General features: G+C 62.6%; 48 protein-coding genes, 1 tRNA gene and 1 pseudogene (1 of these 50 only partly in view). 25 read left to right on the top strand and 25 right to left on the bottom strand.

The window, feature by feature from the left end:
* From AB4Y34_RS18330 to AB4Y34_RS18295, 8 genes are all read right to left on the bottom strand, one after another.
* A protein-coding gene (locus AB4Y34_RS18330) for an AAA family ATPase (protein WP_368716798.1) crosses the window boundary here: on the bottom strand, positions 1-700 show its 5' portion. 182 nt of this gene lie to the left of the window's left edge; the window shows 700 of its 882 coding nt (coding positions 1-700); it begins with the start codon at positions 698-700; the stop codon falls past the left edge of the window.
* Between the two features lie 168 nt (positions 701-868).
* The gene (locus AB4Y34_RS18325) at positions 869-1,666 is read right to left on the bottom strand and encodes a xanthine dehydrogenase family protein subunit M (RefSeq protein WP_176380687.1); all 798 of its coding nucleotides are present in this window, start codon (positions 1,664-1,666) and stop codon (positions 869-871) included.
* Positions 1,667-1,694: 28 nt separating this feature from the next.
* Positions 1,695-4,076 carry a xanthine dehydrogenase family protein molybdopterin-binding subunit gene (locus AB4Y34_RS18320; protein ID WP_176380688.1) on the bottom strand — a complete coding sequence of 794 codons (2,382 nt, stop codon included), beginning with the start codon at positions 4,074-4,076 and terminating at the stop codon, positions 1,695-1,697.
* Between the two features lie 10 nt (positions 4,077-4,086).
* Positions 4,087-4,608: a (2Fe-2S)-binding protein gene (locus AB4Y34_RS18315; RefSeq protein ID WP_176122322.1), complete on the bottom strand. Its 522-nt coding sequence runs from the start codon at positions 4,606-4,608 to the stop codon at positions 4,087-4,089.
* A 469-nt stretch (positions 4,609-5,077) separates the two neighbouring features.
* Positions 5,078-6,469, bottom strand: a complete 1,392-nt coding sequence (locus AB4Y34_RS18310) for an amino acid permease (protein ID WP_368716797.1) — start codon at positions 6,467-6,469, stop codon at positions 5,078-5,080.
* A 180-nt stretch (positions 6,470-6,649) separates the two neighbouring features.
* On the bottom strand, positions 6,650-7,306 hold the full coding sequence (gene rqpR, locus AB4Y34_RS18305; protein WP_176109785.1) for a response regulator transcription factor RqpR: 657 nt from the start codon (positions 7,304-7,306) through the stop codon (positions 6,650-6,652).
* 10 nt (positions 7,307-7,316) lie between these two features.
* The gene (locus AB4Y34_RS18300) at positions 7,317-8,204 is read right to left on the bottom strand and encodes a sensor histidine kinase (RefSeq protein WP_176380690.1); all 888 of its coding nucleotides are present in this window, start codon (positions 8,202-8,204) and stop codon (positions 7,317-7,319) included.
* Between the two features lie 398 nt (positions 8,205-8,602).
* Positions 8,603-9,373, bottom strand: a complete 771-nt coding sequence (locus AB4Y34_RS18295) for a ferredoxin--NADP reductase (RefSeq protein ID WP_018436901.1) — start codon at positions 9,371-9,373, stop codon at positions 8,603-8,605.
* Positions 9,374-9,979: 606 nt separating this feature from the next.
* Here AB4Y34_RS18295 and AB4Y34_RS18290 point away from each other — a divergent pair.
* Positions 9,980-11,116, top strand: a complete 1,137-nt coding sequence (locus AB4Y34_RS18290) for a hypothetical protein (protein WP_368716852.1) — start codon at positions 9,980-9,982, stop codon at positions 11,114-11,116.
* A 187-nt stretch (positions 11,117-11,303) separates the two neighbouring features.
* Here the strand turns inward: AB4Y34_RS18290 and AB4Y34_RS18285 are convergent, their stop codons facing one another.
* From AB4Y34_RS18285 to AB4Y34_RS18265, 5 genes are all read right to left on the bottom strand, one after another.
* A complete protein-coding gene (locus tag AB4Y34_RS18285) occupies positions 11,304-12,260 on the bottom strand; it encodes an ABC transporter permease (RefSeq protein WP_368716796.1) in 957 nt (318 codons plus the stop codon).
* A gap of 22 nt (positions 12,261-12,282) precedes the next feature.
* A complete protein-coding gene (locus AB4Y34_RS18280) occupies positions 12,283-13,263 on the bottom strand; it encodes an ABC transporter permease (protein WP_176110660.1) in 981 nt (326 codons plus the stop codon).
* A 49-nt stretch (positions 13,264-13,312) separates the two neighbouring features.
* A complete protein-coding gene (locus AB4Y34_RS18275) occupies positions 13,313-14,878 on the bottom strand; it encodes a sugar ABC transporter ATP-binding protein (protein WP_368716851.1) in 1,566 nt (521 codons plus the stop codon).
* Between the two features lie 327 nt (positions 14,879-15,205).
* On the bottom strand, positions 15,206-16,225 hold the full coding sequence (locus tag AB4Y34_RS18270; RefSeq protein ID WP_368716795.1) for an ABC transporter substrate-binding protein: 1,020 nt from the start codon (positions 16,223-16,225) through the stop codon (positions 15,206-15,208).
* Between the two features lie 190 nt (positions 16,226-16,415).
* The gene (locus AB4Y34_RS18265; protein WP_368716850.1) at positions 16,416-17,453 is read right to left on the bottom strand and encodes a LacI family DNA-binding transcriptional regulator; all 1,038 of its coding nucleotides are present in this window, start codon (positions 17,451-17,453) and stop codon (positions 16,416-16,418) included.
* Positions 17,454-17,731: 278 nt separating this feature from the next.
* Here AB4Y34_RS18265 and AB4Y34_RS18260 point away from each other — a divergent pair, with 278 nt between their 5' ends.
* Positions 17,732-18,790, top strand: coding sequence for an aldose 1-epimerase (locus tag AB4Y34_RS18260; protein ID WP_368716794.1), 1,059 nt, complete (start codon positions 17,732-17,734; stop codon positions 18,788-18,790).
* 7 nt (positions 18,791-18,797) lie between these two features.
* Here the strand turns inward: AB4Y34_RS18260 and AB4Y34_RS18255 are convergent, their stop codons facing one another.
* The gene (locus AB4Y34_RS18255; RefSeq protein ID WP_368716793.1) at positions 18,798-19,595 is read right to left on the bottom strand and encodes an endonuclease/exonuclease/phosphatase family protein; all 798 of its coding nucleotides are present in this window, start codon (positions 19,593-19,595) and stop codon (positions 18,798-18,800) included.
* Between the two features lie 54 nt (positions 19,596-19,649).
* Complete coding sequence (locus AB4Y34_RS18250) at positions 19,650-20,210, bottom strand: hypothetical protein (RefSeq protein WP_176380695.1); 561 nt, start codon at positions 20,208-20,210, stop codon at positions 19,650-19,652.
* A gap of 281 nt (positions 20,211-20,491) precedes the next feature.
* Between AB4Y34_RS18250 and AB4Y34_RS18245 the strand changes: the two genes are divergently transcribed.
* The 3 genes from AB4Y34_RS18245 (at position 20,492) to AB4Y34_RS18235 (ending at position 23,373) form a co-directional block, all read left to right on the top strand.
* Positions 20,492-21,469 carry an AAA family ATPase gene (locus AB4Y34_RS18245; RefSeq protein WP_368716792.1) on the top strand — a complete coding sequence of 326 codons (978 nt, stop codon included), beginning with the start codon at positions 20,492-20,494 and terminating at the stop codon, positions 21,467-21,469.
* Positions 21,470-21,822: 353 nt separating this feature from the next.
* Complete coding sequence (locus AB4Y34_RS18240) at positions 21,823-22,929, top strand: NAD(P)/FAD-dependent oxidoreductase (protein ID WP_176122315.1); 1,107 nt, start codon at positions 21,823-21,825, stop codon at positions 22,927-22,929.
* Between the two features lie 132 nt (positions 22,930-23,061).
* Positions 23,062-23,373, top strand: coding sequence for a high-potential iron-sulfur protein (locus AB4Y34_RS18235; RefSeq protein WP_176380697.1), 312 nt, complete (start codon positions 23,062-23,064; stop codon positions 23,371-23,373).
* 128 nt (positions 23,374-23,501) lie between these two features.
* On the opposite strand, the gene AB4Y34_RS18230 is transcribed toward AB4Y34_RS18235, so the two are convergent.
* On the bottom strand, positions 23,502-25,058 hold the full coding sequence (locus AB4Y34_RS18230) for an amidase (protein ID WP_217910395.1): 1,557 nt from the start codon (positions 25,056-25,058) through the stop codon (positions 23,502-23,504).
* A 242-nt stretch (positions 25,059-25,300) separates the two neighbouring features.
* Entirely contained in the window at positions 25,301-25,999 is a 699-nt protein-coding gene (locus AB4Y34_RS18225; protein ID WP_013088117.1) for a dienelactone hydrolase family protein, read from the bottom strand.
* Between the two features lie 321 nt (positions 26,000-26,320).
* Between AB4Y34_RS18225 and AB4Y34_RS18220 the strand changes: the two genes are divergently transcribed.
* Together AB4Y34_RS18220 and AB4Y34_RS18215 are read left to right on the top strand one after the other, a co-directional pair.
* The gene (locus AB4Y34_RS18220) at positions 26,321-27,424 is read left to right on the top strand and encodes an NAD(P)H-dependent flavin oxidoreductase (protein WP_368716791.1); all 1,104 of its coding nucleotides are present in this window, start codon (positions 26,321-26,323) and stop codon (positions 27,422-27,424) included.
* Positions 27,425-27,875: 451 nt separating this feature from the next.
* A complete protein-coding gene (locus AB4Y34_RS18215) occupies positions 27,876-29,021 on the top strand; it encodes a branched-chain amino acid ABC transporter substrate-binding protein (protein ID WP_018436890.1) in 1,146 nt (381 codons plus the stop codon).
* Between the two features lie 104 nt (positions 29,022-29,125).
* On the opposite strand, the gene AB4Y34_RS18210 is transcribed toward AB4Y34_RS18215, so the two are convergent.
* Entirely contained in the window at positions 29,126-30,340 is a 1,215-nt protein-coding gene (locus tag AB4Y34_RS18210) for an MFS transporter (RefSeq protein ID WP_368716790.1), read from the bottom strand.
* Between the two features lie 252 nt (positions 30,341-30,592).
* On the opposite strand from AB4Y34_RS18210, the gene AB4Y34_RS18205 reads away from it, so the two are divergent.
* The 3 genes from AB4Y34_RS18205 (at position 30,593) to AB4Y34_RS18195 (ending at position 33,522) form a co-directional block, all read left to right on the top strand.
* A complete protein-coding gene (locus tag AB4Y34_RS18205) occupies positions 30,593-31,255 on the top strand; it encodes a HugZ family protein (RefSeq protein ID WP_368716789.1) in 663 nt (220 codons plus the stop codon).
* Positions 31,256-31,650: 395 nt separating this feature from the next.
* Positions 31,651-31,953 (top strand): H-NS family nucleoid-associated regulatory protein, encoded by a 303-nt coding sequence (locus tag AB4Y34_RS18200; protein ID WP_008921239.1) that lies wholly within the window; start codon positions 31,651-31,653, stop codon positions 31,951-31,953.
* A 285-nt stretch (positions 31,954-32,238) separates the two neighbouring features.
* A complete protein-coding gene (locus AB4Y34_RS18195) occupies positions 32,239-33,522 on the top strand; it encodes a cation diffusion facilitator family transporter (protein ID WP_368716788.1) in 1,284 nt (427 codons plus the stop codon).
* A 63-nt stretch (positions 33,523-33,585) separates the two neighbouring features.
* Here the strand turns inward: AB4Y34_RS18195 and AB4Y34_RS18190 are convergent, their stop codons facing one another.
* From AB4Y34_RS18190 to AB4Y34_RS18180, 3 genes are all read right to left on the bottom strand, one after another.
* Positions 33,586-34,044, bottom strand: a complete 459-nt coding sequence (locus AB4Y34_RS18190) for an Lrp/AsnC family transcriptional regulator (RefSeq protein WP_012431468.1) — start codon at positions 34,042-34,044, stop codon at positions 33,586-33,588.
* A 90-nt stretch (positions 34,045-34,134) separates the two neighbouring features.
* A complete protein-coding gene (locus AB4Y34_RS18185) occupies positions 34,135-34,767 on the bottom strand; it encodes an exonuclease (protein ID WP_176380703.1) in 633 nt (210 codons plus the stop codon).
* Positions 34,764-35,408 (bottom strand): MBL fold metallo-hydrolase, encoded by a 645-nt coding sequence (locus AB4Y34_RS18180; RefSeq protein WP_176109768.1) that lies wholly within the window; start codon positions 35,406-35,408, stop codon positions 34,764-34,766. Before AB4Y34_RS18180 ends, AB4Y34_RS18185 begins: the two co-directional genes overlap by 4 nt.
* A 646-nt stretch (positions 35,409-36,054) precedes the next feature.
* On the opposite strand from AB4Y34_RS18180, the gene AB4Y34_RS18175 reads away from it, so the two are divergent.
* Positions 36,055-36,660, top strand: a complete 606-nt coding sequence (locus AB4Y34_RS18175; protein WP_176122309.1) for a septal ring lytic transglycosylase RlpA family protein — start codon at positions 36,055-36,057, stop codon at positions 36,658-36,660.
* Positions 36,661-36,782: 122 nt separating this feature from the next.
* On the opposite strand, the gene rsmI is transcribed toward AB4Y34_RS18175, so the two are convergent.
* Positions 36,783-37,667: a 16S rRNA (cytidine(1402)-2'-O)-methyltransferase gene (rsmI, locus tag AB4Y34_RS18170; RefSeq protein ID WP_368716787.1), complete on the bottom strand. Its 885-nt coding sequence runs from the start codon at positions 37,665-37,667 to the stop codon at positions 36,783-36,785.
* Between rsmI and AB4Y34_RS18165 the strand changes: the two genes are divergently transcribed.
* From AB4Y34_RS18165 to AB4Y34_RS18140, 6 genes are all read left to right on the top strand, one after another.
* Complete coding sequence (locus AB4Y34_RS18165; RefSeq protein WP_368716786.1) at positions 37,666-38,178, top strand: YraN family protein; 513 nt, start codon at positions 37,666-37,668, stop codon at positions 38,176-38,178. The two genes, rsmI and AB4Y34_RS18165, sit on opposite strands and share 2 nt — an antisense overlap.
* Before the next feature lie 148 nt (positions 38,179-38,326).
* Positions 38,327-38,914 (top strand): phosphoheptose isomerase, encoded by a 588-nt coding sequence (locus AB4Y34_RS18160; RefSeq protein WP_176122307.1) that lies wholly within the window; start codon positions 38,327-38,329, stop codon positions 38,912-38,914.
* Between the two features lie 26 nt (positions 38,915-38,940).
* Positions 38,941-39,732, top strand: coding sequence for a BON domain-containing protein (locus AB4Y34_RS18155; protein WP_176367406.1), 792 nt, complete (start codon positions 38,941-38,943; stop codon positions 39,730-39,732).
* Complete coding sequence (locus AB4Y34_RS18150) at positions 39,732-40,088, top strand: c-type cytochrome (RefSeq protein ID WP_368716849.1); 357 nt, start codon at positions 39,732-39,734, stop codon at positions 40,086-40,088. Before AB4Y34_RS18155 ends, AB4Y34_RS18150 begins: the two co-directional genes overlap by 1 nt.
* A 62-nt stretch (positions 40,089-40,150) precedes the next feature.
* Positions 40,151-40,226, top strand: a tRNA-Ala gene (locus AB4Y34_RS18145).
* Positions 40,227-40,417: 191 nt separating this feature from the next.
* A complete protein-coding gene (locus tag AB4Y34_RS18140) occupies positions 40,418-41,632 on the top strand; it encodes a tyrosine-type recombinase/integrase (protein WP_368716785.1) in 1,215 nt (404 codons plus the stop codon).
* A 217-nt stretch (positions 41,633-41,849) separates the two neighbouring features.
* Here AB4Y34_RS18140 and AB4Y34_RS18135 read toward each other — a convergent pair whose 3' ends face one another.
* Positions 41,850-42,308, bottom strand: coding sequence for a hypothetical protein (locus tag AB4Y34_RS18135; RefSeq protein ID WP_368716784.1), 459 nt, complete (start codon positions 42,306-42,308; stop codon positions 41,850-41,852).
* Between the two features lie 1,340 nt (positions 42,309-43,648).
* Positions 43,649-43,948 (bottom strand): hypothetical protein, encoded by a 300-nt coding sequence (locus AB4Y34_RS18130; RefSeq protein ID WP_368716783.1) that lies wholly within the window; start codon positions 43,946-43,948, stop codon positions 43,649-43,651.
* A gap of 894 nt (positions 43,949-44,842) precedes the next feature.
* Here AB4Y34_RS18130 and AB4Y34_RS18125 point away from each other — a divergent pair.
* From AB4Y34_RS18125 to AB4Y34_RS18095, 7 genes are all read left to right on the top strand, one after another.
* Positions 44,843-45,136, top strand: a complete 294-nt coding sequence (locus tag AB4Y34_RS18125) for a tyrosine-type recombinase/integrase (RefSeq protein ID WP_368716782.1) — start codon at positions 44,843-44,845, stop codon at positions 45,134-45,136.
* Between the two features lie 401 nt (positions 45,137-45,537).
* The gene (locus AB4Y34_RS18120; RefSeq protein ID WP_368716781.1) at positions 45,538-47,160 is read left to right on the top strand and encodes a DUF2130 domain-containing protein; all 1,623 of its coding nucleotides are present in this window, start codon (positions 45,538-45,540) and stop codon (positions 47,158-47,160) included.
* A 3-nt stretch (positions 47,161-47,163) separates the two neighbouring features.
* Positions 47,164-47,751 (top strand): restriction endonuclease subunit S, encoded by a 588-nt coding sequence (locus AB4Y34_RS18115; protein WP_368716780.1) that lies wholly within the window; start codon positions 47,164-47,166, stop codon positions 47,749-47,751.
* 2 nt (positions 47,752-47,753) lie between these two features.
* Complete coding sequence (locus AB4Y34_RS18110) at positions 47,754-49,238, top strand: type I restriction-modification system subunit M (protein WP_368716779.1); 1,485 nt, start codon at positions 47,754-47,756, stop codon at positions 49,236-49,238.
* A complete protein-coding gene (locus tag AB4Y34_RS18105) occupies positions 49,235-50,452 on the top strand; it encodes a restriction endonuclease subunit S (RefSeq protein ID WP_368716778.1) in 1,218 nt (405 codons plus the stop codon). The genes AB4Y34_RS18110 and AB4Y34_RS18105 overlap by 4 nt, the downstream gene beginning before the upstream one ends.
* Positions 50,453-50,493: 41 nt before the next feature.
* Positions 50,494-53,691, top strand: coding sequence for a type I restriction endonuclease subunit R (locus AB4Y34_RS18100; protein WP_368716777.1), 3,198 nt, complete (start codon positions 50,494-50,496; stop codon positions 53,689-53,691).
* Positions 53,688-54,407, top strand: coding sequence for a M48 family metallopeptidase (locus tag AB4Y34_RS18095; RefSeq protein ID WP_368716776.1), 720 nt, complete (start codon positions 53,688-53,690; stop codon positions 54,405-54,407). Before AB4Y34_RS18100 ends, AB4Y34_RS18095 begins: the two co-directional genes overlap by 4 nt.
* A 2,332-nt stretch (positions 54,408-56,739) precedes the next feature.
* On the opposite strand, the gene AB4Y34_RS18090 is transcribed toward AB4Y34_RS18095, so the two are convergent.
* Positions 56,740-57,336, bottom strand: coding sequence for a hypothetical protein (locus AB4Y34_RS18090; protein ID WP_368716857.1), 597 nt, complete (start codon positions 57,334-57,336; stop codon positions 56,740-56,742).
* Here AB4Y34_RS18090 and AB4Y34_RS18085 point away from each other — a divergent pair.
* Positions 57,308-57,435 (top strand): annotated as a pseudogene (locus AB4Y34_RS18085) (IS5/IS1182 family transposase); the annotation flags it as partial. The gene AB4Y34_RS18090 and the pseudogene AB4Y34_RS18085 sit on opposite strands and share 29 nt — an antisense overlap.

The following is a 57,435-nucleotide window of genomic DNA, read 5'->3' as shown; positions in this document are numbered from 1 at the left end:
TGCCGCGCAGCCGATGCACGAAGTCGACCGCGCGCCGCTGCAATTGCGCCGACGTTTGCGGCGCGCGCGCGGCGACGATCTCGAGTTCGCGCTCGCGATCCGGGTAGCCGATCCATTGATACAGACAGCGGCGCTTCAACGCATCGTGCACTTCGCGCGTGCGGTTCGACGTCATGATGACGAGCGGCGGCTGTGCGGCGCGCACGGTGCCGTATTCGGGAATCGATACCTGGAAATCCGAAAGCAGTTCGAGCAGGAAGGCCTCGAACGGTTCGTCGGCGCGGTCGATTTCGTCGATCAGCAGCACGCGTCGCGCGCCGGGCTGGTTTTCGTCGGGCATCAGTGCCTGTAGAAGCGGACGCTTCAGCAGGAATTCGCCGCGATACAGCGTGTCGTTGTCGGGGCGCTCGCCGCTCGCTTCGGCGAGCCGCAGCGCCATGATCTGGCGCGGGTAGTCCCACTCATAAAGCGCGCTCGCAGTGTCGAGTCCTTCATAGCATTGCAGCCGCAGCAGCGTGGTGCCGAGCATGCCGGCCGCCGCTTTCGCGAGCTCGGTCTTGCCGACACCCGGCTCGCCTTCGACGAACAGCGGCCGCTCCATGCGCAGCGCGAGATACAGCGCGGTTGCGAGTTCGCGGCTCGCGAAATAGCGCTGGGCGGCGAGTTGGGCGAGGGTGTCGTCGATCGAAGCCGGCTGCATGGTGGTCCTGAATCTGCGCGACAGGCCATGACAAGGTGTGGCGCGAGTGAAGAACGCAATGGGCGCGAGGTCGGCGTCGAACGCAGGCGCCTGCTCGCGAAAGGAACGAAGCCGGCTTGCGCGCGCCAAGATGTTCGCGCGGCAAGCCGGGCCGCCTAGCGAGTATCGCTAGGCATTTGCCTTCGTGACCGCGCGCGCGGCGAGCAGCGGAATCAGATGCGCGCGATACGTGGCGCTCGCGTGCATGTCGTCGTTCAGCTCGTCGGGCGACACGCTGACCGCGCGTGCCGCCTCGGGCGTGAAGTTCGCCGACAGCGCGCTTTCGAGCTCGGGCACGCGAAATACCGACGACGCCGCACCCGTCACCGCAACCCGCACACCGCCTGCGGACTTCGCGACGAACACGCCGACCAGCGCGAAGTGCGAGGCCGGATTTCGGAATTTCTCGTACGCGGCGCGCTCAGGCACCGGAAACTCGACGGCGACGATCAACTCGTCGGGTTCGAGCGCGGTCTCGTACATGCCGACGAAGAAATCGCTCGACGCGATGCGCCGCCGGTCCGTGACGATCGTCGCGTCGAGCCCCATCGCGGCGGCCGGGTAGCACGCGGCCGGATCGTTGTTCGCGAGCGAGCCGCCGATCGTGCCGAGCGCGCGCACCTGGCGATCGCCGATATTCGAAGCCAGCTCCGCGAGCGCGGGCAACACGCGCCGCACGTCCGCATGCTCGGCGACGTCGGCATGACAAACGGCCGCGCCGATCGTCACCTTGTTGGCGTCGACGCCGATCGTCTTGAGCGCGGGAATGCGCGTCACGTCGATCAGTTGCGACGGCTGCGCAAGACGCAGGCGCATCGTCGGCAGAAGGCTCTGGCCGCCGGCGAGAAACTTCGCTTCCGGGTCGGCGGTGAGGGCTGCGGCGGCCGCTTGCGGATCCGTCGCGCGTTGATACTCGAATGAATACATGTCGAATGCTCCGCTCAGGATCGTTGGGTCAGGCTTGCTTCGCCGCTTGAATCGCGGACCACACACGATGCGGCGTGGCCGGCATCTGCAGATTGGTCACGCCAAGCGGCGCGAGCGCGTCGATGATCGCGTTGATCACGGCCGGCGGTGAGCCGATCGCGCCCGCTTCGCCGCAGCCTTTGACGCCGAGCGGGTTGTGCGTGCACGGCGTGCCCTTCGAAGTCTCGACCGTGAAGTCGGGCAGATCGGACGCGTGCGGCATCGCGTAGTCCATGTACGAGCCGGACAGCAGCTGGCCGCTGTCGTTGTCGTACACGCAGCGCTCGAGCATCGCCTGGCCGATGCCTTGCCCGAGCCCGCCATGTACCTGGCCTTCGACGATCATCGGATTGATCACGTTGCCGAAATCGTCGACCGCAGTGAACTTCTGGATGCGGCTCTCGCCGGTGTCCGGATCGACTTCGATCTCGCAGATGTACGCGCCCGACGGATACGTGAAGTTGGTCGGGTCATAGAATGCGCTTTCTTCGAGGCCCGGTTCGAGCACATCGAGCGGATAGTTGTGCGGCACGTAGGCTGCGAGCGAGATTTCCGCGAACGCCTTCGTGCGGTCGGTGCCCGCGACGCGGAACACGCCGTTCTTGAACTCGATGTCTTCCGCCGACGCTTCGAGCAGATGCGCGGCGATCTTCTTCGCCTTCGCTTCGATTTTGTCGAGCGCCTTCGAGATTGCCGAGCCGCCGACCGCGATCGAACGCGAGCCATACGTGCCCATGCCGAACGCGATGCGGCCGGTGTCGCCGTGCACGATCTCGACGCTGTCGAGCGGAATGCCGAGGCGGTCGGCGACCACTTGCGCGAAGGTCGTCTCGTGGCCTTGGCCGTGGCTATGCGAACCCGTGAACACGGTGACCGAACCGGTCGGGTGCACGCGAATCTGGCCGACTTCGAACAGGCCCGCGCGCGCGCCTAGCGCGCCCGCGATGTTCGACGGCGCGAGACCGCATGCCTCGATGTAGCACGAGTAGCCGAGGCCGCGGCGCTTGCCGTTCTTTTCCGATTCCTGCCGGCGCGCGGCGAAGCCTTCGACGTCAGCGAGCGTCAGCGCGCGCGACAGAATCGCGTTGTAGTCGCCCGTGTCGTAGGTGAGGCCGACCGGCGTCGCATACGGGAACTGCGTGATGAAGTTGCGGCGGCGAATTTCGGCCGGGTCGAGCTTCATCTCGCGCGCCGCGGCTTCGACCAGACGCTCGACGACGAACGTCGCTTCCGGCCGGCCCGCGCCGCGATACGCATCGACGGGAACGGTGTTGGTGAAGACCGCCTTCACTTCCGCGTAGATCGCGGGCGTCGCGTATTGGCCGGCGAGCAGCGTCGCGTACAGGATCGTCGGTACGCTCGACGCGAACGTCGACAGATAGGCGCCCATGTTGGCGATCGTATGCACGCGCATCGCGAGGAACTTGCCGTCGGCGTCCATTGCCAGCTCGGCCTTGGTCACGTGATCGCGGCCGTGCGCGTCGGAAAGGAACGCCTCGGAGCGCTCGGCCGTCCATTTGACCGGCCGGCCGATCTTCTTCGATGCCCACGTGAGCGCGACGTCTTCCGCATACAGGAAGATCTTCGAGCCGAAGCCGCCGCCGACGTCCGGCGCGATCACGCGCAGCTTCGATTCCGGCAGCGACAGCACGAACGCGGCCATCAGCAGTCGCTCGACGTGCGGATTCTGATTCGCCACATACAACGTGTAGCTATCGTCCTGCGCCGAATAGCTCGCGTTGACCGCGCGTGGTTCGATCGCGTTCGGCACGAGCCGATTGTTGACGATGTCGAGCGTGGTCACGTGCGCGGCTTTCGCGAACGCGGCGTCGGTCGCGGCCTTGTCGCCGTGACCCCAGTTGTAGCAGACGTTGTCGGGCACTTCGTCGTGCACCGCCGCCTGACCCGGGTCGGCCGCATGCGCGGTATCGACGACGGGCGGCAGTTCTTCGTAATCGACCTCGATCAGTTCGGCCGCATCTTTGGCGGCCTTGATCGATTCGGCGATCACGAGCGCGATCTGGTCGCCCACATGCCGCGCCTTCGTATGCGCGATCACCGGATGTGGAGGCTCGTTCATCGGCTTGCCGTCGGTGCTGTGGATCAGCCAGCCGCACGGCAGTCCGCCGACCTTCTCCGCCGCCAGGTCCGCGCCGGTGAAGATCGCGACCACGCCCGGCGACTGTTTGGCCGCGCTCGTGTCGATGCTGTTGATCTTCGCGTGCGCGTGCGGCGAGCGCAGGAACACCGCGTAGGTTTGCTGCGGCAGCACGATGTCGTCGGTGTACTGGCCTTTGCCGGTCAGGAAGCGATAGTCTTCCTTGCGTTCGACGGCGGCGCCGATCAGGCTCTGGGTATCGGGTGCGTTCATCGTCGGCTCCTCAGGCGGTTGCGCCGGTGGCATTCGCGCCGGCAGTTGCGCTCGATGCGGCGGACGCCTTCATACCCGCGGCGCCTTCGAGCACGGCCTTGACGATGTTGTGATAACCCGTACAGCGGCACAGATTGCCGTCGAGCTGTTCGCGCACTTCGTCGCCGGTCAGATCGGGCTGACGCTGCACCAGCGACACCGCGCTCATCACCATGCCCGGCGTGCAGAAGCCGCATTGCAGACCGTGGCAGTGCTTGAACGCGGCCTGCATCGGATGCAGAGCGCCGTTGTGCGCGAGCCCTTCGATGGTCGTGACTTCGGCGCCATCGGCTTGCGCGGCGAGGATGTTGCAGGACTTGATCGCGCGGCCGTTCAGATGCACGGTGCAGGCGCCGCATTGCGCGGTATCGCAGCCGACGTGGGTGCCGGTCAGACGGAGTTGATCGCGCAGGAACTGGACAAGCAGGGTGCCAGGGTCGACTGAGGCGCTCACGGGTGCGCCATTGACCGTCAGACTGATGCTGATCGCCATGAAGCTGTCTCCTATGTCGACCGCGGTTAGCGCTTTAGCGCTTACCGCGGTCCCATGCGGTTTAAACGCGATTGATCGGAGCGAGCGCTTCGGCGTATCGATCCCCGCCTCCACGCTGACCACGATCCCATGCAAGATAGTTGCTGTGGGTGAGACCGGACCTGTGATTGTTGTTGCCCCTGCTTTTGCTTCGACTGCGAGTGACTGCGGTTCGCGAGGTCCGATGAGGGTGCTGCGGGTTTTACAAGTCTGCCGAAAAGTAAAGCACAAATCGCGCGGACGCGCTATGAGGGGAAGTGTGTCGGCGCGCGCGAGCGCACCAACAGAAGACGGGGCCACGGAACGGGACGCCGCAAAGACGAGCGCCCCGTCTGCAGGGCATGATGGGGCGCTTCGATAAATCAGCGGAAAGCGAGGCCGCGCTCGCGAGCATTCAGCTCATTGGCGCGGCCTCGTTGAAAACGGCGCCTTATTTTGCCAGTTTCGAATGACGGCGCGAGTAGCCGAAATAAACGACCATGCCGATCGCGAGCCAGATGAGGAACGCGCCCCACGTGATGCCTTGAAGATTCAGCATCAGGAACAGGCACGATGCGACCGCGAGCACCGGCACGACCGGCACGCCCGGGCAACGGAACGCGCGCGGCAGCTCGGGGTGGGTCTTGCGCAGCACGAGCACCGCGATCGACACCATCGAGAATGCCGCGAGCGTGCCGATATTGATCAGTTCAGCCAACACATTGAGCGGCACCAGCGCGCCGATCAGGCCGAAGAAGATACCGACGAGCCACGTCGTGAAGAACGGCGTCGCGAAGCGCGGATGCACTTTCGACAGCTTCGCGGGCAGCAGCCCGTCGCGCGACATCGCGAAGATCACGCGCGTCTGACCGTAGGCCATCACGAGAATCACGGTCAGCATGCCGAGCACGGCGCCGAGGTCGATGAAGCCCGCGACCCAGTTTTGCCCCGCGAGCTGCAGCGCGTATGACACCGGGTGAGAAATGCCCATGAACTTCTCGGACGGCACGATGCCGGTGACGACCGCAGCCACGGCCACATACAGCACCGCGCACACGCCCAGCGACGCGATGATGCCGACCGGCAGATCCCGCTTCGGATTCTTCACCTCTTCCGCCGCCGACGACACCGAGTCGAAGCCGATGAACGCGAAGAACATCACCGCGGCCGCGCCGAACACGCCGCTCCAGCCGTGCGGCATGAACGGGTGCCAGTTGGCCGGCGTGACGTGGAACACGCCGACGCCGATCACGAGCAGCACGACCACGACCTTGATCGCCACCATGATGTTGTTGATCCGCGCGGATTCGCGCACACCGACCGACAGCAGCGTGGTGATCGCCATCATCACTAGGAAGGCGGGCAGGTTGAACAGCGTTTCGTGTCCGGGGACGGCGCCGGGGGCCGCGGTCAGCGCCATCGGCAGCGACACGCCGAAGCCCGACAGCAGCGACTGCAGATAGCCTGACCAGCCGACCGACACCGCCGAGGTCGCGAGCCCATATTCGAGCATCAGGTCCCAGCCGATGATCCATGCGGCCAATTCGCCGAGCGTCGCGTACGAGTACGTGTAGATCGAACCGGCGACCGGGATCGTCGATGCGAATTCGGCATACGCGAGCGCGGCGAAGCCGCAGGCGATCGCCGCGATCACGAACGAGATCATCAGCGCGGGGCCGGCCTGCAAGGCGCCCGTGCCGGTGAGCACGAAGATGCCGGTGCCGATGATGGCGCCGACGCCGAGGAAAGTCAGGTCGAGCGCGCCCAGCGCCTTTTTCAGGCCGGCGGTCTGAGCGCTTGCCGCAAGCATGTGCTCGACGCTCTTTTTGCGAAACAGGGACATTGGCGTGGGTCTCCAGTGGTGCACGCGTGTTGCGCGCCGAATGTCGGGAAAACCCGCAATTCTAGCGGATGCGTGCCACCGGGCCGCTTCAAAACGGCGCTTCGTGGACCAGGGCGATGGGCGGAAACTCCCGCCAGGAGGGACACAACGCCGCAATCATGGGCTATGGCGTCTGCTGGCCTAGCCGGCCATCGCTGGATTCAGATCGACGAGGCGGTTGCTCATCACATAGAACGTGAGCTCGGCGTTGTTGCGCAGCTTCATCTTGTCGAGCAGCCGCGTGCGGTACACGCTGACCGTCTTCACCGACAGGGACAGTGTGGCCGCGATATCGGTGAGCCGTTTGCCCGACGCGAGCATGCACAGCGTCTGGTACTCGCGATCGGACAGCTTTTCGTGCGGCAACTGCTCGCCGTCGAACGACACGTAGTCGGCGAGCGCCTCGGCCATCTCGGGGCTCACGTACTTGCGGCCCGCGGCGACTTGCTGGATCGCGCCGATCATCTGCGCGGCGTCGACCGTCTTCGACAGATAGCCGGACGCGCCGGCCTTGAGCGCGCGCACCGCGTACTGGTCCTCGCGGTACATCGAGAACATCAGCACCGCGACGCGTGGCGCCTTGCGCTTCAGGCGCTTGAGCACCTCGACGCCATTCATGTCGGGCAGCGAGATGTCGAGCAGCACGACGTCGAAGCTGTGATGGACGACCGAGTCGAGCGCTTCGGAGCCGCTTTGCGCCTCGGCGACCTCGCGCGCGACGCCGCGATCGAGCAGCAGCTGGCGAACGCCCTGGCGGACCACCGCGTGATCTTCGACGATCAGGATGCGCAGGCTCATGGTCGCGTGCTCACGATTGCAGCGCGCGCCGGGCGGCGCGCGGGGCGGGGGTGGTGGCCAGCACCGCGTGCCACGCGAAGCGGGCCTGGATCAAGGTGCCGCGCGGGGCGACGGCGCCGTTGCTGCCAGTGCCGCTATCCTCGCCGCAACTGACGCTTGCGCGCCTCGCGCCGACCCGCAACGTGCCGTCGAATGCGGCGCAGCGCGCCTGCATTCCGGCGAGGCCGAAATGACCGGCTGGTTGTTTCTGGCCACCGCGTTCGCGCGCACCGCGCGGCAGGCCGATGCCGTCGTCGTTTACGAGGAGCCTCAGATGACGCGGACCGGTTTCGATGCGCACGTCGGCGCAGCTCGCGCGTGCGTGCTTCGCGGCGTTGTTCAGCGCTTCCTGCGCGACGCGGAACACGGCGAGCGCGGCATCGGCGGACAGGCGCGCGAGACGCGCGTCGTCGGCGCAGGTGACGGTGGTGCGCAAGCCGGTGCGAGAGGAGAAGTCGCGCACCCAGCACTTCAGCGCGCCGGCGAGGCCGGTCTCGAACGACGGCGCGTGCAGTTGCGCGATGGCCTGTCGGTTCGCCGCGTGCACGGCGTCGAGCGAACGGTTCGCGACCGCGAGCGCGGCCGCGCATTGCGGCGGCGCGTCGGCGGGCAGCCAGGTTTCGATGCCGGCGAGCGCGAAGCGTGTCGCGGTCAGCTCGGCGCCGACGCCGTCGTGCAACTCGCGCGCGACGTGGCGGCGTACGCTTTCCTGCGCATCGACCAGTTCGGCCGACAGCTCGCGCACCCGCGCGCGCAGCCGCTCGATCTCGCGCGCGGCGTGCGACGGCATGTCGAAGCCATCACGCTGCGCGGCCGAGGCCAGCGCAGCGTTGAACGGGACGGCAGTCGGCGTATCCATGAATTTCCCTCTCAGGAAGCGGAGTGGACAGCGAAGCGGGCGCGCAGACGCGATCAGCGCCTGCGAATCACGCGGTTTCGCGTCGGACGAAACACGATGGCCCAACGTAACGAAATTTACATTCAGTAACAACTCGGGTTGACGATGTTCAGTGCACGAATTCGTTTGATCTTGCGGCGCGATGATATCCCAAAAAGATTAAAAAAGCAGTCGCACCAAGGCTTAGCGCATGGTTTGTAGAAATTACTTGATGTTTGTCATACGCCCGCCGTGTCAGAGGAATTCTGACAGCGAAGGTGATGTAACAGGGTCCAATTTGTAACGAAGCAACAAAAAAGGAGCCCAGAGGCTCCTTTTTTGGAATTCGCGGTGCGTGGGCCGCGAGAGGGAATACCGGCTTAGCCGACGAAGGCCTTTTCGACCACGTAATGACCCGGCTCGTTGTTGCTGCCTTCCTTGAAACCGGCGTCTTCGAGCAGCTTGCGCGTGTCGCGCAGCATGTGCGGGCTGCCGCACAGCATGACGCGGTCGTTTTCGAGCGAGAAACCCGGCACGCCGAGGTCGGCGAACAGCTTTTCGGTTTCGATCAGCTCGGTGATGCGGCCGCGGTTCTGGAACGCTTCGCGCGTGACGGTCGGGTAGTACAGCAGCTTTTCCTGCACGAGCTCGCCGAGGTGTTCATGCGCCGGCAGGTGCTCGGTGATGTATTCCTTGTACGCGAGTTCGTCGACGAAACGGCAGGTGTGCGTGAGCACCACGCGCTCGTAGCGGTCGTAAATGTCCGGATCTTTGATGATCGACATGAACGGCGCGAGGCCCGTGCCGGTAGACAGCAGCCACAGCGTCTTGCCCGGCAGCAGGTTATCGGCCACCAGCGTGCCGACCGGCTTCTTGCCGATCAGCACTTCGTCGCCGACCTTCAGATGCTGCAGACGCGACGTGAGCGGACCGTCCTGCACCTTGATGCTGAGGAATTCGAGATGTTCTTCGTAGTTCGCACTCGCGAGGCTGTAGGCGCGCAGCAGCGGCTTGCCGTCGACCTGCAGGCCGACCATCGTGAACTGGCCGTTTTCGAAGCGGAACGACGGATCGCGCGTGCAGGTGAAGCTGAAAAGCGTATCGGTCCAGTGATGGACGCTCAGGACGGTTTGTGAATTCAGGTTGCTCATGGCTTCTTGGATAGTGCGAAAACAAAGGCGGCCAGTCGTCTGAGCCGGCCGGCACGGCAAGGGCGATGCTGCGCTGATCCGGAGTCGGGACTCCCGCGCAATCCAGCATTTTACCGTGCCCGCCGGGGCGGGGCCGCGGCGCGGCGGGCGAGCGTGGTAAAGCGGGTTGCCAAAACCGGGAAGCGGCGGCGCCGGCTTGCTGGCGCCGCGAAGTACGTTGGCGTGAGCGCGGCCGTGCTTCAGCGGGGTACGGCGATTCGGCGAACGCTGCGCAGGGCGGCTGCCATTGGCTGTCCGGCAGGCGTGAAAGCGACGCGCCGCGTGGGCAACAATTTCAAGATGATACCGAAACGCGGCGTGCGCTGCAGCATTGACCCTGCTGATAAGGCCGGCAAATGGGGCGGAACCGTCCCGACGCCATCGGGATCGCCTCGGGTTCGACTATCGGTTGCCCGGCGCGATTTTTTGGGGAATACGCCTGACGTCACCTCGTTTACGCAGGACGCGAGTCGCGCGAAGCCAGGCAGTGCGGTGGCTGCGCGACTCGTCCTGGCGGCCGCGACCGCCCCTGCGAGTAGGAGGTGTCAAATGGAAACTTCTCGTGCGATGTCAGCATTCGGTTCATACACGGACTTCACCGGATTGGTGATACGGGCACGCGCATCGCGCCGCTTACGTCGTGCGGTGTGTCAGGCCGGTCTGCTGGTTTTATCGTTGGGGGCGGTCGGGGCCGAGGCGCAGGAGGTGATTTTGCCGCCGCAGTCCGTTACCTCGTCGACCGTTCCGGCCAACGGCGATGTCAATCCGTATGGCATGGCGTTCGTGCCGTTCGGCGTGCCGTCCTGGAGCACGCTCAAACCCGGCGATGTGGTGGTGTCGAATTTCAATGCGCAGTCGAACCTGCAGGGAACCGGTACGACGATCGTCAAGCTCGTGCCCAATAGCAATCCGGTGACCTTCTTCCAGGGAAGCAATCTCGGTCTCACGACGGCGCTCGCGGTGCTCAGAAGTGGCTTCGTGCTGGTGGGCAATGTGCCGACTACGGATGGCAAGAACGTCGTCCCTCCGGGCTCGCTGCTCGTCATCAATCCGCAAGGCGGGCTCGTCACAGAACTGAAAGATAAGAAGCTGCTGGACGGCCCCTGGGATCTCACCGTGATCGACGGGGGGCAATTCGTCAGGGTCTTCGTCTCGGATGTGCTGAACGGAAAGGTCGCGCGGATCGATCTTGCGATCGGGCAGAACGGCGTTCAGATGCTGCCTAGCTCGACCATCATTGCATCAGGCTATCTGCACCGCACCGATCCGGCGGCACTGGTGGTCGGCCCGACCGGACTGGCGTACGACTCGGCGCATGACGTGCTGTACGTCGCCTCGACCGGTGACAACGCGGTGTTCGCCATCTACGGCGCCGCGGGCGCGAATCACGATGGCGGCGTCGGCCGGATGATTTACCAGGACAACAAGCACCTGCACGGTCCGCTTGCGCTGGCGCTCGCACCCAACGGGCATCTCGTCACCGCAAACGGCGACGCGGTCAACCCCGACCCGAATCAGCCCAGCGAAATCGTCGAGTTCACCGTCGACGGACAGTTCGTCGCCCAATTGCAGGTCGATCCTGCGCCGGGCTCGGCGTTCGGCCTCGCCTTCGGCCTCGATAGCAAGCGCCACCTGCAGTTCACGGCGGTGGACGACGCCACCAATACCGCGACGGTCTGGACGTTGCGCACGAACAATCAATAAGGAAACCGAGGACGACGATCGGGGACGTCCTGACGCGTCGGGGACACGTCACGGTCACACGGTTTCACGGCGGGTCTATCGGTACACAGATATGGATCGGGGGCGGCGATTGTAGCGGCAAGCCTCAGTCAAATAAGGAAAATCTGTCCGATGGTATTGTTGACGCCAACTCGCGGGTGCCGCTTGCTCAGGCCGCCGCCGCCCGCTTTTTTCCTCGCTGTTTCAGCACCCGCGCCTGCAGCACGATCACGAGTAGCAGGAACACGCCGCGAATCACCGATTGCCAGTACGCGGACAGACTGATGAAGCCGAGTCCGTTCTCGAAGTTCAGCAGATTGAACACGAGCCCGAGCAGCAGCACGCCGGCGATCGTCATCGCGACGGAACCTTCGCCGCCGGTCAGCAGCGTGCCACCGAGCACGACCGCCGAGATCGCGAACAGCTCCCAGCCGACGCCTTCGTTCGGTTGCCCCGCGCCGAACTGCGCGGCGAGGATCACGCCCGCCATGCCGGCGAGCAGCCCGCTGACCGCATAGGCCATCACCAGCGTGCGGTCCACGTTAAGCCCCATCAGCCGCGCGGCCTCCTCGCTGCCGCCGATCGCGAGCGAGTGCCGCCCGAAGCGCGTGCTGCTCAGCGCGAGCCAGCCGGCCACCGCGGCGACCAGCGCGACGAGTCCCGGGATCGGCAGTCCGAGCAGGTCGCCCTGACCGAAGTTGCCGAAGTTCGAATCGGCCGCGATCGAGACCGCATCGTTCTTGCCCAGCAACAGCGCGACGCCGTGCGCGCCGAGGCTCGTCGCAAGCGTGACGATGAACGGCAGGATCTTGAGCCGCGTGATGATGATGCCGTTCAGCACGCCGACCGCGAGCCCGGCCGCGCAGCCCGCCAGCACCGCGACCCAGCCCCCGTAGATGCTCGTCAGCGCAGCGACCACGCTGGCGAGCGCCGCGACCGTGCCGACCGACAGATCGATGCCGCCCGTGATGATCACGAAGGCCATGCCGATCGAGATCAGCGCGAACATCGAGTTGTAGCGCCAGAACGATGTGATGTTGTACGCCGAGCCGAAGTGGTCATAGCGCACGAGCCCAAAGACGACGAGCGCCGCGAGCGCGAGCAGGATGGGAAGATTCTTTTTCATCGCATCGAATCTGGAAAGGTTGTCAGCGCGAGCGCCGCTGCACGTAAACCGCCGCGACGATGATGCCGGCCTTCACGACGAGCGCGGCCGCATCGGGAATGCCGTGAGCGAGCAGCGTATAGCGCAGCAACTGGATGATCAGCGCGCCGATCAGCGTGCCGCCTATATACGCCTTGCCGCCCGTCAGCGCGGTGCCGCCGACCGCGACCGCCGCGATCGCATCGAGTTCGACGCCGAGCCCCACGACGTTCGCATCCGACGAGGAATTCACCGAGATCGAGATCAGCCCCGCGAGGCCCGCGAGCGCCGCGCACAGCGTGTACGCGACCATCTTGACGGCAGCGGTCGGCACGCCGCTCAGATACGCGGCTTTCTCGTTGCCGCCGGTGATCAGCAGATACTGGCCGAACAGCGTCTTGCGCACGACCCACACGAATACGCCGACCAGCGCGAGCATCAGCAGCACCTGGAACGGCACGCCCGCGACCTTGCCGAGCGCGATCCACTGAAAGGCTGGCGTGTTGAACGCTTGCAGACTGCCGTCGGTGACGACCTGCGCGATGCCACGTCCGGCGATGAACAGCACGAGCGTCGCGACGATCGGCTGCACCGATAATCGCGTGACGAGCAGGCCGTTGAACACGCCGCACAGGGCGGCCGCCAGCACCGGCAGCACGAACGCGAGCGCGATGCCGAGCGGTCCCGCGATGTTGAGGAACAGCATCGGCGCGAGCGCGCCCGCAATCGCCATCGACGCGCCCACCGACAGATCGATGCCGCCCGTCGCCACGACCAGCGTCATGCCGATGCCGACGATCACGATCGTCACGACCTGCGTCATGTTCACGTTGAAGGTCTGCAGCGACCAGAAGTGCGGCGTGAAGATCAGGTTGAACAGCACCATCGCGAGCAGCACGATCACTTCGCGCTGCATCGCGAGATGGCGCCACTTCTGCACGGTGCTCGCGGACCGGGCGGGCGGCGTGTCGGTCGATTGCATCATGGTTGCATCTGCGCCCGGCGCCTCGCCGCGCAGCGGATTGGAATGCAGCTTAAGCGCCATGACGGTCGCCCTCCAGCGCGTCTTCGATGTGTGCCGCTCGCGCGGCTTGCGCGAGCGCGGATTGGCCCTCGCTGCCGTAGGCGATCGCATCCATGATCGCGGTCTCGCTCATCTCGGCTCCGTTCAGTTCGGCGACGGTGCGGCCGTCGCGGATCACGACCGCGCGATCGGCGACCGCGGTCAGCTCTTCGAGCTCGGACGCGGACAGCAGCACCGCGAGCCCCGCGTCGCGCAACTCGCGCACGATCTTCGCGACATCGGCTTTCGCGCCGACGTCGATGCCGCGCGTCGGCTCGTCGAGCAGCAGCAGCGCGGGTTCAGCCGCGAGCCAGCGCGCGAGCAGCACTTTCTGCTGATTGCCGCCCGACAGCTCGCGGATCGGCTGATCGGCCGAGCGCAGCTTGATGCCGAGCGAAGCGATGAAGCGATCGACGATCACCTGCTGCTTCTTCACGTCGACGATGCCGTTTTTCGCAAGCGTGCGCAGGCAGACGAGCGTCAGGTTGTCGCGCACCGACAGTTCGGGGACGATGCCTTCGCCCTTGCGGTCTTCGGTCAGGTACGCGAGGCCGCGAGCGATCGCGTCCTGCGGAGATTTCAGCCCAACCGTCTCGCCGCCGATCGCGAGCGAGCCTTGCGCCAGCGGATCGGCGCCGAACATCAGCCGCATCGTTTCGGTGCGGCCCGAGCCGAGCAGGCCGGCCAGACCCACCGCCTCGCCCGCGTGCACGTCGAGCGACACGCCGTTGACCTTCGGCGGCGCGCCAAGCTGTGTCGCGCCGATCACCTGCTTGCCGCGCTTCGCGAGATTCGCTTCGCGCGCCGCCGTGTCGTCTTGCACGACCGCGGCGAGCGAGCGGCCGAGCATCGTCGTGACGAGCTGCAGCTTGTCCATCTCGGCCATCGTGCTTTGCGCGACCGTCTGGCCATCGCGCATCACGGTCACGCGATCGCACAGCGCGTAAAGCTCGTCGAGCCGGTGCGACACGAAGATCACCGCGCGGCCGTCGTCGCGCAGCTTGCGCACGACGGTGAACAGCAGTTCGACCTCGCGCTCGTCGAGCGACGACGTCGACTCGTCCATGATCACCATCTTCGCGTCCGACGACACCGCGCGCGCAAGCGCCACCATCTGCTGGATCGCGGTCGAGCAACGGCCGACCGGCTTCTTCACGTCGATCTGCAAACCGAACGAATCGAGCAGCGCCGCCGCGCGCTGCTGCACCGTGCGCCAGTCGATCAGACCGAAGCGGCGCGGCTCGCGGCCCAGAAAGATGTTTTCCGCGACCGAGCGGAACGGCACCAGGTTGATCTCCTGGTAGATCGTGCTGATGCCCGCTTCGCGCGCCTGCTTCGGCGTGCGGAAATCGACCTCCCGGCCTTCGAAGCGCACGCTGCCCGAGCCGCGCCGATAGGCGCCGGTCAGGATCTTGATCATCGTCGATTTGCCGGCGCCATTCTGGCCGATCAGTGCGTGCACTTCGCCGGCTGCCACGCTCAGATTCGCGCCGCGCAACGCGGGCACGCCGCCGAAGCTGATGCCGATGTCCTGCATCTCGAGCAGCGGCGAACGGGTAAGGGGGGAGTGTGGCGTCTCTTTGCCAGATTCCGTCACGGGAGTTCTCCTGATGCGGATGCTGCCGATATTGCCGGATGCGCTGTTGCTGGCGACGCGGTCGGGCCGCCCCAGCGCGTGCGGCCCATGTTACGCCCGTATAAAAGCGAAGCGACGGTCCGTCTGTCACGGGCGCGTCGCTTCGAAGCCTTTTTCCGCCACCCGCCCGACGAGGAGACATTCATAGAAGGCGGGTGACTTCCTGCTACAACGCCGAAGGGAGTCCCCGGGAATATGCCGCCCCGGGGCACTTCCCGATGCTTGCGATCAATAGCCGTACTGCATGTTCTGCTGCACGTTTTCCTTGTCGTAGAAGCGGTCGGACACCTTGACCCAGGTCGGGATCTTTTCACCCTTCGCATAGCGCTGCGCGACGTCGCAGGCGAGCGGGCCGAAGAACGGGCTCGACTGCACGCTCGCGCCGAGCTCGCCAGCCGCGATCGCGTCCATGCCGCCCTTGGTCCCGTCGATCGTGACGAGCTGGATGTCCTTGCCCGGCTGCTTGCCGGCCGCCTTGATCGCGGCGATCGCGCCGAGCGCCATTTCATCATTGTGCGCGTACACGGCGGTCACGTCAGGATGCGCCTGCAGCAGCGTTTCCATCACCTTGCGGCCGGTGTCGCGCGCGAAGTCGCCGCTTTGCGACGCGATGATCGTCATGCCAGGGTTCTTCGCGATCACTTCGTCGAAGCCCTTCTTGCGATCGTTCGCGGCCGACGCACCCGTCGTGCCTTCGAGCTCGATGATCTTCGCCTTGCCGCCCGTGGCCTTGATTAGCCAGTCGGCGGCGCGATGACCCTGATCGATGAAGTCCGAGCCGATGAACGTGATGTAGTCGCGGCCCGCCTTCGCGACCGACTGGTCGACGTTGCGGTCGACGAGGATCACCGGAATGCCGGCCTTCTTCGCCTGCAGCACGACCGGCGCGAGCGGCTTTTCTTCACGCGGCGGGAATACCAGCAGATCGACGTGCTGGGCGATCATGCTTTGAATGTCGGAGACCTGTTTGGAGTTGGAGCCGTTGGCGTCGGTCATCACGATCTGCCAGCCGCATTTCGCGGCGATGTCCTTGAAGCTCCTGGTTTCCGCGAGACGCCACGGGTTGTTGCTTTCGGTCTGCGCGAAGCCGACCTTCAACGGGGTCTTGGTCGTCAGCTTCGGCAATGCGTCGTCGGCATGCGCGGCCGCCGCGCCGACACCGATTGCCAGAGCCAGCAGCGAAGCTGCGAGCGGACGAATCTGCTGCTTGCGCGCGTGCGTGCGCGACTGCGTAATGAGCGACGCCATGTCTTCCTCCAGTAACCGGTGACGGTGTATTTGCTTTTGTGCTGCTCGGGATTGTCTCTGTCCAGCCGGGAGCCCGGCGCTGTTTCGACGGCGAGGATGCAGTTGGCTATAACCCACCGGTGCGCGTTCTTCCCGACCCGACGTGCCGATTATTCCACTCGGAATTATTATCGGTCAATCACTAATAATATTAATCGTCGCCGATTTTTGCCTCGGTAATTACCCTGACCGAGGTGCGCTCGACCAGTGGTCCGTCGAGCTTCACCGTGCGATGGCGCACCGGTGCGCCGGCCGCGCGGTTGTGCTCTTCCTGCAGCAACGTCTCGACGGCCCAGCGGCCGAGTTCGTAGTTGGGCAGCACCACCGTCGACAGTGGCGGATGCGTGTGGCGGGCGATTTCCTGGTCGTCGTAGCCGAGCACCGACACGTCCTCGGGCACGCGCAGGCCGAGTTGCTTGAGCGCCTCGATCGCGCCGATCGCGGTCAGGTCGTTCGCGCAGAAGATCGCGGTGGGCGGATTGGCTTCGCGCATCAGCGACAGCGTCAGCTCGAAGCCGAGGCCCGAACTCCAGTCGCCGTCGCGCACGAGTTCGGCCGCGAACGGCAGATCGGCTGTCGCGAGCGCGGTGCGGTAGCCCTTCAGGCGGTCTTTCGCGGCGTCCTGCCACGGTTCGCCGTTGATGTAGCCGATGCGCCGGTGGCCAGCCTGCAGCAAGTACTCGGTCGCCAGATGGCCGCCCGCGACCTCGGCCGGCACCACCGACGAAAACGTGCTGTCGCCGGTGTAGCAGTTCAGCAGCACGGTCGGCACCTGCGACAGCGCGGCCGGCGGCGCGACCTTGCGCGTGTAGACGGTCGCGTAAATCACGCCGAATACGTGCGGATTGGTGAGGACCGTGTCGAGTACCTGTTTTTCGATGTCGGCGTTGCCGTGCGTCGAGTAGACGGCGAGCATCTTGCCGCTCGCGTACGCTGCGTCGCGCGCGCCGTCGATGTTGACGACCGGGTGCGGGCTCGTGGAGATTTCATCGGCCAGATAGACGATCAGATTGCGCTCGTCGCTCGATGCCGTGAGCGGCTCGCGCAGCGACAGCCGGTAGCCGAGGTCGTGCGCGGCCTTCAGCACCTTGTTGCGGGTGGCCTCGGAGAACTTCGCGCCGGCCGCGTTGTTGAGCACGAGCGAGACGGTGGATTGCGACACGCCGGTGAGCTTCGCGATGTCGGTCATGGTGGGACGGCGTTGAGTCGATTTTTTCATTGTTCGGGCCGCGCTGGGGCGGCGCTGAAGCAGGGGAATGCCAGCGGCATCATGCTGCTGACGGTACCACTAATAATATGCGTGCGGCAACGCGCGCTAACCCGCCATTTGGGAATCGAGCTTACGTTCCGTTACCGGCTCTTTTTGAACGAATTTATTACTAATAATATTGACCGGCATGCGGTGTCGTGCGATTCTCGCTCGGGGTAGTCCGCCGGCCGCGAGGTGCGCGGCACGTCAAAGGAGATATGAATGCACGTTTCTGTTGCCGCTTTCCGCTCGCGGTTTTGCCTCGTCTGACCATGCGCGACGTTTTCCCGAATCCTGCCCGGCCGGGCGAGGCACATGCCGTCATCCGATCGCCGGCGCAGCTGTCATGGCTCGACGATCCCGCGATCGCCGCGCGCCTCGTTACTTTGTCGGCCGGCGCATTGCGCGCGGTTCTCGCGCCGGACGTTGGCGGCGCGCTCGCGGCGTTCTACGAGGTCACGCCGGAAGGTCCGTTGCACTGGCTGCGGCCGGCGCTGCCGGAAGCGTTCGAAGCGTGCGATCCGCTGCGCATGGCGAGCTTCCCGCTGTTCCCGTACTGCAACCGGATTCGCGATGCACGCTTCGCGTTTGACGGCGCGACGATCGACCTCGCCGGCAACGACCCGCATTTCGCCCACGCGCTGCATGGCAACGCGTGGCGTCGTCCGTGGCGCGTCGGAGCGCGCAGTGAAAGCGCGGTGGACTTGCACTTCGAGCACGAGCCCGATGCGAGCGTGACCGGCGACTGGCCGTTTCGTTATCGCGCGCGGCAGCGTATCGAGTTGCGCGGCGGCGCGCTGCACATCACGATGTCCGCACGGAATCTCGCCGATCGGCCGATGCCGTTCGGCATGGGCCATCACCCGTACTATCCGCGCACCGCGGCGACGCGCATCCATGCCGACGTGCAGGCGATGTGGCACGCGGACACCGACGTGCTGCCGACGCATCTGGGTCCGCATCCGGCCGTCGACGCTTTGCGCGCGGGCATGTCACCCGATGCGTTCGATCTGGACAACAACTTTTCGAACTGGTCGCGCGCGGCGACGATCGCGTGGCCCGACGAGCGCCGCAAGCTGACGATGCGTGCCGACGCGCCGTTCGATCACCTGGTCGTGTTCGCGCCGGCCAGCGATCCGCAGCTATGCGTGGAGCCGGTCACGAACACGACCGACTGCTTCAACGCGGTTGGTACACAAGAGCACGTCGGCGGCTGCGTGTTGCAGCCGGGGGAAGAGATCGAAGCGGCTTTGAGCTGGACACCGCATCGCGAGTGAAGAGCGTTTATTCCAGCCGCAACTTCGCCATATACGGCAAATGATCCGACAGCCACGCGGTCTCCTGCGTCGGCTGGATCCATTCGACCGGCTGCATGCCGCGCACGAACATCTTGTCGAGCGACAGCGCCGGCGAGAACGCCGGGAACGTGCGCGCCGGTTCGCCGAGCAGCGTCGCGACTTCCTGCAAGCCGTGCTCGCGAAAGAGCGGCACCGAGTCGTTGCGCCAATCGTTGAAGTCGCCGGCCAGCACGAGCGGACCGTTCGGGGCTTCCTTCGCGATCCAGTGCGCGATCCAGTTCATCTGCCGCAAGCGCGCCGGACGCGTCAGCGCGAGATGCGCGCACAGCAGCGTGACGAGCCGCCCGCCGAACGTCGCACGCGCGACCAGCAGGCCGCGCTTTTCGAAGCGGTGCGCGGAAATGTCCCAGCGGCCGCCGAGATCCAGCGGATGCGGCGACAGAATTGCATTGCCGTGCCGCCACGACGGCTTGAACACGTTCGGGCCGAGTGCGACTTCGAGTTCGAGCGCGCGCGCGATTTCGGTCGCCTGACAGTGCCAGACGTCGGTCAGCGGATCGTCCATCGGCGCACCGAAACTGCTCGCCAACACCGGCGACGGCATGCGCCGCGCCATCGCTTCCTGCAGGAAGTACGCGTCCGCGTGAGTCGATTGAACCCAGCGCTGCATCGCCTGCCAGGCCTGAAAACCGAGCGGGGTGCGGCCTTTGTGCAGGTTCCAGCTCACAGCGACGAAATCGTTCGGCGCGAGGCTCTCGCGGATCAGTTCTTCTGGGTTTCGCATGCCGCGTTATCCACGTGTTCTGTTTGAGCGCGCCGGTCAGGCGCGCGGTTCCTGTCAGTTTGGAGTGTTGCCGCCAGTCGCGGCGCCATTGCCGCTCGTGCCGCCATTCGTACCGTTGGCATTCGCACCGTTGCTCACGACGCTCGCGTGCACGCGGTACACGAGGTTCGGATTGCGATCGACGATCGTCCAGCTCGCCCATTGATCCGGCGGCACCACCAGACCCGGATGGCTCGCGCTCACCTGGCGCGGTTGCGGCGGCAGCTTGCAGCCGATGTCGGTGCGCGCCGCGTTGTTGTCCTCGAGCGTTTCCTGCGTGTCGATCGAAAACATCACGCCCTCGGGATCGACGCGCAGCGGCGACACCGTGATCGTGCGCGACAGATCGATGCTGCCGGCCGGCTGGTCCTTGCAGCCGACATTGTGTTGCACGACCTGGTGATGCGTATCCGTGCGCGCCTGGCCGACGGTAGTGGTGCCGTCGAACGAATCGATCTGCTGGCCATCTTTCACTACCTGCAATTGCCATTGCACGACCTGCTGCGCTGGCTGTTGTTGCGCGTGGGCGAGCAACGAAGCGCCAAGCAGCATGGTCACGATACTGGTTTTCCACATAAAAGGTTCTCCGCTCACGCGTCGGTTGCGGGGCTGCCTTGCCTCTCGCCGCAGCAGGTGAGAGAGCAATCTTACCCCCGATGGCCGCAACGATTTCTGACACGGTCGAGGAGGGCCGGTTCAGCAACAATCCATTCCAGATAAGGATCGGAATGGCAGCGATCGTTAGCAGCAGAGCCGCGCGACTGCTGGCTTGCACGCGTTTGTGTCCTCGCTACACTGGACTGGAATCGGCGCTCACAAGGCGCCGCCGCTGCAGAATCAGCCAGACGGGGTGAGCGATGACGACAGCAATGGTCAAACAGGAAATCGCCGTGGCCTCGTTCAGCCGGGTGTATGACCTCGACGAGGTCGAAAGCGCGCTGAACGGTCTCGGCGAAGGCGCGAACGAGGCGCTGCGCGCAACCTACGAAAAGATGCTGAAAAACGGCAATCTGCGCTTCTGCGTGAAGCCGAACCGGATGCCGTCGATCGACGATCTGATCGACGCGCTGCCCAATTTTTCCTCACCGCTCGACGACATCCGCAAGCAGGTCGCGCTGTGCCTCGAAACCGAGGATCGGCTCGAACTGATGCCGATCCTGCTGCTCGGCGAACCCGGCATCGGCAAGACGCATTTCGCGAAGCAGTTGGCGCGCCTGCTCGGCACCGCCTACCAATACGTCGCGATGAGTTCGCTGACGGCGGGCTGGATTCTGTCGGGCGCGTCGTCGCAATGGAAGAACGCGAAGCCGGGCAAGGTGTTCGATGCGCTCGTGAACGGCAGCTATGCGAACCCGGTCATCGCTGTCGACGAGATCGACAAGGCGACCGGCGATTCGCAATACGACCCGCTCGGCGCACTATACGCGCTACTCGAACACGACACCGCCCAGAGCTTCGTCGACGAATTCGCCGAGATACCAATTAACGCGGGCAACGTGATCTGGATCGCGACCGCCAACGACGAACGCGCGATCCCCGAGCCGATCCTGAACCGCATGAACGTCTACGAGATCGCGCCGCCGGACCACGCCGGCGCGCGACGCATCGCGCAGTCGATCTACGACGAAATCCGCGGCGCGCACAACTGGGGCCTGCGCTTTCCGGAGACGCTCGGCGACGCGACGCTCGATGCGCTCAAGCGGGCATCGCCGCGCGAGATGCGCCGCGCGATCCTGAACGGCTTTGGCGCGGCGCGGATCGCGGGACGTGACCGGATCGAACCCGCCGATATCCGGCTCGATTACGGAAACCGGCGAAAACCGATCGGGTTTTGACGTTTTCGGCCGGTTTCTTGCACCAAACCCCGTTCTTCGTGATTTTGGTGGCTGTTGCGGCAATTCGTACAATGTGTATGGTGAATGCAACGGCAATTGTTGCTGTTTTCGACGTAGATCGTGGAGTCAAGCCAGTTTGAGCCGCCATCACCTGATCGAGGCGCACGAGCGTTTGTCACTTCTGTCTGTACCGAGTCGTACAATTTTCCGTGGGGGTGATAAAAAGACATAAGCAGACCCAGCGGACAGATACGTTCGACAATGAACGGAACGCGGCGGCGAGATGCCGTTCCTGTCTTCCTTCCATCGGCTGAACGAGGCAGCGCGCGGTGCGATGCGCCGCGTCAACGGATATGGATCAGATCGAATGTGTAGTGATCGGTGCCGGCGTGATCGGCCTCGCGACGGCGCGCGCTCTGGCGGCGCGCGGGCGCGAAGTGATCGTGCTGGAGGCCGCCGACGCGATCGGCGTGGGTACGAGTTCACGCAACAGCGAAGTGATTCACGCGGGCATCTACTATCCGCGCGGATCGCTGAAGGCCACGCTGTGCGTGCGCGGCCGCGAAATGCTGTATGACTACTGCGCCGAGCGCAACGTGCCGCATTCGCGCTGCGGCAAGCTGCTCGTCGCGACGTCGCGCAACCAGATTCCGCAGCTCGAAAGCATCATGGCCAAAGGGCGCGACAACGGCGTGCTCGACCTGATGCGCATCACCGGCGATCAGGCGCAGGCGCTCGAACCAGCGCTCGAATGCGTGGAGGCGGTGTTTTCGCCGCAGACGGGGATCGTCGATAGTCATCAGTACATGCTCGCGCTGCAAGGCGATGCCGAGCGTGACGGCGCCGTGTACGCGTTTCATGCGCCGGTGGAGGCGATCGAGGCTCACAACGGCCGCTTCACGATCGCGGTCGGCGGTGCGGCGCCCACCACGATCAGCGCCGCCTGCGTGATCAACAGCGCGGGTCTGCATGCGAACGCGCTCGCGCGCAAGATTCGCGGGCTCGACCCGCGCCACGTGCCGCCGCTTTACTTCGCCCGCGGCAATTACTTCAGCATCTCGGGGCGCGCGCCGTTCAGCCGCCTGATCTATCCGATGCCGAACGAGGCTGGCCTGGGCGTGCACCTGACGCTCGATCTCGGCGGCCAGGCGCGTTTCGGTCCCGACGTCGAGTGGGTCGACGCGATCAATTACGACGTCGATCCGCGCCGCGCGGAGTCGTTTTATGCGGCGATTCGCGCGTACTGGCCGGCCTTGCCCGATAACGCGTTGCAGCCGGCTTACGCGGGCATTCGTCCGAAGCTTTCAGGTCCTGGTGAACCCGCCGCCGATTTCGTAATTCAGGGGCCGGCCGCGCATGGTGTGCGCGGGCTCGTCAATCTGTTCGGCATCGAGTCGCCGGGTCTGACGGCATCACTGCCGATCGCGCAGCGGGTCTGCGAGCTGGCGGGGCGCGCGTAAGCCCGCGATTACACCGTACCGATCCGCTTATCTCCAGCATTTGGAATATCACCGGAGACGGCTTCGTTGCTATGCTTGGCGAACGCTGTCATCAGAACGGCGTTGATTCCAATATAAATGGAGTGAGTCCCCATGAGATCTTCCCGTCGTACGTTTTTGATCACCAGCATCGGTGTGGCATCGACACTCGCACTGTCGCGCCAGGCGTTCGCCGACGCGCCGAAAGTCTCCGAAACCGATCCGACCGCGCAGGCGCTTGGCTACAAGGCGGACGCGAGCAAGGTCGACAAGGCGAAATTCGCCAAATTCCAGCCAGGCCAGCAATGCAGCAACTGCAGCTTCTTCCAGGGCAAGGCGGGCGATGCCTACGGCGGCTGCCCGATGTTCGCGGGCAAACAGGTCGCTGCCACCGGCTGGTGCAGCGCTTATAACAAGAAGGCCTGATCGAGCCTGCGTGTGATGTGCTAGCAGGGCTTTGCGCGGGATGCGCGGCGACATCGCGGCGCATCCCGCGACTGCGTGCATCGTGGCGTTTTGCGCCAGATGCGGATTGCAGCCGGCCGCTGGATTTTTTAGCGCCGCGCTTTCATCAATGGTGGGCGCCTGTCGAACCACGGCCGTGCCGCCTCGAGTTGCGCGGCGAGTCTGAACAGCGTCGCCTCACCGCCGACACGCGCGGCGAACTGCACGCCGATCGGCAGCCCGCGCGCGTTCCAGTACAAGGGCACCGACATCGCCGGCTGGCCACTCAGATTGAACAGCTCCGTGCAGCCGGCCCACGCGAATGCCTTGTTCGAGGCTTCGAACAGCAGTCTCTTCATCAATCGTTCCAGCGGCATCGTGGTGACCGCGCGCATCTGCATGCGCTCGACGGAACTCGGCCGCATCTCGCCGATCTTGATCGGCGCGGACGCGAGCGTCGCGCACAACAGCACGTCATAGCGGTTCAGCAGATCGGTCAGACGCGCGGTGATGCGGCGCTGTTCGTCGAGCGCGGCCGGCAAACCCTGCTCGCCGATCTTGCGGCCGACGTGCGCCATCGCCCACGTCGAAATTTCGAACTCGCCGCGCGTCGGCCTGTGGCCGGTGATGCGCTCCGCGTTCAGCACGAGGTCTTCGGCGGTCACCGACCACAGCGTCAAGAACGCATGACGGACCGCCGCGAAATCGACGCCGAGCGACACCGGCTCCAGACGATGTCCGAGTGAGCTCGCGAGTTGCGCGGCGTCGTCGAGCGCGGCGCGCGCATCGGCCGATAACGACGGCGCGAGCATCGGCTCGGTCACGTAGGCGATCGTCAGCGGCTTGCATGGCTCGCGGGTTGCGCCGAGAAAGGTGCCGGGCGCGCCGGCCGGCCGCTCGGCGTTGCCCGCCAGCAGGTCGAGCAGCAATGCGCTGTCGCGCACGCTGCGCGAGACGGCGTGATCGATGCCGAGTTCGCCGGCACTGGCCTGCGCCGCGCGCGGCACGCGACCGCGCGACGGTTTCAGGCCGAACAGTCCGCAGCATGACGCCGGAATTCTGATCGAGCCGCCGCCGTCCGACGCATGCGCGAGCGGCACCACGCCGGCGGCGACCGCCGCCGCCGCGCCGCCGCTCGAACCGCCCGGCGTGTGATCGAGATTCCACGGATTGCGGCACGCGCCGAATAGTTCGGGCTCCGTATAAGGCATCTGGCCGAGCTCGGAGGTGCTGGTCTTCGCGAAGATGTTCAGACCCGCCGCTTTCGCGAGCGCGACGACCGGCGCGTCCTGCGTCGGAATGAAGTGGCGGTAGTGGCGGCTGCCCATGGCCATGCGCAGTCCCGCCACGGGCGCGCCGAGATCCTTGATCAGGAACGGCACGCCGGCGAGCGCGGCGTGGGCGGAGGAGTTGTCCGTTCCGTTCACGCCGTCGGCGCTATTCGCGCGATTTGCGTCGTCGCGCGACGCGCGCTGGCGGGCCGCATCGTAGTCCTTCAGAACGACTGCGTTGATCGCGGGATTGACGGCCTCGGTGCGCGAGATCGCGACGTCGATCAGTTCGCGCGCGCTAACCTGGCGCGTGCGCACGAGTTCGGCGAGGCCGATGGCGTCATGAGCGAGATAGTCTGATAGCACGTCGTTTGAGCCCTCGCGGTCGGTTGGCATGCTGCGTCGAATTCGCGGCCGGCCATGCACGCGCGACGGCGTCGTTTCGCTCGATTTTCGCGTTGCTCCGCTCGGGCGTCGCGCATGTGAAAGACGGCGTGTCGGCCGACACGCCGTCTTTCACAGAGTACCTGAGTTGAGCGCCGACGTGACTGATGTGAATTCGAATGCTCACTTCAAATGCGCGAGCTGGCGATCACATCAGTGACGCGGCGGGTCCGGCTAATTGCCGGAACCGCGAATTACATCCGCTCGCCGAGGAACGTCAGCGTGCGGCCATGCGCCAACGCCGACGCGTGCTGGTTGTACGACGCACGATCCGAGCAGTTGAAGCCATGATCCGCGTTCGGGTAGATGTTGAATTGCACGTCGGCACGACCCGCGAAACGCTCCTGAATCTGGCCGATGTCCGACGGCAGAATATGCGCGTCAAGCTCGCCGTAGTGGAACTGCATCGGCACCTTGACGTTCGCGGCCTTGTCGAGATGGTTGTGGATGCCGCCGCCGTAGTAGGCGACTGCGGCGTCGACCGAACCGGCCGCTGCGGCCAGATAGGCGAGACGGCCGCCGAAGCAGTAGCCGATCGCCGCGACCTTGCCGGTCACTTCCGGCAGCGCGCGCAAGGCGGCCGCGGCGGCGCCGATGTCGGCGACCGCGTCGTCGACCTTGGTCTTCTGCATCAGCTCGATGCCCTTTTCGCGATCCTTGCCCTCATACGTTAACTCGACGCGCGGCTGCACGCGCCAGAACACGTCCGGGGCGAGCGCGACATAGCCGTCCTGCGCGTACTGATCGGCGACCGAGCGGATATGGCTGTTCACGCCGAAGATTTCCTGAATGATGATGACGGCCGGTCCCTTGCCGCCCTTCGGCAGCGCGAGATAGCCGCCGAAAGTGTCGTTGCCGGCCGGAATGTCGATCCATCGGGAAGTCGTGCTCATGCTGTTCTCCATTGACTCGCGCGAACGCCGCGCGAGGTCGGTGTGTACGAAACGCTCAAGGCCACGCGGCCCTGCAACGGGCGGTTAGTTTGCCATCAAAAGAACCTGCTTGCAGCGAGGCGGGACGGGGCCTCGCGGCCAATGCGGCGCGCTTCGATTCTCGTAAGGCGATTGAAACAATCTCGATTATTCATTTCTCCGCGATGGCGCGGACGGGTACAGTCAGCGCGTAATGGCTCGCGCGTGTCGGCGCATCTCGCGACATCTTGGCGAGCGCATGGATGAGCACATCGACGGCTTTGCGCCGGAAAGGAAACGAACATGAACGAAGGCAGTTTTGTGACGCCGTTTGCCGAGCGCTTCCAGCTGCGGGTACCCGTCGTGCAGGCGCCGATGGCCGGCGGCGCGACAACGCCGGCGCTCGTCGCGGCGGTGTCGAATGCGGGCGGGCTTGGTTTTCTCGCGGGCGCGGCGCTCGCTCCCGAGAAGATCGCGAGCGAGGTCGCGGCGATTCGCGCGCTGACCGATCGCCCGTTCGGCGTGAATCTGTTCGTGCTCGAACCCGTCTCGCCCGATGAAGCGACCGTGCGTCGCGCGCTCGACGCGATCGATCCGCTGCGTGCCGAGCTCGGTTTGCCGCCGGGCCAGCCGCTCGCACACTATGCGCCTGACTTTCGCGCGCAACTGGAGGCGCTGATCGACTTGCGTGTGCCGGTCGCCGGCTTCACGTTCGGACTGCTTTGGGCGGCCGACGTCGAGCGTTTGCATGCGGGCGGCAGCTATGTAGTTGGGACTGCGACGCATGTTGCCGAGGGCATCGCGTGGCGCGATGCGGGTGCCGATGCGATCGTCGCGCAAGGCGCGGAGGCAGGTGCGCATCGCGGCACGTTCATCGGCGCATTCGAAGATGCGCTGGTCGGCACGATGGCGCTCGTGCCGCAACTGGTCGACGCAGCCGGGCTGCCGGCGCTCGCGGCCGGCGGCATCATGGACGGTCGCGGCATCGTCGCGGCACTCGCGCTAGGCGCGCAAGCCGCGGTGATGGGCACCGCATTTCTGACCACCCGCGAGAGCGCGATTCCCGAGGTATGGAAAACCCGCGTGCGCGGCACGTCCGATACGTCGACCACGGTGACGCGCGCGATCACGGGCCGTCACGCGCGCGGCATCCGCAATCCGTTGATGCAACGTTTGCGCGAATCGGCGGAAAGCATCGCGCCGTATCCGGTGCAAAACGCGTTGACGCAGGAGCTGCGGCAACACGCGGCGCGCGCGCAGAACGGCGACTACCTGTCGCTGTGGGCGGGGCAGGGTGCGCCGCTCGGGCGCACGCGCGCCGAAGCAATCGGCGCGGCTGAACTGATGGCGCAGCTCGAGCAGGAATGGCGGGCGGCCTCTGCGCGAGTCGCCGGGTTCATGCGTTGATTGCGTGGTCGATTTAAGGTTGATTTAAGTTTTTTACCGCTGTCGCATTCCTGTGCGGCACGCCACATTTTCGAGTTGAAAAACCCTTCGAATCTTATGTGACAGAAGCCGGAAAAAGACTAAATCAGCGCCCGCGGAGAAACTTCCCAATTAGCGGAAACCCGCATGGGACGGGGCTTTCCGGCTCGCTCGCCCAAGCCGCGAGCGGCTCGCGCAGGAACTGCGCTATTAGTGTTGTTCCCACTTTCTCAAAAAACTCCCGCAAATTAATTTGTTGGCCTACACTTGCGCGCAAGTACGGTTTGCCAACTGTCATAAACAGTCCGGTAAACGTACTGGCCAAGTGCATGAACGATGCAACCGGCGTGGTCGTCCACGGGACTGAGCGACACGTGTAGGGGAAGCGGGGCACAGGGCGATTACGTTGTTTTGACCGAAACTGGAGACTTACATGAGCATCAAAATTCAAAAGCTGTTGCCGATCAGCGCTGCCGCTCTGCTGTTCGCGACGTTGGCAACATCGGCCGCGGCCGACACGGTCATCAAGATCGGTCACGTTGCGCCGTTGACTGGCGGTATCGCTCACCTGGGTAAGGACAACGAGAACGGCGCGCGCCTGGCCGTTGAGGAAATCAACGCGAAGGGTCTGACGATCGGCGGCCAGAAGGTCACGCTGCAACTCGACGCGCAAGACGACGCGGCTGACCCCCGCACGGCTACGCAGGTTGCGCAGAAGCTCGTCGACGACAAGGTCGTCGCCGTGGTCGGCCACCTGAACTCGGGCACCTCGATCCCGGCATCGAAGATCTATAGCGATTCGGGCATCGTGCAGATCTCGCCGTCGGCAACGAACCCGGCCTACACTCAGCAAGGCTTCAAGACGACCTACCGCGTCGTCGCGACCGACGCTCAGCAAGGCCCGGCACTCGCGAACTACGCGGCGAAGGGCATGAAGGTGAAGAGCGTCGCGATCGTCGACGACTCGACCGCTTACGGGCAGGGTCTCGCGAACGAGTTCGAGAAGACGGCGAAGGCGCTCGGTCTGAACGTCGTGTCGCACGACGCGACGAACGACAAGGCCGTCGACTTCCGCGCGATTCTGACCAAGATCAAGGGTGAAAACCCCGACGCGATCATGTACGGCGGCATGGACGCAACCGGCGGCCCGTTCGCCAAGCAGGCAAAGCAGCTCGGCCTGCGCGCGAAGGTGCTGGCAGGTGACGGCGTGTGTACCGACAAGCTGTCGGACCTGGCCGGCGACGCAACCGACAACATCGTCTGCTCGGAAGCCGGCATGGCGCTCGAAAAGATGGCAGGCGGCAAGGCGTTCGAAACGAAGTACGAAAAGCGCTTCGGCCAGCCGATCCAGATTTACGCGCCGTTCACGTATGACGCTGTGTACATCATCGTCGACGCGATGAAGCGCGCCAACTCGACCGAACCGGCGAAGATCCTGGCGGCGATGCCGGCGACCGACTACAAGGGCGTGATCGGCGAAACGACGTTCGACTCGAAGGGCGACCTGCAGCACGGCGTGATCTCGCTGTACAACTACAAGCAAGGCAAGAAGACGCTGCTCGACGTCGTGAAGATGTAAATTCGGTGTGATCGAAGGCGGCGTCGCGCCGCACTTCGATTCGCAGCTTGAGAGGCACGTGGGCCGCGAGGCTTGCGTGCCTTTTCTTTTGTTCATCGCTTCTGTCAGATCTTCAAACGCCGCAGCACCTTCGGCCCGGCGAAGGCGATCATCGCGGCGCACACCGCGACGACCGACAGTCCGATCGTCAGATTGGTCACCTGCGCGACGGCGCCGATGATCACCGGTCCAAGCAGCAAGCCGAAATAGGCCAGCCCCGCGACGTGCGCGAGCCCTTCGGCCGCGTGGATGCCCTTCACGCTCGCCGCCGCCGCGAACAGCACCGGCATCATGTTCGCGAGGCCCAAGCCGATCAGCGCAAAGCCGGCGAGCGCTGCCACCGGATTCGGCAGCAGCAGCGCGTCGACCATCCCGGCGCAGGCCAGCGCCGCGCTGATCATCACGAGCTGGGGTGCGCCGAAGCGGGCGCGCACCGCGTCGCCGGCAAAACGCGCGACTGCCATGCCGCCGGAAAACGCCGCGTAGGCGGCGCTGGCGAGCGCGGGCGTCGAGAGCACGACATCGCGCATATAGACCGTGGCCCAGTCGTACATCGCGCCTTCGGCGATCAGCGCGACCAGCGCCATCGTGCCGAGCGCCCACAGCGCCGGCGAGCGCCAGCGGCTCGTGCGCGGCGTCGCGGCATCGGGATGCTCGGCGTGCGGCACGTGCGGCAGGACCGACGGGCAGGCGAGCACCAGCACGAGCGCGCTGGTCGCCGCGGCGAGCGCGAGATGCAGGGCCGGCGCCATGCCGCGCGACAGCAGCGCCCCACCGACCGCCGCGCCGAACATGGCGCCAAGGCTGAACATGCCGTGCAGCGACGACATGATCGGTTTGCCGAGCGCCTTTTCGACGGCGCTCGCTTCGGCGTTCATCGCGACGTCGAGCGTGGCCATGCCGGCGCCGAAGACGGCCAGCACGACCAGCAGAATCCAGTACGCGGGCACGGCCAGAATCAGCGCCGCGCAGGCGGCCATCGCGAGGCCGCCGGCCAGGCAGGCGCGGCGCGTGCCGACCCGCGCGATCCACGACGCATTGGTCACCATCGCGCCGATCGATCCGCCCGCCACCGCGAACAACGCGAACGACAGCATCGCCGGATTGAGATGGAAGCGATCGCGCACCGTCGGCACGTGCACGCCCCACGACGCGTACATCATGCCGGCGATGAAAAACAGCGCCATCGTGGCGATCCGTGCGCGTTGCCGTGCGGTGACGGACAAGTTGCGATGGGCGGCGGGGAGGACGGCGAATTCGGAGGCGTGGTGATCGGGCACGGAGGTCTCGAGGCGGAGGGCGCGAGAAAGCGCATTGAAAGCGGATCTCCGATTTTATCGAAGCGTGGTGGCTAACGCTTGGAGCCGTGGGACCGGACGCATACGATTGATGGGCTGGAGATGCAACGAAGCGGGATTGCTGGATGCCATGCTTTGGTGCGCCGCTGTTGCTTTTTGCATTGCTGCGCGTGACGGCTTTTGTGCCGCTCACCGCTCTCCCGTTCATTCCAAATTCACCCGAGGAACGCTCAGTTGAACATTCCCGCTCACGCTCCGCTGCATATGCTGCACACGGCTGCGGTCGGCACGCTTGCCACGCACGCTCGCCAGCCCGAGGGTTTTCCGTATCCGTCGGTGCTGCCGTTCGCGCCGGACGCACGGCATCGTCCGACGATCCTCGTGAGCCGACTCGCGGAGCACACGCACAACCTGCACGCCGATCCGCGCGCCGGTTTTCTGGCCGTCGACGCACCCGATGGCGACGTGCTGGGCAGCCAGCGCGTCACGCTGCTCGGCCGCTTCGAGCCGGTCGACTCGAACCCGGAACTGGTGCGGCGCTACTTGCGCTATCACCCGGACGCGGAGCGCTATCTGGCGTTGGGCGATTTCACGTTCTGGATCATGGAGATCGAGCGGCTGCGCTACATCGGCGGCTTCGGCGCGATGGGCTGGCTCGACGGCGCACAACTCGATCCGCTGCCACCGCTTGCCGCCAGCGACGAGGACGCGCTGATCGCGGAGTTCGGTCGCCGGCTTAGTGGCGCGGGCGGCGTCGAATTGCTGGGCGTCGACCGTTATGGCGCCGATCTGAAACGCAACGGTGTGCGCCGCCGCTTCGCATTCGATGACGCGCGGTCCGATACCGGAACATTGCACGCGGCGCTCGAAGTCTGCATCGAGCGGCATGCGGATTAAGTATTTATCGTTCGTCGGAAAAACAAGCGTGTGCCAGTCGCGACGAACGGACGCCTGTATCAAAAGTGCGTGCTTATCCGAGTCAAAGCTTTCATGCCGTGAAATGTTTGATGCGCAATAGACGGCTCAAGTCTCATTTTCTGATAGTTAAATCGGATCAATATGCAGACTGGGGAATTTTTTCAGCGACGTGCGAAATCACCTATTTGAAAGGCCGTAGTACGAGCCAGAAGCGACGCAGGAAACTTTTTGAAACGAATTTAAATTAATTTTTCCGGGTGCTTATCCAGCCTTTCTATTTTGTGTTAATCTCGCCATCAAATTCCGAGGCATGAAACCTTCAAAGGCGAGTCGGCAAAAGACCGGCGTCATTTATCCATACCACAAGGGAACCTATGTCTTCTTACAAGGAACTACTCGCGCAGCGCGAGAAGCTCGAAAAGCAGATTGAAGAAGCGAAGTCGCGCGAATACGCGGAAGTCTTGAATGAAATCAAGCAGAAAATGGCCGACTACGGCATTTCGCTGAGCGAACTCGGCGGCGGCCGCGCACCGAAGGGCGCTAAAGCGAGCCGGCCGCGCGCAGGCGTCGCGCCTAAATATCGTGATCCTGAAAGCGGCAGCACGTGGTCCGGTCGCGGCAAGCCGCCGCGCTGGATCGCCGGTCTTGATCGCGAAAAGTTTCTGATCCAGAAGTAATCGCGATGCGGCGGATGGTAACGGTTGCGTGCACGTAATGCGAATACTGGCGAGCCACCGCGTTTATAGCCTGCTGCAGAATCTCAAAAAGCCGCGCACCGTTCAGGGCGCGGTTTTGTCATTTGCGGCGCCGGGTTTCTGTCGCATGCACTTCAGGTAGCTGGAACGCGAATGCTTTTCGTTTAGATAAGCGACTGATTTAAAAAGGTTTTTTTCGCAGCCGTCCCTGCGCAGGCGAATCGTGGCGGGTACAATAGCAACAACTGACCTTTCCGCCTTTTCAGCATGCCGTCCGCCGCGATCGCCCAAACCGCCGAGAAACAACGCGTTGCACGCAAGAGTACCTTTGCGAGTATTGCGGTCAATACCGTATTGATGACGCTGCAAATCATCATCGGTACGATCGCGCACTCGCAGGCGCTGGTTGCCGACGGTGTCCATTCGCTCGCCGATCTCATTTCCGATTTTGTCGTGCTGATTGCCAATCGGCATAGCGGGGCTAAACCCGACGCCGATCACAATTACGGACATAGCCGTTATGAGACAGTGGCGTCGTTATTTCTCGGCGCGCTGCTGATCTCGGTCGGCGTCGGTATGTTGTGGCGCGCCGGTACGCGGCTCGCCGATCTGCAAAATATTCCCGCCGTGCATATGAGCGCGCTCGCGGTCGCGGCGCTCGTACTGGTCTCGAAGGAAGCGCTGTTTCGCTACATGCTGCACGAGGCGAACCGGGTGCGTTCCGCGATGCTGATCGCGAACGCATGGCACGCCCGCTCGGACGCGGCGTCGTCTCTGGTGGTGGGGATCGGCGTGGTCGGCAGTCTCGCCGGCCTGCGGTTGCTCGACCCGATCGCGGCGGCTATCGTCGGCTTCATGGTCGCGCGCATGGGCTGGACCTTCGGTTGGGACGCGTTGCAGGATCTGTCGGACCGTGCGCTCGACGAAACCGCCGCCGCCGACATGCGCGCGCTGCTGATGTCCACCCCGGGTGTGCGTGACGTGCACGAAATGCGCACGCGCAAGACGGGCGATTTCGCGCTCGTCGACGCGCATATCCTCGTCGATCCGATGATTTCGGTGTCGGAAGGCCATTACATCGCTGAGTCGGCGCGTCTGCGTGTGCTGACCGACAAGCGCGTGCTCGACGCGCTGATTCACGTTGACCCGGAAAACGACGCGCTCGCGCATCCCCCGGTCGATCTGCCGCCGCGGGAGCGCGTGACCGCCGAGGTCGACGAAGCGCTGGCTGCCGGTGGCTTGCGGGCCGCTGCGGTGAATCTTCACTACCTGAGCACCGGGCTCGACGTGGAGGTGGTGTTGCCGGCGGCGGGGTCTGCTGAAGGGCGTGCTGCGGAGGGTGCCGAAGTTGCTCGTTTGCTGGAGAGCGAGGCGCAGTCGCTCGGCCGCGTCGACCTGACGGCGCTCAAGCGTCGTCTCGGCGCACGCAAGCTCGACGTGCTGCTGCAACGGGATATCTCGGCCGCGCAAGGCTGCTCGGCGGCGGAGCTCAAGACCGGCACCGCTCCCGCCGGTCGGTCAACCGCCACCGAGCCTCACAACGCCAGCTGAGTTTGGTCAGTTTCGGACGCCCGAAACCGCGACCTTACATGCCGCCCACGGCGGCGGCATCCGTCACAACGGCAACTGCGTATCGAACTTGATTTCGCGTAGCACCACGCTCGTGCGCACCTGCGCGACGGCCGGAATCTTGAAAATGCGTTCGTGCAGGAAGCTGTCGTACGCCTTGATGTCGGGCGCGACGATCTTCAGGATGTAATCGGATTCACCCGTCGTGCTGTAGCACTCGGTCACTTCGGGGCAGGTAGCGATTTCCCGCTCGAACTGCTCGACGCCGCCTTCGGTGTGACGCGTCAGATGGATATGCGCGAGCGCGCACACGTGCAAGCCGAGCTTTTCGCGATCGAGCAGCGCCGTGTAGCGCTGGATCACGCCCGACTGTTCCATATCCTTGATGCGCCGCCAGCACGGCGTGCTCGACAACCCCACCTGGTCGGAGATTTCCTGCACGGAACGGCGTGCGTCGAGCTGCAGCAGGCGCAGGATCTTCTGTGAGAACGTATCGAGTGTCACCTGCGCCTCCGTTAGCGTCGCCGTATCAACGAATGGTAGAGGGCGCGAAAACGAAACGCAATGTAAAACGGCTCTCGCGAGCGAGATTGCCTAATTTACCGGGTCCGGAGCGGCGTTTTGCCCTGAGCCGTCCCCATCATCCTTGCCGTCCCCCGGCAGCTCGGGCTGACGCGCGCGCAAGTCCTTCAGCATGTTGCAAAAGAGGGCACCCTGCTCGATTGCGTCGTCGAGCGCGACGTGCGTGTGCGGATGCTCGTCGAACCAATGTTTCGGAAAGCGCGGCTTGATGTTCTTGCGGTACGGCAGGCCAGTCATCGCAAACGCGAGCGTCTTGATATCGAGCGCCGACCACGAGAACGGGCAGCGGCCGACGAAGCGCATCATGTACCAGAACATATAGGTGAAGTCGAAGCCAGCCGGCATCGCGACAAACACCGGCTTGCCCGGCAGCGCCTCGACCCAGTCGACATAGGCGCTGAGGGCGGCCTCGGGCTTCTGCAAGTCCTGACGGCAGGCCGCCCATGCTTCCGGCTGGGTCTTCCACCACGCTTCTTGCACTGGATGCGGCGCCGCGCCATCGAGTAGTTCGAGATTCGCCGAGAACGTCGCGATCAACTGCTTGTCCTCGGTGTATGCGGCGGATGCGAAGCTCAGCATCGAATGCGGGCCAGGGATCGGGCCGTCCGCTTCGACGTCGGTACTGACATAGATTTCGCTGCTCATGCGCCCACTCCGTCGGCGACATAGGGATTCGTGCGGCGCTCGGCGCCGAACGTCGAGGTCGGGCCGTGGCCCGGCACGAACGTGATGTCGTCGCCGAGCGGCCAGAGTTTGTCGCGGATCGAGCGGATCAGGTCCGCGTGGTTGCCGCGCGGGAAATCCGTGCGGCCGATCGAGCCGGCGAACAGCACGTCGCCGACCAGCGCAAGCCGGTGCGCCCGGCTGAAGAAGACCACGTGGCCCGGTGTGTGGCCGGGGCAGTGGTACACCTCGAAGGTTTCGTCGCCGAACTGCACGGTGTCGCCGTCTTGTAGCCAGCGGTCCGGCTCGAAGGCATCGGCCGCGGGGAAGCCGAAGCGCGTGCTTTGATCCGGCAGCTTGTCGAGCCAGAAGCGTTCGTCGGGATGGGGACCTTCGATCGGCACGCCGTAGTGGGTAGCGAGCGTCTTCGCGCCGGCGCAGTGATCGATGTGGCCATGTGTCAGCAAGACCTTCTCGACGGTCACATTCTGCCGCGCGACTTCGCGTTGGATCATGTCGAGGTCGCCGCCCGGATCGACGACGGCCGCGCGCCCGGTGGTCTCGCATACGAGTAGCGAGCAGTTCTGCTGGAACGGCGTGACGGGGATCAGGGTGACTTTCATGGCTGGAACGACGCGCTGGAAAAACGTTGATTGTACCGGCCTCGCGACAGTCTCCGTCGCCGACGCGACGGGCTTGCGCATGGCATTGTCGCGCCTGTCGCATGCCCATTTTTGCGATAAATGTGAAGATTGATCGAGGATTGTGGGTGCTCGCCATCCCAAAATTTTTTTTTGGGTATAATGGAGTCCATGCACAAGAGTTGTGCAGCCACAAGGCGACGCATCCCCACAAAACGGAGATGCCGCTCGCTATTCAAGTAAGGGCTGTCGGAATGCCGACGGCCATCAAGTATCGATGCGTTCGATGCACACGTCTTGCCCAGCCAGGCGCCGCGCGCCTGCTACGGAATTAACCTCCGTGACGCTGGGCGGGGCCTACGCCGCCGTTCCTGCGCGCTGAGTTGCGCGCGCAAGAACGTGTTTGCCACGTTCAATTGGCGGCATGTGGGGTCTGGTCAGGCTGCCGGGGACAGGTTGCGCCAGACGTGAAAATTAACCGTGCGGTAGCGGCTGAGTGAGCCGTATCCGGGCTTTGACGTACTGCGCTTTTTCGCGCGGCGCGTTGTCGTCCCTACCGCCGGAGCCGCGAGCAACATGCCCAGCAGTTTCGCGGGTGACGCGGCTCGACTTTGTGTTTGCACGTCTTATGAAAACTCGGCTATCCCGTGGTCTAGGGACTCTTTTTGCCTTTTTTGTACTGGCCGGCTGCGCCACGCCTCCGGGTGCGAGCGACACGTCCGCGAACGACACGCCGCAACGTACGAAGAACATGCACCTGAGTTCTTTCGGACCGCAATCGTTCGGTAGCGCGCCGGCCTCGAGCCCGAGCACGTCGGACGCACCAGCCCCGTCGCTGGCTGACGCGAAGCCGCTCACCGACGACGGCGTCGACGTTCCGGACTTCCATCAGATTGGACGTGCGTCGTGGTACGGACGCTTCTTCCACGGCCGCCGCACCGCCAACGGCGAGCGTTACGACATGCACGCCCTGACGGCCGCGCATCGTACGCTGCCGCTCGGCTCGTACGTGCGCGTGACCAATCCGGCCAATTCGCGCTCGGTGATCGTACGGATCAACGACCGCGGTCCGTACGCGCGCGGCCGCGTGATCGACCTGTCGATGGCGGCCGCCGGCATGCTCGACATGCGCCACAGCGGCACCGCGCGGGTCAAGATCGAAGGGCTCACGCAGCAGGAAGCGCGTGCCGAGCTGAACGAGACGCTCGCGTCGAACTCGGATTCGAACAAGTGATGTGATGTGACGGCGGTGGTGATGCCGCGTCGGCTGAACCAACCGTCTGTAGACAAGCGAAGGGCCGCGACATGCGGCCCTTTTCTTTTTCTCTTCCGCCTTTTGCCCGCCCGGCTTTGTCCTCAGGTGTCGGGCTTGTCTTCCTTCAGCGCGAGCGCGCGGGTGTACAGCGCGTTGCGCGATGCGCCCGTGAGCGCCGCCGCGACCTTCGCGGCGCTGCTCACCGTCAATTCTTCGAGCAGGATGCCGAGCAGCGCGTCGTGATCGTGCTCGCCGGCCTCTTCGGGCGACGCGCCTTCGACCACCAGCACGAATTCGCCCCGCTGCCGGTTCGCATCGGCGGCGAGCCACGTTGGCCCTTCGGCCAGGGTGCTCTGCTGCAGCGCTTCGTGTAACTTCGTTAGTTCTCGCGCGATCAGCAGACGACGCGTGCCGCCGAACGCATCGGCGAGCGCCTGCACCGTCTCGATGATCCGGTGCGGTGCTTCGTAGAACACCATCGCGTGAGTGTGCTGCGCGAGCGCCTGCAAGGCGGCGGCGCGCGCCTTCGGCTTCGGCGGCAGGAAGCCGAGGAACGAGAACGTCGCGACCCAGTCGCCGGTCGCGCTGAGCGCGGTGGCGAGCGCGCTCGCGCCGGGCAGCGGGACCACCGCGAAGCCGGCCTCGCGCACGGCATCGACGAGCTTGGCCCCCGGGTCCGAGATGCCCGGCGTACCCGCGTCGGACACGTATGCCACACGCTCGCCGGCCTGCAGATACTCGATCACGCGCTGCGCGGCGGCGCGCTCGTTGTGCTGATGCACGGCGACGAGCGGCTTCGAGATACCGTAGCGCGCGAGCAGTTGACCGGTGTTGCGGGTGTCCTCGGCGGCGATGCGATCCGCGAGTCCGAGCACATGCAGCGCGCGCAGCGTGATGTCGGCGATGTTGCCGATCGGCGTGGCCACCACATACAGCGCGGCGGCGGGGTACTGCTGCCCTTGCGCGAGTTCGGAGAGAGGAGTCATGACACGGAAGACACAAACAGACGGAACGAGGCCGACATTGTGCCATGTGGGCTTGCGCGAGCAGGTCGCGCCGAAGACTGCGCAAAAGACGTCCATCAACGTCAGGCCAAAAACCGCCCACAACTTTTCCTGCGCGCACCAGTCCAAATCCGTCGGCGCCGCTTTCGAAGAACGCGCACGAGAGTTTTTGCAGCGCCAGCGTCTGCGCTTCGTCGCGAGCAACGTGACGTGTCGGGGAGGCGAGATCGATCTCGTGATGAGTGATCGCGACGGCGCGCTGGTGTTCGTGGAAGTTCGCGCGCGTGCGCAGCGGCATTACGGCGGTGCTGCCGCGAGCATCGGTTGGCAGAAGCGGCAGCGCATCGTGCGAGCGGCGCGGCACTATCTCGCAACTCGCGCCGCGACGAACCGCGCCCCGCGCGATGAACCCGCGTGCCGTTTCGACGTCGTCGCGTTCGAGAGCGGCAGGCTCGTGTGGTTGCGCGATGCATTTCGCGCCGACGAACTCTGACAGCCAGCGCGGACAACGCGCGTGAGTGCGATAAACTTGCGCTCGCGTGCCGCGCGAGCGCAAGTTTATCGGCGGCCACAGCCTGGCAGTATGCCTTCACAACACGGCCGCACAGTGCGGTCCATTCGCGGTAGAAGATAGAGACTCGATGTCAGTCGAACGCATCCAACAACACTTCCGCGACAGCGCGGCAGTCAAACTCGAAGCCCTGGAAACCCTCTCGATGCCGATCGCCGCCGCGATCGACACGATGTTCGCCGCGCTCGCCAACGGCAATCGCATCCTCGCGTGTGGCAACGGTGGTTCGGCCGCCGACGCGCAGCATTTCGCGGCCGAGCTGATCGGGCGCTTCGAGCGCGAGCGGCCAGGTCTGCCTGCCATTGCGCTCAGCACCGACACCTCCGTGCTCACCGCGATCGCCAACGACTATTCGTTCGAACAGATTTACGCGAAACAGGTCTGGGCGCTCGGTCAGCCCGGCGACGTGTTGCTCGCGATCACCACATCCGGCAATTCCGCGAACGTGCTCGCCGCGATCGAAGCCGCGCATGAGCGCGAAATGATCGTCGTTGCGCTGACCGGCAAGGGCGGCGGACGCGCGCAGGAAGTGCTGAGCGACACAGACATCCACGTATGCGTGCCGTCCGAGCGCACCGCGCGCATCCAGGAAGTGCACCTGCTGACCATCCATTGCCTGTGCGACGGCATCGATGCCATGTTGCTCGGCGAAGATTGAGACTGATTTCGAAGGAGAGCTAGTTGATGAGCGTATTCCGCATCAAGAAGACACTGGTGAGAACCGTGCTCGTGGTCGGGTTCGCGGCGGGGCTGTCGGCCACGCTGCAAGGCTGCTTTCTCGCGGTCGGGGCCGCGGCGGGCGGCGGCGCGCTAATGGCGACCGACCGTCGCACGCTCGGCGCGCAGACCGAGGATCGCGAGATTCAGGTGAAGGCGCTGTCGCAGATCAGCCAGAATCTGCCGGACTCCGCGCACGTGAACGTCACGGTGTTCAACCGCCGCGTGCTGCTGACCGGCGAGGTCGCGGGCGAGGTGTCGAAGCAGCGCGCCGAGAGCATCGTGCGGAACCTGAACAACGTGAATACGATCGTCAATGAACTGGCGATCATGCCGGCGAGCTCGTTCTCGTCGCGCACCAACGACACCTACCTCGAAACGCGCGTGAAGACCGCGCTGATCGCCGAGAAGAACATTTCGGCGAACAACTTCAAGGTCGTGGCCGAGCGCAGCAACGTTTATCTGATGGGCCTTGTCACGATGGATGAGGGCAAAATCGGAGCCGACGTCACGAGTCGCGTGCCGGGCGTCGTGCAGGTCGTGAAGGTGTTCCAGTACATCCAGCCGCAGGAAGCGGAGGCCGCTGCGGCCGCGAGCGCGACGGCGCCGGTGGCCGCCTCGCAGCCCGAGGTTGGTGAGCCGACGGTCGGTGCGATTCCCGATTCGGGGGTGAGCGCGCGACCGCTCGATCAACAGGCGCCGGCGCCGGTTAATTCGTCGACGGCGGTTCGGCCGGGCAATCCGAAGGCGGTGCCTTGATGCGGGGTGTGACGCTTCGCGGGGGTGTGTTCGCGGTTGTGGTCGGTGCGATGGCGGGCACGATGACGTCGGGTGCTTGCGCGGCTGAGGCCGCACTTCGCGGGCAGCAGGTCGCCGCGGCGAATGCGTGCATGGGCTGTCACGCGGTGGATCGCAAGCTGGTCGGACCGTCGTTCCAGCAGGTCGCCGCGAAATATAAGGGTGACGCGCAGGCGCCGGCCAAACTCGCGCGCAAGGTGAAGGACGGGGGCGCCGGCGTATGGGGCATGATTCCGATGCCAGCCCATCAATCGATGAGCGATGCGGATATTCGCACGGTGGTCGACTGGGTGCTCGCGGGCGCGCCGTCCAGATGAGGTTTTCCCGAGACTGGAGGCTTGGCAAAAGGGAAAATGGCTGTGCTAGAATTATTTTCGTTGGGGGGGTAGCTCAGCTGGGAGAGCGTCGCGTTCGCAATGCGAAGGTCGGGAGTTCGATCCTCCTCCTCTCCACCATCACGTATTCCAAGCAGTTCCGTAGAATTCCGCAAACCCCGCGTCCCGTAAGGCTCGCGGGGTTTTTGTTTCCATTCCGGGATTGGGGTTTCCGTTGACAGCCGGGGGCCTTTCAGAGCAGCTTTAGGGGCATCAGGCCAAATTTTCCATGTGGCCAGAATTAGTGCCCCCAAAGCAAGGAGAGGTGTCCCATGCCTCTTACCGATCTGGAAGTTCGCCGGGCTGCGCCTCGCGAGAAGGCATACCGGGTCTCCGACGGCCGCGGAATGTATCTCGAGATTTCTCCGTCTGGCGGCAAGTACTGGCGCCTCAAATATCGATTCAACGACCGGGAGAAGCGGCTGGCGCTGGGCGTCTATCCCGATGTCACGCTCGCCCATGCGCGAAAAAAGCGCGACGAAGCCCGTGCGATGCTTGCCGATGGTATTGATCCCGGCCAGGCCAAGAAGGACAAGAAGCGCCTCGCGCGGCTCAACGCCGCCACCACGTTCGAGGCCGTCGCGCTCGAGTGGTTCGAGCAGCAGACGCCAGGCTGGGCACCCAGCCACTCCGAGAAGATCATGGGGCGACTGAAGAAGGACCTTTTCCCTTGGCTTGGCTCGCGTCCCATTGCCGACATCAGCCCACCTGAAGTCCTTGAAGTGCTGCGCCGTGCCGAGAAGCGCGGTGCTCACGACACCGCACACCGGCTTCAGCAGAACTGCGGTCAGATCTTTCGCTACGCCGTGGTGACCGGACGCGCCATGCGCGACGTCAGCGCCGATTTACGCGGCGCGCTGCGACCCAACCGGCATACCCACTTCGCCTCGATTACGGATCCCGAGAAGGTCGGAGAGATGCTGCGCGCCTTCGATGGCTTTTCCGGGACGCTGGTCGTGCGCGCGGCGCTGCAACTTGCGCCGTTGCTGTTCGTACGACCTGGCGAGTTGAGGCAGGCCGAGTGGGCGCAGATTGATCTGGAACGGCGCGCATGGTCCTTTACTGTTTCGAAGACGAAGACCGAGCATCTGGTCCCGCTGGCCAACCAGGCTGTGGAGATCCTGAAGGAGTTGCAGGCGCAAACCGGCAAATGGCGTTGTGTCTTTCCGGGCCGTGATCGTAGGAAGCCCATGAGCGGCGCGGCGATCAATGCCGCGCTGCAGCGACTGGGCTTCGACACGAAAACCGAGATCACCGGCCACGGATTCCGGGCGATGGCTCGGACCATCCTGCATGAGCGCCTACGATTTCCCGCCGAAGTCATTGAGCACCAGCTGGCGCACCGGGTGCCTGACTCGCTCGGCAGCGCCTACAACCGCACGCGGTTCATCGACGACCGGGTCGTCATGATGCAGGCGTGGGCTGATTACCTGGATCGGCTGAAAGCGGGGGCGGAGGTGGGGCCGATCCGCCCGCGGTGTGTTTGAAGCGGAAGTCCCGGCGCACCGCGTTTGTTGCCGATCCGTGCAGAGTCGTTCGTCACGTTTGATGGAGAGGACTTGTTTTCGGAAAATGTGGAAATTTTGCTGACAACCAGCCGTGGTGTTACTGCACGCTTCCGACGCGATCTTGCACGGTTGAAATCACGTTTAGATTCGTTGTGGTTACGTCCTGCGTACATCTCCGTTCATATCGCCTTCACGTTTATAGATTTTCCATATCCGGTCTGATCTGGAAACTGAACGCATCTTGAACGACCATGGAGCCGGGTTGATTATTTCCGCGCTCCGTCTTTCTGTGAGATGTTGGACCAGTTTGCTGGCGGACTGGACTATTTGCCGGGCGGTTGAGAGAGGTCTTTGTTGTGCCGGGCGCGTTGGAAGTGCCATCCGTACGACGGGCGTTGGCTCGTCGTTTCTTCGTCTCCTGCAGCGCGTAGCGAAGCGCACTGGCGGTCACGTTGATGCCCGCCTGTTTTGCCTGATCGATCAGTTGTTCGACCGAATACCCTTTGGCGCGGGCCGCATCGATGTGGGCGCGCACGTCCGGCATCGCGTCGCGTACCGTAATGCGTCGCTCGGAGGGTGGTTTTTCCGGTAGCGCGTCGAGCAGCCGTGCGAACTCGTCCCATTGGGCTTTCGTGTATGTCTTCGGTGCGGGCATGATGACCTTCCGTTTGCGCTGGTGAGCGGTGTGTCGAACTGATCGTGCATGCCGCTTGTTGGCGCGTCAACGCCGCATTCGTGCGTGGTGTGGACGATGGCGGATTACCTTGGGCGGTAGCGGGACGCCGCGGAACGACGTACTTTTTTCGGTTCGTGGCGGAGGCGCAACGACATCTGTCAAGGCAGTGCTAGCCATGCTACAGAGATGCACGTGAAGTTTGGCGGCATCGCTCACCCGTCGAGCGTGCATGTCACTTTCGCTGCCGCTGAAGATATTTGCCCATGATCACCGCTTAGAATTCGTGGGCGGTGTGGGTTATTGTTGGGTGCGATCGGATTACGCGACGCATGGGACGCGGTTTCTTGTCTCTATCCGCCTTGCGTTTACAAGTGGGGGTCGATGCAGCGCGCATATTGGCGACGCTCTTGGTGACCCGGATTTGCGCCAGTTGGGTAGCGTTCAGGTCTAGTGTGGCGACGTTTGAAAATCCGCGTGCGATTACCGACTCCAGCTGCAGCCCTCGCAGACATCCGACATTCAGGTCGCGGCAGTGGACCGGATCACTACGCAGAAATCGGCCTGCCCAATATGCAGGCTCGATCAATCGACATCCCGCACCATGAGATACGGTGTGCGGTCGAACAAAGGAAGAACAGCGGATTCATGCGGTGCATCCCGCGGACGCATCTGGCCACCTTACGGAAATTCCCAGCCGACCTCGCTGAAAGTGCTTAGCCGGGAGACAAAAAACCGAGATTGAAACGAGTGATGGCAGGATAGGCTAGCGCCGGTTTTCGGCGCCATCTATAAGGCCTGTCGTGTTTGCCCATGGATCGACTCCGCATCGACGTGAGCCTAAGGCCCCGAAAGAACCGGTCGGAAGGAGCGAAATAAGAACTGCATGAGCGCCCCAGCATTGGTCAATGGATAGGCTGGGACGGCGTAGCCGTCCTGAAAGCTGTGCTCGATGAGCATCTATCCCTTGCAGGCCGCCCGCGTCAGAATAGATGTCGCCTAGACAGAATCGTAACTTGGGGCGCAGTGAAGAGAGCGTGGATTGGGGGCGTTACGGACATTCAACGACAGCGCAGTGCCGCGGTTGTTGCCGTCGGAAAGCGCATCAACGGAAGAGGTTGCGCAAGAGATAGATGTGGAGACGCTTGCTCGCTGGCGCAGAGATGCGCCGTCCATGCCCGCTCGTGAGCGGCCATGGACGTTGGTCGCCCGGTTCGAAGCGGTGTTGGGCACGGCAACATGGACGAGACGGCGCGCAATGCCTGGTGCCGTGAGCATGGCGTGTGTCCACCGGAGCTGGGTTAGTGGCGCGCGGCAGCCATCTAGGCGCTGACCGAGCTCGAAGAGGCCGTGCCAGCCAACAACAGACAAAGCTCGATCAGCGTCGCATCAAGGAACTCGAACTCGAACGCGAACTGCGGCGCAAGGAGAAGTCGCTGGGCCGAGGCAGCAGCGCTGCTGGTACTTTCAAAAAAAGTCTGGGCGATCTTCAACACGGACAAGGTCGAGGACGAATGATCGACCTCGAGGATTGCCGGCGGCTGGCCCAGGAAATTGAATCGGCAATTCGCGCTGGCGCACTGTTGCGCTTGATCTGCGAGGTGGTTGGTGCCGCGCGTCAATCAAGGTGAGAGCCGTCTCTCATCCAGATTGTCGCGCCACAGGTTGGAATCGATGAGCGTAGCCTGCAACTCTGGAAGGCTCATTATGGGCTTGCCACAGGCGACGCCCGGTTCCATGCAAGGTTGCGCATGCGCTGAGCCCGGAGGAGCGCGCACAAGTGCTGCATGTAGCCAATGAGCCCCGCTCTGCCGACATGCCGCCGGCGCGTATCGTTCCGATGCGGCTGACGAACCCGTGTACATCGCCAGCGAATCGACCTTCGCACCCGTGCTGCGCGAGCATGGGCAGATGACGCGCAGTGGCCGTGCCAGAGCTCCTTCGAGCGCCCGGCCGACCACGCATGTCGCAACGGCGCCGCGCGAGGTGTACTGCTGGGACATGATGTCTTTGTCGGCAAGGTAACACGTCGATGGTTCCGCCTTTGCCTCAATCTAGACCTGTATGGCCGCAAGGCTGTCGACTGAGAGGTGCACGCTGAAGTATCGTTCGCCACGCGAGTTCAGGTGCAGGACCAGTGCATCAAGTCAAATGTGAGGCAATGTCCGGAGGTGCAGGGGCAAACGCGGCGCATCGCCGCTGGCGATCCCACTTCCGATGTGTGGGGTGCGGATGATGCGGTGTCGGCTGGTTGCGCGTTGGATAACGAACTTGAGCGGGCTGTGGCGGCCAGCGGCTCGGCGCTGCTGCCAGCCATCATCTGGCTGGCAGTCGAAACAGCAATGCGCCCAGGCGAGATTTGGCGATGCGATGGGAGCACGGTGATCACAAGCGCCGAGTAGTTCACCTTCCAGCCACGAAGAACGGCAGCGCGCGCGACGTACCTCGGGCTTCGCGCGCAGTGGCGGTACTTCAATCTCTGAAAGACGCCACTGATCACGCTAAGGAGAAATCCGTTGAAGGCGACGTGGTCGAAATTGCGCGTATTCGGGATTCGCGGCGATGCCGTAACAAGAGCCTTTGAGCGGGCCGTAACGCGCGCCCGCAAGCCTTACGTCGAGAACTGTAAGACGGCCATGCAATGGCCGGATGGCAAGTTTCTGACAGACCTCCGCTTTCACGACTTGCGGCACGAGGCCGCCTCGCGACTAGCTTCGATCTTCCCAATGCGCGAACTGACAAAGATCACGGGCCACAAGGATCCGCGCATGCTTATGCGTTACTACCATCCCAAGGCAGAGATTTGGTGAAGCGTCTCACCTGACTTCGACTGCTAGATAGATGGCTTGACCCCGGGCGAGTTGGATCCAAGCAACCTGCGCTTGTCCCACGAACGCTTGCACGAAGACGCGCCCGGTTCAAAACGACGAGTCGACCGTCGCGACCGCAGTTCCGCTCAATCGCTTAATTTGCATGACAGCAAAAACTGCAAAAAAATCCTTAAAAAACGCTTGACCGCATACTTCGCCGCTGGCAAAGTTGGAGCGTTCTGATGCAGTAGAGAGAATTCTGCGCCAGAAAAGAGAAGGCCCGGTGTTCCACCACCGGGCCTTCACGTCCAAACCGAGCCTAGACTCAGATCCGAACCGCGCGGCGAGCTTCGCCGAAAACAGGATTCGTGTCAATGGCTCACGTCGCATAGAGAATCGACATGAATACAATGGAAATTAATTGTCCCCACTGTGGTGAGGCGTTCGAGTTGACCGAGGCACTTGCGGCGCCACTGCTGCAAGCCGAACGTCAAAAGGTCGACGCCGAGGTCAAGCGTCGACTGCAAGCCGAGGTCACAGCGGCCGCAAGCAAGGCCCGAATGGCAGCCGAGGCGGATGCGGCGGTGAAGATTCGCGCCGCAGAATCGATTGCCGACGAGAGCGCAAAGAAGCTGCGCGAAGCGCAAGCACAGGAGTTGGCAATTCGCCAGGAACGCGAACGCCTCGTACAAGAGAGGGCCGCGATTGAGCTGACTGTTCAGCGCCGTGTCGACGAGGAAGCCGCTCGCGCCTCCAAGGCAGCGCGTGCCGCTGCCGAACACGATTGGAAGGCCCGAATGGCCGCGGCCGAGCAGGATCTGGAGGCGAAGGATGCCAAGCTGCGCCAAGCGGAGCAGGCCGAGATTCATGCCCGGCAGCTCCAGCAACGGGCCGAAGAGGCCGTCCGTCAGGCTGATCTCACTATTGCGCGCCGCGTTGAAGCGGAGAAGGAGCGTATCACGCTTGAAACCCGTAGCGAGGTCGAGCGCAGTTGGCAGGCCAAGTTGCAGTCAGTTGAGGAAACGCTTGCGATGAAGGACGCCAAGCTGCGTGAAGCCGAAAAGGCCGAGATCCAAGCCCGCCAACTGAAGCAGCAGGCCGACGAGGCCCTGCGCCAAGCCGAGCTGACCGTGAGCCGCCGCCTCGACGAGGAGCGCGCGAAGGTGCGCGAGGCGGCGATGCACGAGCGCGACGACGAGCACCGCCTGAAACTCAGCGAGAAAGACAAGCAGCTCGAAGATATGCGCCAGCAGATTGAGGAGCTCCGCCGCAAGGGCGACCGGGCTGCACAACAGCTGGTTGGTGATGTCCTCGAAATCGACCTCCAGGACGTGCTCAGCCGTGCGTTTCCGCACGATCATTTCGAACGCGTCAAGAAGGGCCAGAGCGGCGCCGATCTGCTTCAAACCGTCCGCACCCCGTCCGGCCAACCATGTGGTCGCATTCTGTGGGAAAGCAAGCGCACCAAAAACTGGAGCGACGCATGGCTCGGCAAGTTGCGCGAAGACCAGCGCAGCGTAAAGACCGATCTGGCTGCCCTCATCACTGAAACGCTCCCCGATGGCGTGCAGAACTTTGAGGTAATCGACGGCGTGTGGGTTAGCAGCATTGCGACCATGGCGCCGATGGCCTCGGCACTGCGTCACGGCCTGATCGAAACGGCTCGCGCCCGTGTCGCCGCCGAAGGAGCTGGCACAAAGAAGGACCTCGTCTACGGCTACCTGACCGGCGCAGAGTTCCGCCAGCGAGTGCGCGGCATGGTTGAGCCGATCGTTGAAATGCGTGAAAGCTTGATGAGGGAGAAGGCAATGCTTACCCGCCAGTGGAGCACCCGTGAAAAGCAGCTTGAACGCGCAATGACCAACGTGGCACATATGTACGGCGACATGCACGGTATCGTCGGCAACAGCTTGCCGGCAGTGGAGGGCCTTTCGTTCCTCGCGCTGGACACTCCGTCCGAAACAGCAGCAATGCCCTCCGGCACGGCCGAGCAGTTGGGATTCACTGCCGACCAGACCGACTGAGCCATGTGGAAGCGTTTGGGCGATTTGGCGCACGTGACCACTGGCTTCCCTTTCCGCGGAAAGGTGCTGCCTGAGGAGGGGGGCGACCTTGCGGTGCTGCAGATCAAGGATCTCAGCACCCAAGGCGAGCTCGACCTAGCCACCGCCCTGCGCATCCACAGCAACCCTACGCACCACAAACACTTACTCATGCCCGGCGACGTGTTGCTGCAATCTCGCGGCACGCAGAACCCAGTCGCCGTGTTTGACGGCTCCACTGGTGCTATTGCTGCGCTCGGGCTGCACGTCATCCGGCTTCAGCCGAATGTCCTGCGGCCCGAATTCCTCTTCTGGTATCTGAACCACCCGAAGACCCAAGAGCGACTACGCGACGTGGCTCGCGGCAGTACGGTCGCATTTATCGCCAAAAGCGACGTAGAGGACTTCACTGTGCCCGTCCCGCCCTTGGCGCTTCAGGCACAAGTAATCACTGTGGATCGCCTGCGCCGCCAAGAGCGCCTTCTGGCAGCCCAAGCGGACCGTCTCCGCAATGAATATATCGACACCGTGATGTGGCAGGCCGCCTCATCCGACCGAATCAATAAGGCTTGAAAATGTCTGACCAGAAAACCATTAACGACGTCGTCTGGCGCGCCTGCGACACGTTCCGCGGCACCATTGACCCGTCGCAGTACAAGGACTACATCCTTGTGATGCTGTTCGTGAAGTACCTCTCGGACATGCGCCGAGAAAAGCTCCACGAGTACACGCAACGCTACTCCGGTGATGCCGAGCGCATCGAACGGGCCATGGGTCGCGAGCGCTTTGTGTTGCCGGAGGAGTGCGACTTCGAGCACCTGCATGCCATGCGCAGCGAAGCCAACATCGGTGAACGTATCAACATCGCGCTGCAGAAGATTGAAGATACGAACAAGAGCAAGCTTGAGGGCGTCTTTCGAAACATTGACTTCAACTCCGAGGCAAACCTTGGCGAGACCAAGGAGCGCAACGCCCGGCTGAAGCACCTGCTCGAAGATTTTGCCGACGACCGACTGGACCTTCGCCCGTCAAAGGTCGGGGCGCGCGACGTCATCGGCGATGTCTATGAGTACCTGATCGGTAACTTCGCATCGGACTCCGGTAAAAAAGGCGGCGAGTTCTATACGCCGGCAGAGGTTTCGCGTCTACTGGCAGCCATCGTCGCGCCTAAGGCCGGCGATCGCATTTGCGATCCTTGTTGTGGCTCGGGGTCGCTACTGATCCGTGCGGCCAGAGAAGTCGGTTCCGACAACTTCTCGGCGTACGGACAGGAACTCAACGGCACCACTTGGGCGCTGTGCCGCATGAACATGTTCCTCCATGGGCTCGACACCGCTCGCATTGAGCGCGGCGACACGATCCGCAACCCAAAGCTCGCCGAGGACGATGCACTGATGCATTTCAATGTAGTGGTTGCGAACCCACCGTTCTCGCTTGATAAGTGGGGCGAGGACACGGCGACGAGCGACAGATACAAGCGCTTTTGGCGTGGCACCCCGCCCAAAAGTCGCGGGGACTACGCCTTCGTATCGCACATGGTAGAGACGATGACCGAGACTGACGGGCGTGTGGGCGTCGTTTTACCGCACGGCGTCCTATTTCGCGGCGGATCCGAAGGTCTGATCCGACGCCGTTTCGTCGAAGAAAACCTATTGGACGGCGTGATCGGGCTGCCTGCCAACCTGTTTTTCGGTGTCGGCATCCCCGCCGCTCTGATGTTCTTCCGTCGTAATAAGGCGGACAAGAACGTGTTCTTCATCGACGCGAGCCGAGAGTTCGCGGAAGGCAAGAATCAAAACAGGTTGCGGCAAGAGGACATCGACAGGATCGTCGCGACTTGGCGTGCGCGAAAGGAGGTACCTAAGTACGCCCACTTGGCGACGACGGAAGAGATCGCAGGGAATGACTACAACTTAAACATCCCGCTCTACGTAGATACGTACGAGGAGGAAGCGCCAGTCGACCTAGTCGCGGTGAAAGCCGAAATATCCCGTATTGAGTCCGAACTCGCGACGACACGCGCACAGCTTGCAGCAGCACTAAGGGAGCTGAACCTATGACTGCACCATGGCCTCTCGTCCCCCTCCGGAAAGTTGTCGGAAGTCTGAGCGCCGGAGTCAGCGTTAATTCCGTCAATGAAGCAGTTCAGAGTGATACTGAGATTGGTGTGCTCAAAGTGAGTTGCGTGAGCCGAGGACGGTTCCTTCCGAACGAAAACAAGAAGGTGGTATCTCACGAAATCTCCCGTGTGGCCGAAAGCCCCAAGGCTGGAGATATCATCATCAGCCGCGCAAACACGTTTGACTTGGTCGGCGCTTCTGGCTACGTGGATCAGGATCATCCGAACCTCTTTCTTTCCGACAAGTTGTGGCGGTTACGACTTGCACAACCAACTCACGATTCTCCACGTTGGCTTATTGCGTTCCTCAATTCCGATCGGATGCGCCGCGATCTTTATCGACGAGCAACCGGCACCAGCGGGAGCATGAAGAACATCTCGAAAGAGTCACTTCTTGCCATAGAAATTGCACGTCCACCTGCCGATGTCCAAGCACTGCTTGGTGACGTTTTCGCACACTTCGAAGCACTCGACAGAACGCTAGAAGAGTTGCTGGCGGCTAAGCGCACCTTCAAGCGCGGCCTCATGCAACAACTCTTAACAGGTGAGAGTCGTTTTCCCGGCAGTCGCCAAAATAAATGGCGGACCGCTACAGTCGGGGAAATTGTCGTGTCGACGCGAAGGAAGGTTCCGAAGCCACGGAGCGCTTTCCTCTCGGCTGGTGTCCGGAGCCATGGTAAGGGTGTGTTTCTGAAGGAGCAATTCCAACCAGAGGGAATCGCGTTGGATGAACTCTTTGAGCTCAGAGCCAGGGACCTCGTCGTCAACATTACGTTCGGCTGGGAGGGAGCCTTAGCAATCGTTCCTCTCGCCGCAGACGGTGCCCTTGTCTCCCATCGATTTCCCACTTTCGAGATCGACGAAACCAAGGTGCTCGTTGACTATATGCGCCACATTATCCGAACTCGGCGCTTTGTCTTCGCTGTAGGAGTTGCCTCGCCCGGTGGAGCTGGGCGAAATAGAGTCCTGAATACACAAGCGTTCTTCGATATTCCTCTCAGGCTACCGAGTCTTGATGAGCAGCATCGCATCGCGGAACTGTTGAACGCGCTTGACCGCGAGATCGACTTGATATCGGCGCAGCGAAAACAAACGGACGCGTACAAGCGTGGTCTGCTTTCGCGCATACTCGCTGGCGAAATCGTCGTCCCATGACATATATACCTGACGATACCCCGGTTTCCACTGAAGACCAGGTGTCTCAGCTGCCCGCGGCCCACCTGCTGCAAAAGCTGGGTTGGGTATTGCTCACACCCGCACAAGCCGTCCAGTTGCGCGGCGGCCGCAAGTCTCGAGTATTGTTGCGCTTGATTCTTGAACAGCAGTTAGCGACGATCAACGCGTTCGAGTTCGGCGGTCGCACACACACGTTTGACCGCGCCGCTATCGAAGAGGCAATCCGTGCACTCGAGAATCTGCCCGACGACGGATTGGTGCGCACAAACGAGCGGGTGTGGCACCTTCTACGCTTGGGCAAGGGTATCCCACAGACCGTCGACGGAGATACCAAAAGCTTCCAACTACAGTACATCGACTGGGACCACCCGGAGCGTAACGTCTACCACGTGGCCGATGAGTTTGAGGTCGAGGCCGGCGGTACCACCGACACACGTCGACCCGACCTAGTGCTTTTCGTGAATGGAATTCCATTCGTCGTCATCGAATGTAAGCGTTCGACCCTACCACCTGGCAAGGTGCCGATCGACGAAGCGATCAGTCAGATGCTCCGGAATCAAGGGCCATCTGAGATTCCGCGTCTTTTCCATTACGCCCAACTCCTGCTGGCGCTGGCCGTAAACGAGGCAAGCTACGCTGCTGCCGGCACCTCCGCCAAGTTCTGGCAGACGTGGCGAGAGCAATCCGATGAGAGTCCAGCGATCGAGGCATTGATGGCTGAACCACTGACGCAAGATCAACAAGCCGCAACGTTCGACGCGGGAGACCATCGATTCGGCGGTTCGGTTTCCAGTGCCGAGGCGGCTGGCCTCTGGTGGGAAAGCCAGTTTGCGGCCGGGCGATCCGCCTCCGCGCAGGATCGTCTTCTCTATGCGCTTTGCCGCCCACGCCGGCTCCTGGAGCTGAGTCGTCGTTTCACTATATTCGATGCGGGCGTCCGCAAGGTCGCCCGATATCAGCAGTACTTCGCGATTAAGGCGATCGTCGACCGAATTTCAACCCTCGACGTGGACGGGGTACGTGCCGGCGGGGTGGTGTGGCATACGCAAGGCAGCGGCAAATCGCTCACGATGGTAATGCTTGCTGAGACGATCTTGGAAAGCTTCGCTGTCCTCAATCCTCGGATCCTGTTGGTGACAGACCGGGTAGATCTTGACGACCAGATCTACGGGACCTTCAAGGGTGCCAATGTCGAGATCACGCAGGCTACGACTGGCCGCCACTTGCTGGAACTGCTGGACAGTCCTCGGACGCAAGTGATCACAACTCTCATTCACAAGTTCGAAACGGCGCTGAAGGGCCGGTCCAAGACGCTCGACAGCGCCGACATCTTTGTCCTAGTGGATGAAAGCCACCGCTCGCAATCAGGCCAGTTCCACGCCGCGATGCGGAGAGTGCTACCCAAAGCCTGCTTCATTGGCTTCACAGGCACACCGATTTTCTCGGGCGACTTACCAACCGTGCAGAGATTTGGGGGCTTAATCGGTGAGCCATACACGATCGACAAGGCGGTGGCCGATGGCGCTGTCGTACCGCTTATGTACGAGGGTAGATATGTCCATCAGCAGGTCGACCAGATTTCAATCGACGAGTGGTTCAAGCGCTACACCTCAGGGCTGACCGATCTGCAACGCGCTGACCTGAAGCGCAAGTACTCCTCCGCTGGCCAGCTGAACCGCACAGAACAAAAAATCAGGGCAATCGCTTGGGACATCAGCACCCACTACGCCACTAACTTTCACGGCACCGGGCTAAAGGGACAGTTGGTCGCACCGTCGAAAGCAGACGCCCTGCTCTACAAGCGCTTTCTCGACGAGTTCAGAATGATCGCGAGCGAAGTTCTGATCTCCCCGCCGGACACCCGTGAAGGTTTCGACGACGTCGACGAGCGGGCGAACATCGGACGCCCAGACGTCGTCGAATTCTGGGCGCATATGATGAAGCGCTTCGGTTCTGACGAGCGCTACCAGAAGGATCTGATCGAGCGCTTCAAGAACGCCGACGAGCCCGAAATCATTATCGTGGTGGACAAGCTGCTGACGGGCTTCGATGCGCCGCGCAATGGTGTCTTGTACTTGACCCGATCGCTCAAGGATCACACCCTGTTGCAGGCTATCGCCCGTGTAAACCGGGTATATGAGGGAAAGGACTACGGACTGATCGTCGATTATTACGGGATCATCGACCATCTCGGCGAAGCGCTTGAGGTATACACAGCAAGCAAGGAGGAGCTGAAAGCTCACCTCGAATTCGTCCTGACCGACATCGATAAAGGCTGGCAGAACCTTGACCAGTTGCACTCACAAATCTGGGAAACGTTCAAACAAGTCCGGAACAAAAGCGATCAGGAAGCCATGGAGAAAGCCGTGGCGGACCCCGAGTTGCGCCAACACTTTTATGTGCGGCTATCACGCTTCGCTCGAACCCTCAAATTGGCTACGGCTAGCGTAGACTTCCATGAACAGACGCCGTCTGAGAAGATAGAGCGCTATCGGAAAGACCTGCGCTACTTCATGGGCCTTCGCGCATCAGTGGCTCGACGCTACGCCGAGTCGGTCGATTTCAAACAGTACCAGGCCGCCATTCAGAAGTTGCTAGACACCTACATCGGCGCCGGCCAAGTGGAGACCATCGTCGAGCCAGTGGATATCTTTGATCGTGATGCGTTTCGGCGGGAAGTCGAACAGCATGCTAGCCCCGAGGGTCAAGCGGAGGTCATTGCGAACCGTGTGCGAAAGACAATCACTGAACGTCTGGAGGAAGACCCCGTTTTCTATCAGCGGTTTTCGGAACTGATCGACCGAACGTTGAGGGAGTACGAAGAGCAACGGTTTGAGCAACTTGAACTACTCAGACGCATGAACGACATCGCGGACCGTGTCCGCGAACGACGAGCGTTCGATGACGTGCCGGAGCGACTGCGCGATAAGGACATCGCCAAGGCATACTTTGACATCGTTCAGCAGCAGCTGGGCGAAGCGAAGCCCGCGTTACCGCGCGAGGTGGCCGCTGATGCAGCCCTGATGATCGACGAAATTGTTCGGTCGAAGCGGAAGGTCGACTGGACGCTGGACATGGACATCCAGAATCAGATGCGGATCGCAATCGAAGACGGACTGTTTGCATTAAAACAGAAGGATGGGCTCGATTTGGACTTCAAGACAATCGATCACATCCTCGACCGCTGCATCGACGTGGCTAAGCGGAGGATACCGTGACCTTGGGCGAGACGCGGTCGGTTGAAGCGAGCGGCCAGACTGTAAAATTTCAACTCAAGCGGTCAGAACGGCGGACGTTGTCGATCTCGGTTGAGCCGGATCGACGTGTCGTGGTGACCGCGCCGGTCAACGCGTCCGCTGAACTGATTGATTTAAAAGTACTCCGCCGGGTGCTATGGATTCGACAGCAGCAGAGGTATTTCGAAGCACTGCCCCCCCCCATACCTGTCCGTCGCTGGTTGAATGGGGAGACTCACCGGTACTTAGGTCGGCAGTACCGACTGAAAGTCTGTACTGCACCGAAAGTATCAGTTCGACTGGTGGGGCGGTTCTTCGTCGTCGAAGTGCCCGATCTAGGCGATGCACGATCTGTCGAAAAAGCGATGTTAGATTGGTATAGGGCTCATGCGCGTGCAGAGCTGCAAGAGCGGATGCGGCGCTTGCTGGAATCATCCACGTGGCTACGGTTGCGTGCGCCGCCTCAACTAACCGTGAGACGGATGCGGCTTCGTTGGGGTAGTACGACTTCCAGCGGCCGCATTTTCCTCAATACTGAGCTGGTGAAGCTACCTCTCGGTTGCATTGACTACGTCATCGCCCACGAGCTAGCACATCTCAAGGTTCCAAACCACGGACGACTGTTTTGGCGCCTACTTGGTAGGCTGTACCCTGAATGGAAAACATGGCGCGAAAAGCTGAGTCTCCAGGAAGTGTAGTGCCATATTTTGAAAGCCCTTTGCCGTGTCGCCTTGCCCGACCCTGGCCGTCCGACGGGTGTGCCGCGGATCGATGCGGGTCATCGCGCCGGTAACCGCCGGATACTGAAACGAAGTCCTTCGCCCAGCAGGTTGAATACCGTTTCACCCTCGTCGCTCAGAGGATTCGACAAGACTTCGAGTTTGGCGCATTCAGGCTGTTCTGAAATTTCCGACTCGCCAAGTTCAAATGCACATGGATCACCCTGGCCAGATTTAAAGGTTGATGCTCGGATGCCGTTATAAACCGTGGAGCTTGGTCTTGAAGAACTGATGTTATACGAATCGCATAACAATCAATATAGCGCCTGGCGAGTTTGTATAGACCGAACCATGTAGGAGCGAATGTACGTAATGGCTCGTCCGGTGCCGGCGAGGGCCGCGCGAGTCTAGGGGCTGTCGTTATCTCACGCCGTGAGCGATTTTGCAAGGCGCGCGAGTCGTTCTAGATGCCCCCGACTTCCGAAAACACTAACACAAAACGCAGAAATGATAGATTGCAGGAAATTCCATTAACATGAAAAAGTTAATTTTCTCACTTTTTTAGGTATTCTTTCAAACTCTCTCTACGCTGAAGATTTTTCCTGTCCCGAAATGCCGTCTGCGGTTACGTCGGTGAACCACGATGTGCGATCAGAAATAGACGCTGCCGCTGGGTCGATTGGGAGGGTTAAGGCAGGCGAAGTAACTGTCAAGACGGATGTCGTTGCGAAGAATCTGTGGGAGAAATTCCCCAACGTGGATAAGACGCTGTCCATACAAATAGTGGCCTCGACCTACTGCTCAATGCTTAAGAAGAGCAATCTGAACGATAGGGAACGACTCTCACGGTGGGAAAAATTTCAGACGGGATACTGCACCTCGGAAGTCGAGACGAAACATCATCCACGGGCGGGAAGTTAAGCCTCTCTGATCGTCTTCTTCTTGACGAAAATCCGACGAAGCTCAGAGTCTCAAAAGTAGCGTTAGAGAAATGGGTTGGCGATGCTGAACCATATGTCACGCTGCAAATTGAGAACGTTTCAAAGCGAACGGCGCTGCGTGTAAGGCCATTTCTCTCAGCGGATACACGATGGAAATTCGAACCTACCCGGACCTCTTCACTATTTAAGACGGGTGTATCAATTGACGCCGGGGAGATCACTCTGTATCCGGTTGCACCAATTACCGCTTTTGTCGAAAAGGTGCGGCCACCGTGCAACGGTTGCTCTCTTATTGGCGTCGGGTTGACGCCGTTCCCTCCCGACGAAATTAAGGCTGCCGCGTGTCAAGGCGGGAGCGAAGAAGGGTCATGCAACACAGGCTTCTTGACGGTCCCCTTCGGCATCAATCTTGAATACCGAAGCATATTTGATCAAACCCAATCACAGTTTTTTGCTGCGTTCGCGTACTTCCTAAGCCTTTAGCACCTTACGACCGCGATGGCAGGCGCTGCTTCACCCCTCTCGCATTCCTCTCTCATTCACATTTCTGGTTCCGGTCCGCCTCAATTGGAAGGTCGACGCCCTATTCGATCATAGGACTGTTGCCAGTCCAGACTCGGCCTGAACTCGACGAGAACGCCGAGTGGTGTTCGCTACAGACGAATCCGCTCCACCTCACCCAGAGTGTGTCACCCTGTGAACCTTGACCTGCGCCGGAGCTTGCCTAGCAGCAGACCGGTTTCACCTGCATTTCGTTTCCATGCGGTGCCGTGGAGGGGATTCGTCGCCGCGTGCCGCAGCTCAGGTCGCCCATTCGCTATAAGAGCGGTCTACTGGTAGTCACCTGCCAGTTCTTCGACGCACGCGGACAAAAGGTGTCGGCTCATCGTGACGCAAACATTCTAATACATGCAATTTTCGGTTCGCTGATCGCTCGTAGGGAGTTCCTTGGTCAAGACGAGAAAGACAACGCCTATGAATTCGTACCGTCGGCGGTGAAACATTCATAGCTTGAGCCGTTGGTAATTTCTCTATAGTGTGGCTGCGAGGGCATAGCTTCGACGAAATGCGTGCCGCGAATACGTTCAACCTGTCAGAGCTGATGCCAATGCGACCCTGCATGCAAATTAGGCTGTGGCGATTGCTCTGTCCTCTCTCGGATACAACGTTTCCGTCTCCGATCGTGTCCCGGTAAAGGGATCTCGCGCTACCGTGGGGCGCACACTTTCGACACGGACTGCCCCATGGAGCTATGCATCTCTCGTACTATCGTCCGGTGAGATCTGAGATGGCGCATAACGCTTTAATGCTGAAAGACCAGTAGCTCAGAGAGCATCACTGGACCGACTAGATTGGAATGCGAAACCAGCCTACCGATGATGTTCCTCTACCGCGGCCTCTAAGTTTTCGAAAAAGGTCTTCATCGCCGCGAAGGCGCTGGATACGAAGTTCTCACGCGGTAACATGCCTGCCACGTTCCACTCGCCGTGTGCGAAGCAATTTCGCAACCCGCGCTCCCGTTCGATAAGTTCCAGAACGGTCGAGGGCACATCGAAGTTAAGTCCCACACTGTACTTTAAAAATTCGATAAAGCCATGAATCTTTCCCAAGCTGTGGTTTTTCTTAACGTATTGAATAGCCGACGCTGAATCGATCGCTACATCTTCCGCGACAACGCGCAGGGCACGCTCAAAGAACGCAAATACTATAAGCGATTCGGCGACGGTACAGAGAGGACCCTGGACATAACGAGCATCTGGGAGCAAGGAGTCTTCGATACTATTTAAAACGTCTCGACTGATATCGCCGAATTCTTCGTGTTCGTATCTTTTTCCGCCTAGCAGGCTGTTGAATTTGGGTCCCGTGTAGACGGGGTTTGAGGGACGGGCGTTATGGATATCGTGTTCATGATCTTTGGCAGCGGATGCGATGCGCGGAATGGATGAGATGCAGGAACCCCTGTTCACGACGGTCAAGCTCGAGGACTTCGTCCCGGCAGATCACCCGTTGCGACCGATCCGGTTGCTGGTGAATGACGCGTTGAAACGGCTCAACGGGCTGTTCAG

The sequence above is a fragment of the Paraburkholderia sp. BR10954 genome (assembly GCF_040965775.1).
Classification (GTDB): domain Bacteria; phylum Pseudomonadota; class Gammaproteobacteria; order Burkholderiales; family Burkholderiaceae; genus Paraburkholderia; species Paraburkholderia youngii.
The sequence above is the reverse complement of the archived record's forward strand: the minus strand, read 5'-3'. Positions and strand labels throughout refer to the sequence as shown.

What these genes read in the sequence shown, in the direction of transcription:
- AB4Y34_RS18325 (WP_176380687.1), bottom strand. Translation starts at nt 1,666, where the DNA reads ATGTATTCATTCGAGTATCAACGCGCGACGGATCCGCAAGCGGCCGCC.
- AB4Y34_RS18220 (WP_368716791.1), top strand. Translation starts at nt 26,321, where the DNA reads ATGAACGAAGGCAGTTTTGTGACGCCGTTTGCCGAGCGCTTCCAGCTG.
- AB4Y34_RS18230 (WP_217910395.1), bottom strand. Translation starts at nt 25,058, where the DNA reads ATGCCAACCGACCGCGAGGGCTCAAACGACGTGCTATCAGACTATCTC.
- AB4Y34_RS18295 (WP_018436901.1), bottom strand. Translation starts at nt 9,373, where the DNA reads ATGAGCAACCTGAATTCACAAACCGTCCTGAGCGTCCATCACTGGACC.
- AB4Y34_RS18195 (WP_368716788.1), top strand. Translation starts at nt 32,239, where the DNA reads ATGCCGTCCGCCGCGATCGCCCAAACCGCCGAGAAACAACGCGTTGCA.
- AB4Y34_RS18250 (WP_176380695.1), bottom strand. Translation starts at nt 20,210, where the DNA reads ATGTGGAAAACCAGTATCGTGACCATGCTGCTTGGCGCTTCGTTGCTC.
- AB4Y34_RS18135 (WP_368716784.1), bottom strand. Translation starts at nt 42,308, where the DNA reads ATGCCCGCACCGAAGACATACACGAAAGCCCAATGGGACGAGTTCGCA.
- AB4Y34_RS18140 (WP_368716785.1), top strand. Translation starts at nt 40,418, where the DNA reads ATGCCTCTTACCGATCTGGAAGTTCGCCGGGCTGCGCCTCGCGAGAAG.
- AB4Y34_RS18280 (WP_176110660.1), bottom strand. Translation starts at nt 13,263, where the DNA reads ATGATGCAATCGACCGACACGCCGCCCGCCCGGTCCGCGAGCACCGTG.
- AB4Y34_RS18165 (WP_368716786.1), top strand. Translation starts at nt 37,666, where the DNA reads ATGACACGGAAGACACAAACAGACGGAACGAGGCCGACATTGTGCCAT.
- AB4Y34_RS18110 (WP_368716779.1), top strand. Translation starts at nt 47,754, where the DNA reads ATGTCTGACCAGAAAACCATTAACGACGTCGTCTGGCGCGCCTGCGAC.
- AB4Y34_RS18275 (WP_368716851.1), bottom strand. Translation starts at nt 14,878, where the DNA reads ATGCAGGACATCGGCATCAGCTTCGGCGGCGTGCCCGCGTTGCGCGGC.
- AB4Y34_RS18270 (WP_368716795.1), bottom strand. Translation starts at nt 16,225, where the DNA reads ATGGCGTCGCTCATTACGCAGTCGCGCACGCACGCGCGCAAGCAGCAG.
- AB4Y34_RS18315 (WP_176122322.1), bottom strand. Translation starts at nt 4,608, where the DNA reads ATGGCGATCAGCATCAGTCTGACGGTCAATGGCGCACCCGTGAGCGCC.
- rqpR (WP_176109785.1), bottom strand. Translation starts at nt 7,306, where the DNA reads ATGAGCCTGCGCATCCTGATCGTCGAAGATCACGCGGTGGTCCGCCAG.
- AB4Y34_RS18175 (WP_176122309.1), top strand. Translation starts at nt 36,055, where the DNA reads ATGAAAACTCGGCTATCCCGTGGTCTAGGGACTCTTTTTGCCTTTTTT.
- AB4Y34_RS18160 (WP_176122307.1), top strand. Translation starts at nt 38,327, where the DNA reads ATGTCAGTCGAACGCATCCAACAACACTTCCGCGACAGCGCGGCAGTC.
- AB4Y34_RS18120 (WP_368716781.1), top strand. Translation starts at nt 45,538, where the DNA reads ATGAATACAATGGAAATTAATTGTCCCCACTGTGGTGAGGCGTTCGAG.
- AB4Y34_RS18150 (WP_368716849.1), top strand. Translation starts at nt 39,732, where the DNA reads ATGCGGGGTGTGACGCTTCGCGGGGGTGTGTTCGCGGTTGTGGTCGGT.
- AB4Y34_RS18240 (WP_176122315.1), top strand. Translation starts at nt 21,823, where the DNA reads ATGGATCAGATCGAATGTGTAGTGATCGGTGCCGGCGTGATCGGCCTC.
- AB4Y34_RS18260 (WP_368716794.1), top strand. Translation starts at nt 17,732, where the DNA reads ATGAATGCACGTTTCTGTTGCCGCTTTCCGCTCGCGGTTTTGCCTCGT.
- AB4Y34_RS18115 (WP_368716780.1), top strand. Translation starts at nt 47,164, where the DNA reads ATGTGGAAGCGTTTGGGCGATTTGGCGCACGTGACCACTGGCTTCCCT.
- AB4Y34_RS18105 (WP_368716778.1), top strand. Translation starts at nt 49,235, where the DNA reads ATGACTGCACCATGGCCTCTCGTCCCCCTCCGGAAAGTTGTCGGAAGT.
- AB4Y34_RS18180 (WP_176109768.1), bottom strand. Translation starts at nt 35,408, where the DNA reads ATGAAAGTCACCCTGATCCCCGTCACGCCGTTCCAGCAGAACTGCTCG.
- AB4Y34_RS18155 (WP_176367406.1), top strand. Translation starts at nt 38,941, where the DNA reads ATGAGCGTATTCCGCATCAAGAAGACACTGGTGAGAACCGTGCTCGTG.
- AB4Y34_RS18235 (WP_176380697.1), top strand. Translation starts at nt 23,062, where the DNA reads ATGAGATCTTCCCGTCGTACGTTTTTGATCACCAGCATCGGTGTGGCA.
- AB4Y34_RS18320 (WP_176380688.1), bottom strand. Translation starts at nt 4,076, where the DNA reads ATGAACGCACCCGATACCCAGAGCCTGATCGGCGCCGCCGTCGAACGC.
- rsmI (WP_368716787.1), bottom strand. Translation starts at nt 37,667, where the DNA reads ATGACTCCTCTCTCCGAACTCGCGCAAGGGCAGCAGTACCCCGCCGCC.
- AB4Y34_RS18290 (WP_368716852.1), top strand. Translation starts at nt 9,980, where the DNA reads ATGTCAGCATTCGGTTCATACACGGACTTCACCGGATTGGTGATACGG.
- AB4Y34_RS18285 (WP_368716796.1), bottom strand. Translation starts at nt 12,260, where the DNA reads ATGAAAAAGAATCTTCCCATCCTGCTCGCGCTCGCGGCGCTCGTCGTC.
- AB4Y34_RS18265 (WP_368716850.1), bottom strand. Translation starts at nt 17,453, where the DNA reads ATGACCGACATCGCGAAGCTCACCGGCGTGTCGCAATCCACCGTCTCG.
- AB4Y34_RS18225 (WP_013088117.1), bottom strand. Translation starts at nt 25,999, where the DNA reads ATGAGCACGACTTCCCGATGGATCGACATTCCGGCCGGCAACGACACT.
- AB4Y34_RS18200 (WP_008921239.1), top strand. Translation starts at nt 31,651, where the DNA reads ATGTCTTCTTACAAGGAACTACTCGCGCAGCGCGAGAAGCTCGAAAAG.
- AB4Y34_RS18215 (WP_018436890.1), top strand. Translation starts at nt 27,876, where the DNA reads ATGAGCATCAAAATTCAAAAGCTGTTGCCGATCAGCGCTGCCGCTCTG.
- AB4Y34_RS18310 (WP_368716797.1), bottom strand. Translation starts at nt 6,469, where the DNA reads ATGTCCCTGTTTCGCAAAAAGAGCGTCGAGCACATGCTTGCGGCAAGC.
- AB4Y34_RS18245 (WP_368716792.1), top strand. Translation starts at nt 20,492, where the DNA reads ATGACGACAGCAATGGTCAAACAGGAAATCGCCGTGGCCTCGTTCAGC.
- AB4Y34_RS18300 (WP_176380690.1), bottom strand. Translation starts at nt 8,204, where the DNA reads ATGGATACGCCGACTGCCGTCCCGTTCAACGCTGCGCTGGCCTCGGCC.
- AB4Y34_RS18255 (WP_368716793.1), bottom strand. Translation starts at nt 19,595, where the DNA reads ATGCGAAACCCAGAAGAACTGATCCGCGAGAGCCTCGCGCCGAACGAT.
- AB4Y34_RS18185 (WP_176380703.1), bottom strand. Translation starts at nt 34,767, where the DNA reads ATGAGCAGCGAAATCTATGTCAGTACCGACGTCGAAGCGGACGGCCCG.